This window comes from Microbacterium sp. TPD7012 (assembly GCF_003075395.1).
Taxonomy (GTDB): domain Bacteria; phylum Actinomycetota; class Actinomycetes; order Actinomycetales; family Microbacteriaceae; genus Microbacterium.
The window spans coordinates 1-56,318 of the sequence record NZ_QDFV01000010.1; the positions used below are offsets into that span (position 1 = coordinate 1).

The following is a 56,318-nucleotide window of genomic DNA, read 5'->3' on the forward strand; positions in this document are numbered from 1 at the left end:
GTCTGGTATCAGGCGAACAACATCTACTACACAGCGAGCGGCATCCAGCTGCAGCCGGTCGTCGGGATGATGTTCCCGACGCTGCGCTACATCACTCGGGGCTGATGCTCCGGCCGGGGCGGCGCTCGCGTCCGCCCCGGCCCACCCCTTCCCCTCCGACCCGAGAGGTTCCCATGCTTCTGTTCACGGCGAAGCGCGTGCTGTCCGGTCTGGTTCTGCTGGTCGCGGTCTCGATCGGCACCTTCTTCCTCGCCCACCTCGCGATCAGCGACCCGACGGCATCGCTCCTCGGCACCACGGCGAGCCCCGCGCAGCAGGCCGCCCTCGCCGAGAAGATCGGGCTCGACCGTCCCCTGCTCGTGCAGTTCTGGGACTGGCTCTCGCACGCGGCACTGCTCGACTTCGGCGTCTCCTGGCGCAACTTCCAGCCGATCTCCGAGCAGCTCGCCGTCAAGGTCCCGGTGACCCTGTCGGTGGTGACGCTCGCGACTCTCATCACCGCGGTGATCGGCGTCGTGTTCGGGATGATCACCGGTCTCCGACCCGGCACGTGGTTCGACCGGTGCATCAAGGGGATCTCTGTCGTGCTCTTCGCCCTCCCCGGCTTCTGGGTGAGCCTCGTGCTGGTGATGTGGCTCGCCGTCCAGCTCAAGTGGTTCCCCGCGGTCGGCTACGTGCCGCCGACGCAGTCCGTCGACGGGTGGCTGCGGTCGATCACGCTCCCCGCCGTCTCACTCGCCCTCGGCGGCATCGTCGCCGTCGCCGAGCAGCTGCGCAATGCGGTGATCGCGCAGAGCCGGCAGGACTGGGTCCGCACCCTCCGCAGTCGTGGCCTGTCGCCCGCCAGGGTCAACCTGCACATCCTGCGCAACGCTTCGCCGGCCGCCCTCACGGTGATCGCCCTGATGTTCGTCGGGCTGCTCTCCGGAGCGGTCGTGGTCGAGCAGATCTTCAGCCTCCCGGGTCTCGGGCAGCTCACCAACCAGTCCTCGCAGAACGGCGACATCCCGATGCTGCTCGGCATCACCGTCATCTCGATCGTCTTCGTCGTCCTCATCAACCTCCTGCTCGACCTCGTGCTCGGCTGGATCAACCCGAAGGTGCGCGTCGCATGACCACGACAGACATCCGCGTCGCCTTCGACAGGGCGGCCCAGAAGCGCCGGTCCGGCCTGTTCCGCCGTTTCCTCCGGCACCCCGGAGGCTTCATCCCGTTGGCGATCTTCGCGGCGGTCGTGCTGGTCGGCGTCCTCGCCCCGCTTCTCGCGCCGATGGATCCGAACCTCGTCGATCTCGCCGCGGCGAAGGCCGCGCCGGGACCGGAGCACCTCCTCGGCGGGGACTCCACCGGCCGCGACATCCTGTCCCGTCTCATCTACGGCACGCGCACCACGCTGTGGGGGGCTCTCATCACGGTCGTCACGGCGCTCGTGCTCGGCGTGCCGTCCGGTGTGGCGGCCGGCTACTTCGGCGGCGTCTTCGACCGCGTCGCGACGTGGATCAGCGATGCGCTGCAGTCGATCCCCGGCATGATCATCCTGCTGGTGGTCGCCGCAGGCAGCCGCAACAACTTCGAGCTGCTCATGGCGACGGTCGGGGTGTTCATGGTGCCCGGCTACTTCCGGATCTCGCGCTCGCAGACGCTCGCTGTGCGGGGCGAGCCGTACATCGACGCCGCCCGCGTCTCCGGACTGTCGGACGCGCGCATCATCTTCCGCCACGTGATCAGAGCGGTGTATCCGCCCGTGATCATCCAGACGGCGCTGACGGCCGGCATCGCGATGGGCATGCAGGCCGGGCTCCAGTTCCTCGGTATCGGCGACTCGAACGTCCCCAGCTGGGGCGCGATGATGCTCGAGGGCTTCCGCCTCATGCTCACCTATCCGCTCATGCTGCTCTGGCCGTCGGCTGCACTCGGGCTCACGATCGCCGTCCTGGCGATCATGGGGTCGACCCTCGCCGAGCTGGTGCAGGTGCGCACCCCACGGGCGTCGCGTCGGAAGGCGGATGCCGTCGTCGCTGGGCCATCGACCTCGGCCACGGGCAGCGCCCAGCACGAAGCCGCGCACGCCGCGCTCCGCATCGACAACCTCCGTGTCGCGCACGTCACGCCGAACGGCGAGACCGAGGTCGTGCACGGTGTCACCCTCGACATCGCGCCCGGCGAGGTCGTCGGGATCGTGGGGGAGTCGGGGTCGGGCAAGTCGCAGACCGTGTTCTCGGTGCTCGACCTGCTGCCATCGACAGGGCGAGCGACGGCCGATGCGATCTGGGTGGGCGGCAAGGACATCAGCCGCGCGAGTGGGAAGCAGCGCCACGCGCTGCTCGGGCGGGAGATCGGCTACGTGCCGCAGGAGCCGATGAGCAACCTCGACCCGTCCTACACGATCGGCCACCAGCTCATCGAGCCGCTCCGGCGGACCCACGGGCTGAGCCGGGTCGAGGCGAAGGAGCGCGCTCGAGCCATGCTCGTCCGCGTCGGCATCACAGATCCGATCCGCGTCCTGCGCAGCTACCCGCACCAGATCTCCGGCGGCATGGCACAGCGCGTCCTGATCGCCGGCGCGATCGCGGGCAAGCCCTCGCTGCTCGTGGCCGACGAGCCGACGACCGCGCTCGACGTCACCGTGCAGGCGGAAGTGCTCGAGCTCCTGCGTGAGCTGCAGGCGGAATACGGGATGGCGCTGCTCATCGTGACCCACAATTTCGGCGTCGTGGCCGACATCTGCGATCGCGTCATCGTGATGCGCGGCGGCGAGATCGTCGAAGCGGGCCCGGTCGACGAACTCTTCGCGACGCCGGCCGCCGACTACACGCGCGCCCTCATCTCGGCGTCACTCGACGATGTCGCCGGGCGCGCCGAACTCGACCGCGCCGATCTCGACCGTGCCGAGCGCCCGGTCGTGCAGACCACGGAGGTGACGGCATGACCGCCCTGCTCGAAGTGGAAGACCTCGTGGTCGACTACGGCCACGGACGCCGTGCATTCCGCGCACTGCACGGGATCTCCCTCGACATCGCGCCGGGCGAGTGCCTCGGGCTGGTCGGGGAATCGGGCTCCGGCAAATCGACTCTCGGCAAGGCGATCCTCGGACTCGCGCCGGTCACCGGCGGCTCCATCCGCTTCGACGGTCACGAGATCAGCCGCCTCGGCGGTCGGGGCAGACGTGCGCTCGCCGACGATGTGCAGGTCGTGTTCCAGGACCCGTACGGCTCACTGAACCCCGCGATGACGATCGGCGACATCCTGGCCGAACCCCTGCTCACCACGGGCATCGGCGCGAAGGCCGCCGAGAGCCGGGTGCGCGACATGCTCGATCGCGTGCGGCTGCCCGAGTCATCCATGGATCGGTATCCGAGCGAGTTCTCGGGCGGACAGCGTCAGCGCGTCGCGATCGCGAGGGCGCTCGTGCGCGGACCTCGCCTCATCGTGTGCGACGAGCCGGTCAGCGCGCTCGACCTCACGACGCAGGCGACCATCCTCGACCTGTTCATCGAGCTGCAGCGAGACACCGGCGTCGCGTACCTCTTCGTGTCGCATGACCTCGGCGTGGTGCGCCGGGTCTGCCACCGGGTCGCGGTCATGTACCGCGGCGAGATCGTGGAGATCGGCGACGGGGAACAGGTCACGCGGTCGCCACAGCATCCGTACTCCGAGCGGCTGCGCCTCGCCTCTCCGGTCGCAGACCCCGTCGCCCAGCGCGGACGACGTGCCGAATGGCTCGCTCTCCGGGAGGTGCGCGATGCGGCGGTACGGTAGCTCCAGGCCGGATCATCGCGTCGTCCACGACCGGCCGGAAGGACTCCATGCCGAAGATCATCGATCACGACCAGCGTCGACGGGACATCGTCGAGGTGGCGAAGAGCATCATCCTCAAGGGTGGCTTCGAAGCGGCGACGATGCGCAGCATCGCCGCCGAGGCGGGCTTCGCCAACGGAGCGCTGAAGCACTACTTCCCCGGCAAGGAGAGCATCGTCGCCGCGACCTTCGAGACGATCCTGCAGCAGATGTCGGAGGGCGTTCAGGCCGCAGGCGCGGAGCCGACGACGGCGGATGCCGCGCTGCGCGGGTTCCTGGAGGCCACGATCCCGCGCGATCAGGCACAGATCGCCGCGGGCCGGGTGCTGCTCGCCCTGTGGGAGTACGCGATGGCGAACGAGTCGCTCGCGGACCTGTACCGGAGCCACCTCGCTGCCTGGCGGGCGTCGCTCATCGAGCGGATGGAAGCCGCGCGCGACGAGGGCACGATCCGCGACCAGGACTTCGGCGCCAGGGCGAACGAGTACATCTCGGTCGCGGTCGGAGCGACCGTCATCAACCTCATGTACCCGGACGGCGAGCGCATCGCCGACTACGAGACCTACATCGACCAGTTCCTGGCGCGACTCCGCTGACGGCGACGCGCCCGATCCGAGAGGACGGCGCGCCGTGACGATCTCCCTGCACACCGATTACCACCGCGGCTCCGGCCGGCCTGTCGTCTTCCTGCACGGCCTCGCGTCGCGCGGGAAGCAGGATTGGCCGGATGCCGAGTGGGCGGCGGTCTTCACCGATCGTCCTCGGGTCCTCGTCGACCTCCCCGCACACGGCCGGAGCCCTGCGACGGGGACCGCGGCCACATCGGCGGTGATCGACGCGCTGGCGCTCGCGGTCGGCGATGAGGAGATCGACCTCGTCGGCTACTCGCTCGGGGCACGTCTCGCCTGGGATCTGGCGCAGCGTCCGTCCGCGCGGGTGCGCCGCCTCGTGCTCGGCGGGCTCAGTGCTGCGGAGCCGTTCGGTCATCTCGACCTCGCGGCTGCGAGGGCGGCGATCGGCGGCGGACCCGCCCCGCAGGACCCGCTCACGGCGATGATCGTGCACATGGTCTCCTTGCCCGGCGCCCGGTCGGCGCAGCTGCTCGATCTGATCGAGGGCCTGGCCGCAGAGCCGTTCGTGCCTGAGGCTCGAGGCCCGGAGATGCCGGTGCTCCTGGTCGGCGGCGTGCACGACACGATGTCCGACGGCATCGACGCGCTCGCCGCGCTGCTGCCGGACGCGCGTGCGATGCGGGTCCCCGGCGACCATGTCACGGCTCTGCACACCGCCGAGTTCCGCACCGCCGTACAGAGCTTCCTGACGGCCTAGCGCCGATTCTCCATCTCCCAGACGCAGACAGGCGCAGCACTCCTGCGGCTCACTCATGAAAGGCAGAACCATGACGACCACCCACGCCCCCGATGCCGCACGCATCCTCGACATCGCGACCGGCTACATGGCCTCGCAGCAGCTCTTCGAAGCCAGCCGCATCGGGCTCTTCGCCGCGATCGCCGACGGCGCCGACACCATCGAGGCGATCGCCGGGCGCTGCGGGGTGAGCGAGCGCATCGCCCGCATCCTCGCCGACGCGATGGCGGCGAAGGGACTGCTCGTGCGCACCGATGCGCGGTACGCGGTGGCCGACGACGCTGCGGCGTACCTCACCGGTGCCGAGGCGCAGGTCGATCTCGCCCCCTTCCTCACCTTCCTCGGCGAGATCAGCTATCCGCACTGGCTGCAGTTCGGGCACACGGTCGACACCACGGAGCCCGGTGATCTGCAGATGGATGACGCGCGCTGGGCGACATTCATGGCCGGTGTCATGACGTACAACCGTCTCCACGCGCAGGAGTTCGGCCGACACCTCGACCTGACCGGCGCCACGCGAGCGCTCGACTTCGGCGGGCTGTCCGCCGAGTTCGCCCTTTCGGTGATGGCGGGGAATCCCGGGCTGCACACCACGTTCGTCTACGCTCCGGGCTTCGAAGACGGCATCGCCGACGCGGTCGAGGCCGCAGGTGTCGCGGATCGGACGGCGGTCGAGGTCGGCGACACCGCCACGGCGACGCCGCAGGGCGAATACGACCTGGTCTACGCGAACCACGTGATCCACCGCTTCACCGCGGAGGAGAACGCGCAGATCTTCCGCAACCTGCGGGCGGCCGCGGTCGACGGCGCGACTCTGACGGTGCTCGACTTCTTCCTGGATGACGACGCGGATCAGCGCGGCCTCGATGCCCTGCACGCGGGGGAGTACCTCGTGATCGACGGCACCGTCGTGTATCCCGAGGCGCAGGTGCGCGGATGGCTGGATGACGCCGGGTGGAAGGTGCATGACAAGGTCGCGCTCCCCGGCAGCCCGCGGGTGCTGCTGGCCACCGCGGTATGAGCTCTGCCCCGGCGCCCGCTCAGGCGGCGCCGGGGCAGGGACTGGTCCGAGGGGGATCAGAGGCGGGCGGCATGCGTGAACATGCCGCCCGCCGTTTCCGTCCCGAACGTGCTCCGTCCGAGCGTGCTCACTCCCGAGCGAAGACCGTGCGGCCGTCGACGATCGTGCGCGCGACGTCGAGCGAGGAGAACGCGCGACCCGGCTCGAGCGGGTCCTCGCCGAGGATCGCGAGGTCCGCGACCTTGCCGATCTCGAGGGTGCCCTTCCAGGTCGGAGCGCCGTCCTGACGCGCCGCGTCCACGGTCATGGTCCGCAGCAGCGCTCGTCGCGTGCCGGCGTCGTCCGGAGATCCCGCCGCGGCGACCAGGTCGAGCGAGGCGTCGAGGCCTCGCCGCCAATCCGGCGTGGCGATCGGGGCGTCGCTCGTGATGGTGGTCAGCACGCCGGAGGCGAGCATCTCCGCGAGAGGCCAGGCGGTGGCGAGCCGCTCCGCGCCGAGCTGAGCGCGGGCCCAGCTGTGCGTGTGCGCGGCGATCAGCGGCTGCACGGCGAACCCCGCCCCCAGCCGCCGCATGCGCTCGATCTGCTCGAGGGTCGCGAGGTCGCCGTGCACCACATAGTGCGGTCCGGGAGGTGCCGGGTGCCCGTTGGACCGCTCGAGCACCCGCACGAACTCCATGATCGAACGGTCGCCCGTGGCGTGCACCGCGATCTGCAGTCCGAGCGACGCTGCGAGTTCCAGCATCCGGTGGAAGGCGGAGAGGGGATCGTGGCCGCCGCGCGTGAGCAGGCCGCCGGTCGTGCCGTCGGCGTACGGCTCGTCGACCCACGCGGTCGCGAGAGGAGGGATGCCGTCGGCGAAGATCTTCACGCCGGTGATCGCGAGCCACCGGGGATCGGTCGTCGGGAGCGGCGTGCGGATGCCGCGCTCGAAGTCCTCGAGCGTGCTCTCGCCGTCGATCGTCCCGAACAGCCGCAGCATCGTCACCCGCGAGGTCTGCGCGCCTTCCCCGTGCAGGGCGACGTAGGTCGCGAGCATGTCCGAGCCGAAGCACCCGGTTTCGCCGTCGTCCTCACCGGGGCCGATGCCCGGCTCGGTGTAGCTCGTGACGCCGAGCTCTGCGAGCAGGCGCCAGGCCGCCCGCAGCGCCGATCGCCGTTCGACCTCGGTCGACACCAGGCGTCCGGAGGGCTGTTGGTCGGGCGGGGTGTCGGAGAAGAACAGGTGCGGCCAGCGTGCTCCGAGCCATGCCGCGTGCAGGTGCGCGTCGTTGATGCCGGGGATCGCGGTCCGTCCGTCGAGCTCGATCGTCGAACGCGCGCGGAGGCGTTCCGCCTCGGCATCCAGGCCGACGATCAGACCCGCTCGGACCGCGAGGGCGCGGACGGTCGTGTCCGACTCGTCGAAGGTGTGGATCCGCCCGCCGCGGATGATCAGATCGGCGTCGTCGCCGGAGATTGCCTCACTCATTATTCCACCACTGTAGACGAATAATGGGATCGCATGCTCCGGCAACACTCCTGGATTCGAAACCGCCGCCGACCACGCGTACGCTGGTGGCATCCCCCGAATCTCACCCGGCAACCTCGCGCGCCGGCGATCTCGGCGCGCTCACACATGCAAGGACGCAGATGAACGATTCCGCCGCACCCCACGACGACTGGACGGCGAGAGAAGAGCTGGCCGAGCGGATGATCCCGCTCATCGGCGCACTCAAGCGCGAACACGACGTGGTGACGTCGCTCCACGGCCACCGCCTGCTCGGGCTCTCCGCCACGGGACTCGTCGAGGTGCACGAGCGCGTCGCCCAGCTCGGGCATGAGCAGCTCCGTCTCGAAGACAGCCTCGCCGTCCTGCAGGCCATCCACCAGCTGGCCCCCGGCGCCTCGTCCCTCGATGTCGCACGACTGGTCTCCGGGCATGCCGAGAGCGATCAGCCTCTCGAGGACTACGTCGCCGAGGTGCTCGCTCCGGCGGTCGGCGCGGTCGCCGCTGCGCCCACCGACGTGGTGCTCTACGGCTTCGGGCGGATCGGACGCCTGCTCGCCCGCATCCTCATCGCCCACACCGGCGGCGGCAACGGCCTGCGCCTTCGCGCGATCGTCGTGCGGCGGGGATCCGAGAACGATCTGATCAAGCGCGCGTCCCTGCTGCTGCGCGACTCGGTGCACGGGCGCTTCGCCGGCTCGGTGACGGTCGACGAGGAGGCCGAGCAGATCATCGCCAACGGCACGCGCATCCAGGTCATCTACTCCGATGCGCCGGCATCCGTCGACTACACCGCCTACGGCATCCAGGACGCGATCGTCGTCGACAACACGGGGCGCTGGCGCGACGAGGCCGGCCTCTCGCAGCACCTCGAGGCGAAGGGCGTCGCCCGCGTCCTGCTCACGGCACCGGGCAAGGGGCCGCTCAAGAACATCGTGCACGGCATCAACGACGACACGATCGACGTCGGCGACCGCATCGTCTCGGCCGCGTCGTGCACGACGAACGCCATCACGCCGGTCCTGGCGGCCATCGACGAGGCCTACGGGGTCGTGCGAGGTCACGTCGAGACCGTGCACTCGTTCACGAACGACCAGAACCTGATCGACAACTTCCACAAGGGCGACCGGCGGGGTCGCTCGGCCGTGCTGAACATGGTCATCACCGAGACCGGCGCGGCGAAGGCCGTGGCCAAGGCCCTTCCGCAGCTGGAGGGGAGGCTCACCGGCAGCTCGATCCGGGTGCCCACCCCCGACGTCTCGCTCGCGGTGCTCCACCTCACCACGGAGCGACCGGTCTCGAAGGAGCAGGTCAACGACTACCTGCGCCGTGTGTCGCTGCACTCGAAGCTGCGGCAGCAGATCGACTACGTCGAGTCGCCCGAGGTCGTGTCGACGGACTTCGTCGGCTCCCACCGCGCCGGCATCGTCGACGGGCTGGCGACGGTCGCCGACGAGAACACCCTGATCCTCTACGTCTGGTACGACAACGAGTTCGGATACTCGTGCCAGGTGATCCGCGTCCTGGAGGTCATGGCAGGATCGCATCCCGTCGTGCTCCCCGCGCGTCGAGAGGTCACGCTCCACTCCTGAGCTCGCAGGTGCGCGACGTCGGCGGTGCCCGGCATGATGGGGGCATGAAGACCGCGACCCTGCTGGCCGAGCGTCTCCGATCGCACCGGCTCACCGCGCCGACGAAGACGGTGGCGGATGCCGCGCACCATATGCTCGCCGTGCAGAGCCAGGATTTCACCGCCGGGCGCTGGGCACTTGCCCTGCGCACGCGGGGCGAACCGCGGATGAGCGACGTGGATCGGGCGTTCGACGCCGGCGACATCGTGCGCGCGTGGCCGATGCGGGGGACGCTGCACACGCTGCCGGCGCGCGACCTCGGCTGGGTGCTCTCGGTGACGGCGGCGCGGCAGCGGCAGCAGGCTGCGGGGCGGCACCGTGACCTCGGGATCGACGACGACATGGTCGCCCTCGCCGTGCGCGCCCTCACCCCGGCGCTGCACGACGGCGGTCGGACGCGTGCGGAGATCTTCGAGATCCTCGAGGGCGTCGGTATCGACCCCACCGGTCAGCGCGGGCTCCACCTGCTCTTCGTGCTCACGATCGACGGACTCATCTGCCAGGGGCCGGTCGTCGCCCGCGAGGGGATGACGCGCGAGCAGCGGTTCGTGCTCGTCGATGACCACATCCGCGATCACGCGCGCCCCGACGATCCGCTCGCCGAGCTGTTCGTGCGGTACATCACGGGCCACGGGCCGGCGGGGGTCGCGGACTTCGCCTGGTGGTCGGGGCTCACGCTGGGCCAGTCCCGCGAGGCGGCTGTGCGTGCTGCCGGACGCGTGGACGAGGTCGCCGAGGGCCTCTTCGTCGCGATCGAGCGTCCGCGGCGCGCCCCGGGGGCGGCATCCATCCTCGCCCTCGGCGCCTTCGACGAGTACTACCTCTCCTATGCCGACCGCACGACCGTCTGCGCGCCGGAGCACCTCGCGACCGTCGGCCCGGGGAAGAACGGCATGGTGCGCGCGACGCTCGTCGAGGACGGACGCGTCATCGGATGCTGGATGCACGCGACCGCGAGCAGGGGAGTGCCACCCGAGTACTTCGCGGCGCCGGCCGACGCCGACGCCGCGATGGCGTCACTCGCCCGCTTCGAGCGCTTCACGGAGAGCTGAGGCGCGTCACTCGCTGGCGTGCCGCCCGAGGAAGTTGTACACCTCGTTGTCGTCCACGCCGGGGAAAGCGCCACGGGGGAGCGGCGAGAACATGTGCGTGTGCACGCGCGCGCTCGGCCAGGCCTTCCCGTTCCAGCGCTCCGCGAGGTCGTTGGACGGACGGCGGCAGCAGGCTTCGTCCGGGCAGGTCGACACGGCGCGGTCGACGCTCTCACGGCCGCGCCACCAGCGCGCATCGTCGAAGGGGACGCCGACGGTGATGGAGAACTCCCCGTCGCTCGACGAACCCGTCTGCGTCGAGCACCAGAACGTGCCGGACGGGGTGTCGGTGTACTGGTGGTGCTCGGTCGTGCGGTTCTGCTGCGTGAACGCCGCCCGCGCCTGGAACTTCCGGCAGACGCGCTGACCCTCGACCGCCCCTGTGACGTCCATCGGCAGCGGCAGGTCGTCGTTCTCGTAGACGCGCGTGATCGCTCCGGTCGCATCCACGCGCAGGAAGTGCAGCGGCATCCCGAGGTGCTGCGTGACGAGGTTCGTCATGCGCATCCCCGCGGCCTCGTGCGTCACGCCGAACGCGTCGCGGAAGTCCTCGACCGCGAGGTTGCGGTCCTTCTTGGCCTGCTGGAGGAAGGCGACCGACGCGGTCTCGGGCATGAGGCAGCACGCGGCGAAGTAGTTGATCTCGAGGCGCTGCTGCAGGAAGTCCGCGTAGTCGGTCGGCGGCGTGTGGCCGAGCAGCCGGTGCGCCATGGCCTGCAGCGCCATCGAGCGCAGTCCGTGGCCGCCCGGGATCGACGCCGGCGGAAGGTAGATGCGCCCGTTCTCGAGGTCGGTGACGGAGCGGGTGGAATGAGGGAGATCGTTCACGTAGATCAGCTCGAAGCCGAGCTTCTCCGCCATGATGCTCACGGTGCGGTGCGTCAGTGCACCCTGCACGTGCCCTGCCGACTTCAGCTGCTTCTCGGCCAGCTTCTCGATGTCGGGGAGGTAGTTGTTCTGCGCGCGCATCCGCAGTCGCAGCTCGGTGTTGCCGCGGCGCGCCTCCTCGGGCGTCGCGATGGCCTCGCGCTCGCGGCGCTGCAGCTCGCGATGCAGCCCGAGAATCGATTCGATCGTCTCGTCGCTGGTGCCCTTGGTGACGCGGATCGGCGCGACGCCGAGCTGGCGGAACACCGGGCTCTCCTGCGCGCGCTCGAGCTCGATCTCGAGTGCCGCGCGGCGGTTCGGCGGCTCACCGGAGATGAGGTCGGTCACCTGGGTGCTGGTCGCCTGCGCGATCGCCTGGAGCAGCGACAGCTTCGGTTCGCGTTTGCCGTTCTCGATGAGGCTCAGCTGGGAGCCTGCGACGCCGACGAGCGCGCCGAGCTCGTCGAGCGTGAACCCGTTCTCGAGTCGGTGGTGACGGATGCGGTGACCGAGGGTCGTGAGATGGATGCCGGAGGACGCCATTCCTTGAGTCTAGCGAAAGAATTTGAATTCTTATCGTCTGTTTCGTCCGAAAATACCTCCCGAGTCGGAAGAAGATGGATGCAACGCCCCACACTTCGAAGGAGCAGTCATGGCCATGGCCGAAGTCATCACCCCTCGCACGTCACCCGTCGCCGCGGAGCGCACGTTCGGTGCCGCACCGACGTATGACACTCCCGCGATGGCCGAGCTGGTCGCCTGGGTCGAGGAGATCCGCGCGCTCACCCAGCCCGACTCCGTGCACTGGGTCGACGGCTCGCGAGCCGAGAACGACTGGCTCCTGCGCGGGCTCGTCTCCGAGGGCAAGCTGATCAAGCTCAACCCCGAGTGGCGCCCCGGCTCCTACCTCGCCCGCTCGCACCCGAGCGACGTCGCCCGCACCGAGGGACGCACGTACATCTCCTCGGAGCGCGAAGAGGATGCCGGCCCGACGAACAACTGGGCAGCCCCCGCCGAGATGCACGCGAAGATGGACGAGATCTTCGAGGGCTCGATGCGCGGACGCACGATGTACGTCGTGCCGTTCTCGATGGGTCCGGTCGGCGGACCGCTCTCCCACATCGGCGTGCAGGTCACCGACAGCGCCTACGCGGTCGCCTCGATCGGCATCATGACCCGCGTCGGCGAAGCCGTGACGAGCCGGATCGCCGAAGGCGCGCCCTGGGTGAAGACCGTGCACACCGTCGGCGCACCGCTCGCGCCCGGCGAGCAGGACGTCGAATGGCCGTGCAACGACGAGAAGTACATCGTGCACTTCCCCGAGACGCTCGAGGTCTACTCGTTCGGCTCCGGCTACGGCGGCAACGCGATCCTCGCGAAGAAGTGCTTCGCGCTGCGCATCGCCTCGGTGATCGCCCGCGACGAGGGCTGGCTCGCCGAGCACATGCTCCTCATCCGCGTGATCGATCCGCAGGGCAAGGCGTACCACGTCGCCGCGGCGTTCCCCTCGGCGTGCGGCAAGACGAACCTCGCGATGCTGCGTCCGACCATCCCCGGCTGGAAGGTCGAGACTCTCGGCGACGACATCGCCTGGATCCGTCCCGGCGAGGACGGCCGCATGTGGGCGATCAACCCCGAGGCCGGCTTCTTCGGCGTCGCTCCCGGCACCGGTGAGTCGACCAACGTCACCGCGGTCGAGACGCTGTGGGGCAACACGATCTTCACGAACGTCGCGCTCCGCCCGGACGGCGACGTCTGGTGGGAGGGGCTGACCGAGCAGGCGCCCGCGAACCTGATCGACTGGGAGGGCAACGACTGGACGCCCGACTCCGATCGGCCGGCGGCGCACCCGAACTCGCGCTTCACCGTGTCTGCGGCGCAGTGCCCGCAGATCTCCGAGGACTGGGAGCAGGCCGTTCCGCTCGACGTCATCCTCTTCGGCGGGCGACGTGCCAGCAACGTGCCGCTCGTGGTCGAGGCGACCGACTGGACGCACGGCGTCTTCCTCGGGTCGAACATCTCGTCCGAGAGGACGGCGGCGGCCGAGGGCAAGGTCGGCGAGCTCCGCCGCGACCCGTTCGCGATGCTGCCGTTCTGCGGCTACAACATGGCGGACTACTTCGGCCACTGGCTGAAGGTCGGTCGCGGTCTGCGCTTCGACCGCGCACCGCGCATCTTCCAGGTGAACTGGTTCCGTCGCGGCGACGACGGCCGGTTCCTGTGGCCCGGCTTCGGCGACAACTCGCGCGTCGTCGACTGGATCATCCGCCGCATCGCGGGAGACGTGCCCGCGGTCGACAGCCCGATCGGACGCCTGCCGCGCCCCGAGGACCTCAACCTCGACGGACTCGACATCCCCGCCGCCGACCTCGACGAGCTGTTCTCCGTCGATGCCGAGGCGTGGAAGACCGAGGCCGACCTCACCGAGGCGTTCTACGACACCTTCGGCGACAAGGTCCCGGCGGCTCTGCGCGCAGAGCTCGCCTCGCTCCGCTACCGCCTCGCGAAGGCGTAGCCCCAGACCGGTGCCGACTCGGGGGAGTCGGCACCTCCCCTTCCGGCCCGCGCGGCCGGTCGAACCCGCGAAGGCGGGACGTCAGAGACGAACCCATGGCTGAGTGTGTCTCCGGTGTCCCGCCTTCGCGTCTGTCATCACCCGTTCGGTTTCCGGGTCCCTGAGCTCGAGGTTCTGGGTCCCTGAGCTCGAGGTTCTGGGTCCCTGAGCTTGTCGAAGGGTCAGGCGAGCAGCTGGTGACGCGCGAGGTCGCGGTACAGCGGGGTGGACTCCACCAGCTCGGCGTGGGTGCCCTGCCCGACGACCGCGCCGTCCTGGAGCACGACGATCAGGTCGCTGTCGACCACGGTCGACAGGCGGTGGGCGATCACCACGAGCGTGCGGTCCGTCGAGACGGCGTCGATGGCCTCTCGCATCCGCTGTTCGTTGACGCCGTCGAGCGACGACGTCGACTCGTCCAGGAGCAGGATCGGCGCATTCGTCAGCAGCGCACGGGCGATCGCGAGCCGCTGGCGCTCGCCGCCGGAGAGCATCACCCCGTCCTCGCCCACGGGGGCCTGGAGCCCGAGCGGACTGCGTTCGAGCACGTCGCCGAGATTGACCGCGCGCAGCACGCGCTCGCAGTCGGCATCCGAGGCGTCGGGGGCCGCGAGGCGCAGGTTCTCGGCGAGCGATCCGGCGAGCGTGGGAGCATCCTGCTCCACGTACCCGAACTGGGCGCGCAGTTCAGCGCGCGGGTAGGTGCGTGCGTCGTGGCCATGGAGCCGGATCGACCCTCCGGTCGGGTCGTAGAAGCGCTCGACCAGCGACAGGATCGTGCTCTTGCCCGCCCCGCTCGGTCCGACGAGGGCCACGCGCGCGCCGCGCGGCACGACGAAGGACACGCCCCGCAGGACCTCGTGGTCCGGCGTCGCGGCCGGCTCGGCATCCGCCTGTTCGAAGTGGGCGTCGGCGAGCAGGCTCCGCGCCTCCTTCGCGGCGGCCTGGCGAGCGGCGACGACGTTCTCGGGGTAGTGGAAGCGCACGTCGCGGAACTCGATGGCCGGTGCGGATCCGCCGATGCTCTGTCCCTGAGCCTCCATGGGTCCCTGAGCCTCCATGGGCCCCTGAGCCTGTCGAAGGGAGGCCGCGATCTCCTCGTCGTCCTGGGTCTCGGTCGGCAGGTCGAGGACCTCCTGGATGCGTCCGAGGGCTCCGAGCGCCTGGTTCACCGAGGTGATCGCGCCGAAGGTCGTGGCGAGCGGCATGACGAGCAGGAACAGGAACATGATGAACGCGATCAGCGAGGCGATCGAGATCACGCCGGCCGCGACACGGAAGCCGCCGACGCCCAGGACGACCAGGAGCGACAGCTGCAGGGCGATGCCCGAGACGGGGACGACGAGCGAGGAGATCTTCGCGATGCGCACGCCGATGCCGTAGGCGTCCGACGCGAGCTCCGACACGGCGGCGGTCTCGCGCTCCGTCGCTCCCGATGCGCGGACCGTGCGGATCGATCCGATCGCCCGCTCCACGCCGGAGGCGAGCTCTCCGACCTTCTCCTGCTGCGCGGTCGAGGCCGTGCGGATGCGTCCGCTGAGCAGCACCACGGTCACGACCGAGATGCCGATCACGACGACGATGAGCAGCAGCAGGACCGGGTCGATCACCAGCATGGCGATGAGCGCGCCGAGGAACAGCACCGCGCTGCCCACGGCATCCGCCAGTCCCTGGGTGAGCACGGCGTAGAGCAGAGTCGTGTCGGTGCCGACGCGCGAGACGAGGTCGCCGGTGCGCCGGGCGTCGAACTCGGAGACCGGAAGGTGCAGGATGCGCGCGATGAGCTTGCGCCGGCTGGAGTACACGACCGCGGTGCCGGTGCGCTGCAGCAGGTAGTGCTGGAAGCCGGAGATGATCGACGACACGATCACGAAGCCGACGAGGAGCCAGACCAGGATCCCGAGCGTGCCGCCGGACTGCACCGCCTCGATGACCTGCCCGACGAGGAGCGGCTGCACGAGCGAGGTCGCGGCGCCGACGACGCTCAGCACCGCGACGACGATCAGCGTGCGCTTGTGCTCGAACAGGAAGGGGAGGAGCTGGCGGAACGTGGCGCGGGGGCCTTCGGGCTGCGCGCCGCGTCCGCGGCGGCGTGGTGTCGCCGTGCGGGACATGCGGGACCTCGATCTGAGAAGGGTACTTAGAACGTACTTCGTGCGTGCGCGGATTCTGTGGATGGGCTGTGTGCCCAGGCGTCAGTGCCGCCCGTACTTCCGGTGTGCGGCCTGCTTGCTCACGCCCAGTGCGCTCGCGATCGCCTGCCAGGAGTAGCCCGCGTTCCGCGCGCGGCGCACCTGGCCCTCCTCTGCGCGGGAGATCTCCTTGCGGATGCCGGCGAGCCGGTGCAGCTCTGCCAGCGGCTCGCCTCCGTCTTCGGCGATCGCTGTCGGTGTGGTCATGATGAGCCTCCTGCGTCAATCATTGTTGACGCTCCATCGGTTGTCAACACTCATTGACGCGCTTCCCGCGCTCCCGCACCTCCCGTCGCCATATGTCAGCGATTTCCGCACCGGATGCGTGTGATTCTGCGACCTCGGCCGCGTGCGGCGACAGACTGGACGGATGCTGTCCGCACCGAAGCTCGTCCCCGGCGACCGCGTCGCCGTCCTCTCGCCCGCCTTCGCGGCTCCGGCCGTCGCGCCCGCGCTGCATGAGCAGGCGATGCGCCGCCTGCAGGAGCTCACCGGGCTGGTCCCTGTCGAGTATCCGACGACTCGCGTGCTGGACGCATCGCCGGAGGCGCGCGCCGCGGATGTGAACGCGGCCTTCGCCGATCCCGGCATCCGCGCGATCCTCGCCACGATCGGCGGCGACGACCAGATCCTCGTGGTCCCGCATCTCGACCCGGCGCTCCCCGTGGCCGATCCGAAGCCGTTCGTCGGATACAGCGACAACACGAACATCCTCAACTGGCTCTGGAGTCTCGGCGTCCGGGGATACTACGGCGGCTCGACGGCCGTGCATCTCGGTCCCGGCCCTGGGGTCGACGAGATCCACCTGCTCTCGCTGCGGGCGCTGCTCCTGGACGGCGGTTCCCTCGCCATCACCGAGCCCGGGGAGTCGGAGGACGTCGGGCGGCGCTGGGACGACCCGCGCGCGCTCACCGAGTTCGGCGACCGAACCCCGACCGAGGAGTGGGCGTGGGCCGGTCCGGCGAAGCGCGTCGAGGGACGCACCTGGGGCGGTTGCCTCGAGGTGATCGACGGACTCGCGCTCGCCGACCGTCTGCCCGCGGTCGACGAGCTGACCGGCGCGATCCTGCTGCTCGAGACGAGCGAGGAGCGCCCGTCCGCCGGGTGGGTCGCCCGCTGGGTGCGGGGGCTCGGGGAACGGGGCATCCTGGGCGCGGTGTCGGGGGTGGTCGTCGCGCGCCCGCCGGTGAGCGACTTCGAGTTCCACCCGTCGACCGGGGAGGCGGCCTCGCTCCGCGCGGCGCAACGGGACGCCGTGCTCGATCAGGTCGCCCGCTACAACCGGGATGCCGTCGTCTGCGTCGGCGTTCCGTTCGGGCACACCCGCCCGCAGTGGATCCTGCCCCACGGCGGCACGATGGTGCTGGACGGTGCGGCGCGCACCATCGTGGCCGAGTACTGACTCTCGGCGACCTGTCCTAGGGTGTCCGGATGACCGACGAGAAGTGGATCCTGTTCGACATCGGCGGCGTGCTCGAGGTCGTCGACGACGACACCTGGCAGGAGCAGTGGTGGGGTCGCTGGCGCGACCGGTCGAGCCTCGATCGTGCCGAGTTCGACGCCCGGGTCGCCGCCGCCGATCTGCCGCCCATCGATGTCACCGACGGGCAGGCCGGCGTGTTCTGGCAGCGTCTCGCGGCCGCGCTCGACCTCGACGCCGACCAGGCGACCGCGATACGAACGGACTTCTGGGACGCGTACTGCGGCACGGCGAACACCGAGCTGGTCGAGTACGCGCGGTCGCTCCGCGGTCGCGCCCGCACGGCGATCCTGTCGAACTCGGCAGACGGCGCGCGGGAGGAGGAGGAAGGCCGCTTCGGGTTCGCCGCCGTCTTCGACCCGATCTGCTACAGCCACGAGCAGGGCGTCAACAAGCCCGATCCGCGGGCCTACCTCCTCGCGCTCGGTCGGCTCGGGGCCGCCCCGGAGGACGTGTTCTTCATCGACGACCACGCCGAGTCGCTCGTGGGTGCCGCCGGCGTCGGCATCCGCGGCATCCTGCATCGCGACAACGCCGAGACGATCGCTGCGATCGAGAGCTTCCTCTCCGGCGGCACGACCGCTGGGTCAGAGCGCGGCGCCTGACGACACTCCGAGGTCCTCCTCGTAGTCGTGGTCCTTCGTCTCGGGCGAGAGGATCAGCGCCACGAAGGTCAGCACGCCCATCACCGACAGGTACAGCCCGACGAGCCACGGAGCGCCGTCGCCGAGCTCCCACAGCGCCACCGCGATGAGCGGAGCGACGGCCGCACCCAGGATCGACGACACGTTGTACGAGATCGCCGACCCCGTGTACCGCACGTTCGTCGGGAAGAGCTCGGGAAGCAGAGCGCCCATGGGCCCGAACGTCGCGCCCATCAGCAGGAAGCCGATCACGAGGAACGCCTGCACGAGCGTCGTGGTCAGTCGCGGGTCGGCGGTGGGCAGCAGGAACAGGTTGAAGGTGAGGCCGAACACGATGATGAGCCCGGTCACCACCAGCAGGACCTTCCGGCGGCCGTACCGGTCGGCGAAGGGCCCGGACAGCAGGGTGAAGATGCCGAAGAAGACCACGCCGACGATCTGCATCAGCACGAAGTCGGTGTAGCCGAAGCCGAGTCCGGGATAGAACTGGGCGGCGAACGCCGACGCGTCGAAGTCCTTGCCTGCGGCCTCGGCAGCGGCCTGGGCGGCTGCGGATGCCGTCTCGAGCGAGGCCGCCTTGGTGCCGTAGGCGAGCGTGAAGTTGGTCATCAGGTAGAAGAGCACGTACGTCGCGAGCATGATGAACGTGCCGAGGATCAGGTGCTTCCAGTGGTGACGGAACACCGTGGCGAGCGGGAGCTTGCGGATCACGCCCTTGGTCTCGGCCTTCTTGAAGGTGTCGGACTCGACGAGCTTGAGACGCACCCACAGGCCGATGATCACCATGACAGCGGAGAACAGGAACGGGATGCGCCATCCCCACGACAGGAACGCCTCGGACTTCAGCGCCGGGTTCTCGGCGTGGGGCAGCAGCCAGTTGATCCCGAGGAACAGGAAGTTCGCGATGATGAAGCCGAGCGGCGCGCCCAGCTGCGGGAAGGTGCCGTACCAGGCGCGCTTGCCCTTCGGGGCGTTCTCGGTCGCGACCAGCGCGGCACCGGACCACTCGCCGCCGAGCGCGAAGCCCTGCGCGAGACGGAGGAGCAGCAGCAGGAGCGCCGCCCACCAGCCGATCTGCTGGAACGTGGGCAGCAGGCCGATCACGAACGTCGCGATGCCCATCGTGAGCAGCGAGGCGACGAGTGTCGCCTTGCGGCCGAACTTGTCGCCGAAGTGGCCGAAGACGACCGCGCCGATCGGGCGCGCCACCATCGCCGCGCCGAACACGGCGAACGACGAGAGCAGCGATGTCGTGTCGTTGCCCGTCGGGAAGAACAGGGCGGGGAACACGAGCACGGCGGCCGTCGCATACGCGTAGAAGTCGTAGAACTCGATCGTGGTGCCGACGAGGCTGGCCGTGATGACGCGCGAGCGCGGATTCGCGGGCGCGGGTGCAGTACTCAAGATGCTTCTCCGATCAGTGCCTGGTACGCCAGGGACTCGGGCGAGTTTACGCCTTCCTGAGTGTTCGCTGTGGGTGGGGGTCGGATAGCGTGTCGAGGATGACGACGCGGATGCTGCTGCTCGCCGACACCCACGTGCCGAAGCGCGCGAGACGCCTGCCCGACGTCGTGCTGCGTGCGGTGGACGAGGCCGACATCGTGGTGCACGCGGGGGACTGGGTGGACCTGGCGACCCTCGAACTGCTCGAGTCGAGGTCTCGCCTCTGCCGCGGCGTCTACGGCAACAACGACGGACCCGAGCTGCGCGCCCGCCTGCCCGAGGTCGCGCGATTCACCGTCGAGGAGGTCGACATCGCGGTCATCCACGAGACGGGGGCGGCGACGCGGCGGGAGCAGCGCATGGACGAGGCCTTCCCCGGCATCGATCTGCTGATCTTCGGCCACTCGCACATCCCCTGGGACACGGTGTCACCGGCCGGGATGCGGCTGCTGAACCCCGGGTCGCCCACGGATCGCCGGCGTCAGCCGGTCTGCACGATGATGACGGTCTCGATCGATGGGGCGTCGATCGAGACGACGCTGGTGCCCGTTCGATGAGCGAGATGCCGGTCTACCGCGCTCCGATGCGCTCCCGCGACGATGCGGTGCCCCGTGGCGTGGGCCCGGAGCGCGCGCTCGAGCTCGGCATCTGCGGCATCGGCGGCAGACTGGAGCCGGCTCCCGGCTCACTGGCCGAGGCCTTGGTCATGGCAGACGCGCAGTCCGGCATCCGGTTGGCGTGGCGTATCGAGCGGTTCGCGAAGGCGCCGATCGGTGCGTTCGTGTGGACGAGGGATGTCGACGGCCTGACCTATCTGGGACGCATCGCCGGCCCGTGGGCGTACGACGCCGGAGACGACGCCGCAGCGGCGGACCTCGTACACGTCCGCCGCTGCGAGTGGCTCGCGGAACCGATCGACCCGGCGGAGGTGCCGGCCGGTGTGCGGGCGACCTTCGCCCGTAACGGTCGGAACTGGCAGCGTATCCACGACGACGATGCCGAGCGGCTGTCCGCCGTGCTCTGGCACACGCTCCGCGACTGAACGCCTGTCACTCCTCGGTGTCGCCGAGCGAGAGAGCGCCGACGAATGACGCCCGCGGTGCCACGAGGTGCTCCAGCTCGAGCACGATCAGGCGGTTCGCACCCGACCGGGTCGCCGGTGCCGGGACGTACAGCGTGCGCTGCGGTCCGTTGCGCCAGTAGCGGCCGAGGAAGAAGCCGTTGAGGAAGGCGTAGCCCTTGCTCCAGGCGGACGTCTCGAGGAACAGGTCGCTCGGCTCCTCGAGGGAGAAGTCTCCGGCCCATGCCAGCGGTCCGTCTTCGGCGGCGTCGTCCGATCGTCCGCTGATCGCCGCCGTGATCGCCGTGACGTCGAGGGGGGTCGAGCGCCAGCCCGTCAGCGGGACGCCGTCGAGGGTCACGGAGCCGAGCAGCCCCTTCTCCTCGCCGAGGCGGTGGTCGTAGTTCACGCGGCCCTGGTCTTCGACGAGGATGCTGAGCAGGCCGCCGGCCGGGATCCGGATGGTGCGATCGTGCCGCGTGCGAGACAGCGTTCCGACAGGCTGCCCGTCGACGCTCACCCAGGCGAGGTCGCGGACGTCCTCGACCGCGAGCAGCCCGCCCTGGCCGGGCAGCTCGACGTCGTAGCGCACCAGGGCGCTGAGGTGCCCGAGCTCGTCGAACGTCAGGGGATGTACGGTGACGGGACCGGATGCCGTGGCATCCGTCCATCCGCCCAGGGGAGAGAGCGCGACATCGAAGGTCGGCGCCGCCGCGATCCGGGCCGGAAGCTCCTCGGGAACCGGAGCGTACTTCGCGATGACGTCGCGGAAGGCGAAGAACTTCTCCGTGGGGTCACCGGCTTCGTCGAGCGGGGCGTCGTAGTCGTAGGAGGTCACGAGCGGGAGGTAGCGGCCCTTGTCGTTCGCGCCGTTGGTCAGGCCGAAGTTCGTGCCGCCATGGAACATGTAGATGTTCACCGACGCGCCGGCGGCGAGCAGCTCGTCGAGGTCGGCAGCGGCGGTGGCGACGTCGGTCGTGTGGTGCACGCCGCCCCACCAGTCGAACCAGCCGTCCCAGAACTCCGAGCACATCAGGGGTCCGGTCGGCTGGTGCTTCCGGAGCGTCGCCAGCCGCTCGGCGCTGCGCGAGCCGAAGGACCCGGTCTTGTGGAGCTCGGGAAGGCTGCCGTCGTCGAGCATCCGGTCGACCGGCTGATCGACCGTGGTGAGCGGCACCGTGATGCCGGCGTCGCGGGTGACGGTGACCAGCGCTTCGAGGTAGGCCTTGTCGGAGCCGTACGCGCCGTACTCGTTCTCGATCTGGACGAGCACGACGGGCCCGCCGCGATCGATCTGCCGCGGCGCGACGATCTCGTAGACCCGGCGGAGATACGAGCTCACGTCGGCCAGGAACGCCGGCTCCGAGGAGCGCAGCTCGCGCTCGCCGCCGGTGAGCCAGACGGGGAGGCCCCCGTTGTGCCACTCGGCGCAGATGTAGGGTCCGGGGCGGACGATGGCGTCCATGCCCTCTGCGTGCACGAGATCGAGGAATCGACCGAGGTCGTTCCAGCCGCTCGCGTCCCACTCCCCGCGCCGGGGCTCGTGCGCGTTCCACGCGACGTAGGTCTCGATGGTGTTGAGGCCCATGAGCCTCGCCTTGCGGATGCGGTCCTGCCACTGGTCGGGGTGCACCCGGAAGTAGTGGATGGCGCCGGAGATCACCTGGTGCGGCGAGCCGTCGCGAAGGAAGTCGGTGTCGCCGATGGAGAAGGAGGTCACGTTTTCGCGGTGCTTTCGATGGGGGAGGCCGGAGGGGTCCCACTGGGCCCTTCGACAGGCTCAGGGACCCAGCGGGACCCGATCCGGCCTGCGTGTTACTTGTTGACGGCGAAGCCCTGGTCGTTGCCGTACTCGACCAGCGCGTCCTGCCAGGCGGTGAGGCCCTCGTTCAGGTCGCTGTTGTTCTGGTACGACTGGCCGACGGTGTCACCGAAGATGCTGTTCGCGTACACCTGGTAGGGGAGGTAGCTCCAGCCTTCGACCACGTCATCGGCCGCACCCGCGAGCACCTCGTTGATCTTCTGACCGCCGAAGTACTCCGGCGCGTCGGCCAGGAACTCGTCGCTCGACAGCTCTGCCGTGGTCGACGGGAAGCCGCCGGACTCGAGGAAGATCGAGATGCTCTCCTCGGAGTTGTTCAGCCACCACAGGAAGCCTGCGGCGAGCTCCGGGTTCTTGCTCTGCTTCGTCACGGCCTGGCCGCCGCCGCCGTTCTCGGCGCTGGCCGGGGTGCCGTCATAGGTCGGCATCGGCGCGACGCGCCAGTCGCCGGCGCCGTCGGGAGCACCCGAGATCAGGTTGCCGGGCATCCAGGCGCCGATCACGAGCGTGGCGATGCTGCCGTCGCCGAGCCCGCGGAACCACTCGTCGCTCCAGCTGCTGGTCTGCGCGACGAGGCCCTCCTCGACGAGGCGGTTCCAGTTCTCGGTCCACTTCTTCGACCCCTCGTCCTGCAGGTCGAGGGTGACATCGGTGCCGGAGGTCGCGAACGGCTTGCCGCCTGCCTGCCAGATCATCGACGTCGCGAAGCCCGCGTCGCCCGTGTCGTTCGTGATGTAGGCGTCGGGGTTCGCCGCGTGGATCGCCTTGGCGGCTTCGTAGTACTCATCCCACGTGGTCGGGACTTCGATGCCGGCCGCGTCGAAGACGGTCTTGTTGTAGAAGAGCGCCATGGGACCGGAGTCCTGGGGGAGGCCGTAGACGGCGTCGCCGTCGGTCACCGAGTTCCAGGTCGAGGCCGTGTAATCGTCTTCGAAGTCGGCGAAGCCGTACTGCGAGAGGTCGACGAACGCGTCGGTCAGGGCGAACTGCGGCAGCGCGTAGTACTCGACCTGCACGACGTCGGGAGCGCCGGAGCCCGCCTTGATGGCGTTCTGCAGCTTCGTGTACTCCTCGTTGTTGGTGCCCGCGTTGACGAGGTTGACCTTGACGTTCGGGTACTCCTTCTCGAACGCGGCGACCTGGTCCTCGGCGGACGGGGTCCACGACCAGTACGTGATCTCGCCGCCCTTCTCGAGGGCCGCCTCCACGGAGTCGAACGAGCCGGTGCCGGAGCCGCCGCCGGTGTCGCCGCTGCCGCCGGTGCTGCAGCCGGCCAGCGCCAGCGCTGCCACGGTTCCTGCGGCGAGCACTGCGAGGGTGCGCCGCGTCGGTGAGGGAAGGTGCTTCATTGCTGTGTCCTTTCGGGGGGGTGCGATCCGGCATCGGAGCGCGAGGGTGATGCAGGGGTACGGGAGGCTACTGCTTGACGCTTCCCGCGGTGAGACCTGACTGCCAGAAACGCTGCAGCAGCAGGAAGGCGATGACGATCGGGATGATCGTGAGGAGCGAGCCCATGATCACGAGGTTGTAGATGGGCTGGGATCCGGCGCCGATCGCCTGCGAACTCCACTGGTTGAGACCCACGGTGAGCGGGTACCAGGCGGGGTCCGACAGCATGATCAGCGGCAGGAAGTAGTTGTTCCAGGTGGCGACGACCGTGAAGAGCGCGACGGTCACGATGCCGGGAGCGAGCAGCCGCATCGAGATCGTGAAGAACGTGCGGAACTCGCCGGCGCCGTCGATGCGCGCCGCCTCGAGCAGTTCGGTCGGCACCGACTCGGAGGCGAACACCCAGATGAGGTACAGGCCGAACGGACTGATCAGCGACGGGATGATCACCGCCCACGGCGTGTTCGTCAGTCCCAGTTCGCTGAACAGCAGGAACGTCGGGACTGCGAGCGCCGTGCCGGGCACCGCGACCGCGCCGAGGACGACGGCGAACACCGCACGGCGGCCCGGGAACCGGTACTTCGCCAGACCGTAGCCGGCCAGGGTGGCCAGCAGCGTCGCACCGCCGGCACCCACCACGACGTAGAGCAGCGTGTTGCCCAGCCAGCGCAGGAAGATGCCGTCGCGGTACGAGAACGTGGCCACGAGGTTGTCGAAGAACGCGAAGTCGTCGGCGAACCAGAGGCCGAACGAGCTGAACAGCCCGGACTGGGTCTTGGTCGAGCTGAAGAGCAGCCACACCAGCGGGACGAGCGTGTACAGCGCGTACAGGATCATGACGATCAGCAGCGTGTGGGACTTGCGCGGGTTCATCGGATCGTGGCGCTTGCGCGAGGAACGGGCGAGGGGGAGTGCCATGTCAGCGCACCTCCGACTTCGAGCCGCGCAGCTGCACGACGTAGGCGATGACCGCGGTGATGACGCCCATGATGATGGCGATCGTCGCGGCGTAGTTGAACTGCTGGCCTGCGAACGACAGGTTGTACGCGTACATGTTCGGCGTGAAGAACGTCGTGATCACGTTGGGTGCCAGCGGGCGCAGGATGTTGGGCTCGTTGAACAGCTGGAAGCTGCCGATGATCGAGAAGATCGTCGCGATCACGAGAGCGCCGCGGACCGAGGGGATCTTGATCGAGAAGATCGTGCGCCATGCTCCCGCGCCGTCGAGCGAGGCGGCCTCGTACATGTCGGTGGGGATGGTCTTGAGCGAGGAGTAGAAGATCAGCATGTTGTAGCCGACGAACTCCCAGGTCACGATGTTGCCGATCGAGACCAGCATCCATTCCTTCGCGAACGGGGTGATCGCGTCGATGCCGAGGAAGTCGTTGACGTTGCTCGCGAGGCCGAACTGGTCGCCGTAGATGTAGCCCCACATGAGCACGGCGACGACAGCGGGTACGGCATAGGGCAGGAAGATGATGATGCGGAAGAAGGATGCTCCGCGCAGCCGGGCGCTGTCGAGGGCGAGCGCCGCGCCGAGGGCGAGGATCAGCATGATCGGCACCTGCACGACGAGGAAGATCAGCACGCGGCCGAACGCCTCCCAGAACTGCGGGTCGCTCAGCGCGCGGACGTAGTTGTCGAGGCCGACGAATGCGGTGCCGCCGATGAGCTTCTCCTGGAAGAAGCTCAGGTAGAGCGCGTAGGCGAGCGGTGTCAGGAACACCAGGGCGAACACGACCATGAACGGGCCGACGAAGGCCCATCCCTTCCAGTCGCGCTTGTCGCGGCGTCGGATGCCGAGGGCTCCGAGTGCTGCGGGGTTTTCAGTCGTCATCGACGAGACCTTCTTCGAGTAAGTGCGCTCGATGCGCCATGTGTCTACGTCAACATATGCGATCGACTGCTAGTGTGTCAACGTCAACATATGAATGGATGGTTGATCGTGTCCTCGGAGCATCTGGCAGAGCCCTCGCAGCGTCGTCGCGAGCCGTCGATGGAGGACGTGGCACGGGAGGCCGGGGTCTCCGGTCAGACCGTCTCGCGCGTGGTGAACGCGCGCGGATACGTGGGCGCGGCCACGCGGGAACGCGTCGAAGCGGCCATGCAGAGCCTCGGCTACCGACCGAACAGCGCCGCCCGCGCCCTGCGATCCGGGCGCTTCCGCACCATCGGCGTGGTGATGTTCTCGTTCAGCTCCTACGGCAACCAGCGCACGCTCGACGCGATCGCCGTGCGCGCCGCGCAGCTCGGATACGCCCTCACCCTCATCCCCGTCGAGTCGAGCGCGGGGGAGACCGTCGAAGGCGCCTTCCGCCGGCTCGAGGAGCATGCGGTCGACGGCATCATCATCGTGATCGAGGCCCATCAGCTCGATGAGGCCGACATCGAGATCCCCGCCGCGCTGCCCGTCGTCTTCGTGGACTCGAACCGCGGTGACCTGCATCCGTTCGTCGACACCGACCAGGCGCAGGGAGCGCGGCTCGCGACCGAGCATCTGCTCGATCTCGGCCACGACACGGTCTGGCATGTCGCCGGCCCCGCGAAGTCGTACTCCGCGGAGCGTCGGCGGGAAGCCTGGCGGGCCACCCTCGACGGGCGCGGCCGGCCGGTCCCCGAGGTGCTGCAGGGGGACTGGTCGGCGGCATCCGGCTACGCGGCGGGACTGCGCCTGCGCGAGATCGACGACGTGACGGCGGTGTTCGCCGCGAACGACCAGATGGCGATCGGTGTGCTGCGCGCGTTCCGGGAGGCCGGTCGCGAAGTGCCGGGCGACGTCAGCATCGTGGGCTTCGACGGGCTGCCGGATGCCGCGCAGCTCTGGCCGCCCCTCACGACCGTGCAGCAGCATCCGGAGCGCGTCGGTGCGCTCGCGGTCGATGCGCTGCTCGCCGAGCTCGACGGCGAAGACCGCCTGCACACGCCGCTGGTGGGCACGGAGCTGATCGTGCGCGAGAGCACGGCTCCGCCGCGAGGGCGCTGACCGCGATCAGCGCCAGAGCAGGGCGAGAGCGGCGTTCGTCACCGTGAGGATGCCGATGAGCCAGAACACCGCCGACGGCACCGCGTCCCCGCGCTTCTGGCGCGCCATCCCGATGCCCAGCATCGCGCCGATGACCAGCAGGATGACGAGCTTCGTGCCGATCTTGACGTAGTTCAGGTCGTGGTCGATGCCCCAGGGAGCCGCCAGAGCGAGACCGGCGAGACCGGCGATCGCCAGTCCGTAGTCCATCATCCTGGTGATCTTGCGCTCCCCGCCGAACGCCTGAGCGGCCCACGAGCCGAAGAGCACGGCGAAGCCGATGAGATGGACGAGCACGACGATCAGGCGCAGGGTCTCCATGCGCTCACCGTAGCGATCCCGGCCGATATTCCGCCAGCAAGGAGAGGCTGACCTCAGCCGCGAAGCTCGCGCGTCAGGAGGGCGGTGCGCAGCGCGGCATCCGCGGCCTCGGCGCCCTTGTCCTCCTTGGAGCCCGCGAGCCCTGCGCGGTCCAGACCCTGCTGCTCGTCGTCGAGGGTCAGCACGCCGAACCCGACGGGCTTGCCCGCATCGAGAGAGACCCGCGTGAGACCGTCGGTCGTGGCCGCGGACACGTACTCGAAGTGCGGGGTGCCGCCGCGGATGATGACCCCGAGCGCGACCACGGCATCCGCTCCGCCCGCGAAAGCGGCCTGTGCGGCGATCGCCAGCTCGAAGGAACCGGGCACGCGCGCGACGCGGTACGTGGCGCCCGCCTCGCCCAGCACGCGCTCGGCTCCGGCGATCAGACCGTCGGAGATCGCCTCATGCCAGGTTCCGGCGATGATGACGACGTTCAGCCCGCGGCCGTCGATCTTCTCGGTCTGGGGTGCTCCTGCGCCGCTCATTCGTGGTCCTCTCCGTGGGCGAGAGCCTCTGCGAGCTCGTCCGCGCCGATGATGTGACCCATGCGGTCACGCTTGGTCTCCAGGTACTGGTGGTTGTTCGGGCCGACGCCGACGATCAGCGGCACCTGCTCGATGATGTCGAGTCCGAGCTCGCGCAGCTGCGTCACCTTGTCGGTGTTGTTCGTCAGCAGGCGCACGCGTGAGACTCCGAGGTCGTGCAGGATGCCGGCGGCCGCAGCGTATTCGCGGGCGTCGGCAGGCAGGCCGAGCGCGAGGTTGGCGTCCACGGTGTCGAGGCCCTCCTCCTGCAGGCTGTACGCCCGCAGCTTGTTGATGAGCCCGATCCCTCGTCCTTCGTGGCCGCGCATGTAGACGACGACGCCGCCCTCCTTCTCGATCGCGTCGAGCGCCGCGTCGAGCTGCGGGCCGCACTCGCACTTGAGCGAGCCGAAGGCCTCGCCGGTCAGGCACTCCGAGTGCACGCGGACGAGCGCCGTCTCGGTGAGCTCACCGGAGACGACCGCGATGTGGTCGGTGCCGGTCACCCGGTCCTTGTATGCGAGGAAGCGGAACGTGCCGTGCGTGGTCGGCACCGTCGCGTCCGCGCGCAGGCTCACACGGCGTCCGCGGACAGCCTTCGGCGTGGAGCCCTCCGGATCGATCTCGTTGAGATGCGCGATGAGCTGCTCGATCGTGATCACCGGAACGCCGTCGCGGGCGCCGAGTTCCATCAGGCCGGGCAGGCGCATCATGCTGCCGTCCTCGGCGACGACCTCGGCGATGCCGCCGACCGGCTGGAGACCTGCGAGCTTCATCAGCTCGACGGCGGCCTCCGTGTGACCGCTGCGCTCCCGCACGCCGCCATCGACGGCGCGCAGCGGCAGCACGTGCCCCGGGCGGATGATGCTCGTCGCGGTCGACGCCGGATTCGCCAGCACGTTCAGCGTGTGGGCGCGGTCGTGTGCGCTGATGCCCGTGGTGACGCCCTCCGCGGCATCCACGCTCACGGTGTAGGCGGTGGAGCGGGCGTCCTCGCTCGCGGCGACCATCGGCGGCAGGTTCAGGCTGTCGGCGAGGTCGGCGGGCATGGGGGCGCAGATGAAGCCGGACGACCAGCGCACGGTCCAGGCGACCCACTCGGGGGTGGCGAGCTCGGCCGACAGGATGACGTCGCCCTCGTTCTCACGGTTCTCGTCGTCCGCGACGAGGACGGGACGCCCGGCGCGCAGCGCTTCGAGGGCCTCGGGGATGGTGGAAAGGCTCATCGCGAGCCTCCTTCCGGTGCGGCGGAGGTGGTCGGCCTGAACGCGAGCAGCCGCTCGACGTGGCGGGCGAGGATGTCGGTCTCGAGGTTGACGCGGTCTCCGACGGCGCGGGCGCCGAGAGTGGTCGCGGCGAGCGTCTCGGGGATGAGCGAGACCTCGAACCAGTGACCGCCCTGGGTCCCTGAGCTTGTCGAAGGGCCGCTCACCGCGCTCACCGTGAGCGAGGTGCCGTCGACCGAGATCGATCCCTTGTCGACGACGAGCGGCGCGAGATCGGCCGGCAGGCTGATGCGCAGCACGCTCCACTGGGCGCCGGGGCGCACCTCGAGCACCTCGCCGACCCCGTCGACGTGGCCCTGCACGATGTGGCCGCCGAGGCGGGCACCGACCGGCATGGCCTTCTCGATGTTGACCCGCGTGCCGACGACCGCCCCGCCGATCGCGGCGACGTCGAGGGTCTGCTTCATCACATCGGTGTCGAACGTGTCGTCCGTGGATCCGACGACCGTGAGGCACACACCCGACACGGCGATGGACTCGCCGTGCACGGCATCCGCGGCGGCCCTGGGCGCTCGCACGGTCAGACGCCAGCCGTCGCCTGAGGGCGCGATCGCGGTGATCTCGCCGATCTCCTCGATGATTCCGGTGAACATCAGTCGGTTCCTTCGTTCTGAGAGTGAGGGTCTTCGGCGGGGCGCGCGATCGCGAGCAGGTCGGGCCCGAGAGGGACCCATTCCGTCACGGTGAGGCGGCGGGCCTCATCGATCGACGCCACGCCGATGTCGGTGAGGGCGAGGCGGTCGCCGCCGAGCAGGACGGGAGCGATGTACGCGAGCACGCGGTCGGCCAGACCGGCGCGGAGGAAGGCGCTGGCAAGTGTCGGCCCGCCCTCGACGAACACGCTCTGGATCCCGCGAGCGTGCAGGTCGGCCGCGATGCTCTGCAGGTCATGGGTGTCGTAGAAGAGGGGCGCGTGCGGATGCCGGTGCACCGCGGCATCCGACGGCGTCGGACGCGTTCCGATGACCACGGGGATCGGCTGGTTCGGGTGCAGCGCGTCGCCGTCCCGCGCGGTGAGCGCCGGGTCGTCTGCGAGCACGGTGCCGGTGCCGACGGCGATGGCGTCGGCCTGCGCGCGACGGAGGTGCACGTCGGCCCTGGCCGCGGGACCCGTGATCCACTGGCTCGAGCCGTCGGCCGCGGCCGCACGCCCGTCGAGACTCTGCGCCCACTTCACCGTGATGTGCGGTCGACCCAGACGCTGAGCGGTGAGCCATCCGTCGATCAGCGCGTGCGCGGCATCCGCCTGCTCGCCGGACTCGACGCTCACACCGGCGGCGCGCAGACGCTCCGCTCCGCCGCCCGAGGCGATGCCGGGGTCGTCCAGCGCGTACACGACGCGCGACACGCCCGCGTCGATCAGGGCCACGGCGCACGGACCGGTGCGTCCGGTGTGGTTGCAGGGCTCGAGCGTCACGACCGCGGTCGCGCCGCGCGCCGCGCCGGGAGCGAGCTTCGACAGCGCGTCGACCTCGGCGTGCGGTGTGCCGGCGCCGTGGTGCCAGCCCTCCGCGAGGACCTCGCCGTCGGGGGAGAGGATGACGGCACCGACCTGCGGATTCACGCCGCGCGGCCCGCGGGCGGCGAGCTCGAGCGCACGGCTCATCGCCTCGCGCTCTGTCCCGTTCACTGCCATCCGTCGTCCTCCTGTGAGGCTCCGGAGCTTCTCCTGATCGGAGAGAGCGGCAGACAGAAGGCGCGCGCAGCTGCGCCTCGTGCTGCCTCCCTTCCGGACTAGCGAGGTCTCCCTCGCATCACCGTCGGTCCCGGAATTCCACCGGATCGGCATCTCGGCTCGGCCGAGACGCTCGCGGACTGTCACCGCCGGTTCGGATTCTCACCGACCCCGGAGCACGTTCAATGCTCTGAGTGTACTCAACGCGTCCGGACACATTTCATTCCGCGTCATCGCGCAGAGCGCATCGGTCACTTCAGAAGCCGCGAGAGACGACGATCGGCGAGCACCTTGCCGCCCGTCTGACAGGTCGGGCAGTACTCGAGCGAGCGGTCGGCGAAGAACACGCTGCGCACCGTGTCGCCGCAGACCGGACACGTCTCGCCGCGCCGGGCGTGCACCTGCATGCCCCGACGCTTCGCATCCTTGAGATCGGCGGGAGGCTTGCCGGATGCCTCGGCGACGGCGTCGGTCAGCGTCTCCTGCATCGCGGCGAAGAGCCGATCGACCTCGGCGTCGTCGAGCTTGCCGGCGATGGCGTACGGCGACATCTTCGCGGCGTGCAGGATCTCATCGGAATAGGCGTTCCCGATGCCGGCGATGACCGCCTGATCGCGCAGGAGGCCCTTGATCTGCATGCGGCGGTCCGTGAGCAGAGCGGCGAACGCGTCGCGCGTGAAGCCGGGAGCGAGGGGGTCGGGTCCGAGCCTCGCGATGCCGGGGACATCCTGCACGTCACGCACGACGTACACCGCGAGGGACTTCTTCGTCCCCGCTTCGGTCAGGTCGAACCCGCTGCCGTCGTCGAACGCGATGCGCAGCGCGATCGGCGACTTGCCCGGCTTGATCAGCGTCGCGGGGAGGGCGTCGTACCAGCGCAGCCAGCCGGCTTTGGCGAGATGGAACACGAGATGCAGGTCATCGCCGCACGACAGCACGACGAACTTGCCCAGACGAGCGGATGTCGTGATCTCCGCGCCCTGGAGCGCGGAGATCGGCGGGTCGTATGTCTTGAGCGCGGCGATCGCAGCGACGGTCGCGCGGGTGATCGTGCGCCCCACCGCGCGCCCGCCGAGGAACGCGGTGAGTCCCTGGACCTCCGGCATCTCGGGCATGGTGTCATCCTGCCACCGGCATCCGACACTGTCACCCGAGGACCGTTCGCCTCAGAGCACCGGCCACTCGACCGGAGTGCGGTCATCGGTCGGGAGGAGACCGGCGAACCAGCCGTCGTCGCGACCGCGCGGACTCGTGAGCGCCTGGCGCTGCAGACCCTCGTAGCGGAAGCCGAGTGCCCTGGCGGAGCGCGCGGACGGGATGTTGCCGGCGACAGCACGCCACGTGAGTCGCACGAGTCCGAGTTCCGAGAAGCCCCAGTCGATCACGGCGCGCGCCGCTTCGGCGAGGTATCCCCGGCCTCGGGCGTCTCCCGTCATCCAGAAGCCGATCTCGGCGTGACCACCGGTGTGGTGCTGATCGATGTCGTGCAGCCCGATCATGCCGGAGAGGCGATCGTCGACGAAGATCGCCCACACCGTCTCCTTGTCCTCGGCCCACCACCCGGCCACGAGCCGTACGAAGTCCACGGCGTTCTCGCGCGTGTAGGGGCTCGGCACCGTCGTCCACCGCGGGATCTCCGGATCCTGGCACGCCGCCTCGATCGCGTCGATGTCGGCCTCGGTCGGAGCGCGCAGCACGAGTCGTTCGGTGGTGAGGGTGACCGTTTCCATCCCGACAGCCTACGAGGAGGCGAGCCGCCATGTCGGTGGGCGCGACTAGTCTTGTCCGGTGACTGTTCCGGGGATTCTGCGCGCCTTGGAAGAGGCGTCTCTGTACCGTGACGCCCTCAGCTGGGCGCACACCGACGCCGACCTCGGCCTGGTCGACGGACTCGACGCTCCGGCGCTGGCCGGGCTGCTCGAGAAGCGCGGCGCCGCGGGGCACCCCTCGGCGCTGCTCGCCGTCGCGCCGACCGGCCGTCGCGCCGAGAGCCTCGCACACGCACTCGAGGCCTACCTCCCGACGGCCGAGATCCTCACCTTCCCCGCGTGGGAGACGCTCCCGCACGAGCGGCTGAGCCCGAGCCCCGACACGGTCGGACAGCGGCTGCAGACGCTGCGCCGGATCGCCGAGTGGTCGGGCGAGCATCCCCTCGTCGTCGTCGCCTCGGTGCGTGCGGCACTCCAGCCGATCGCCGGCAACCTCGGCGAGATCGCGCCGCTCGAACTCGTGACCGGCAGCCGCGGCAACGAGCTCGACCAGGTCGCCGAGCAGCTCGTCGAGCGCGCCTACTCGCGCGTCGACATGGTCTCGCGTCGAGGCGAGTTCGCTGTGCGCGGCGGCATCCTCGACGTCTTCCCACCCACGTCGGAGCATCCGTACCGCGTCGAGTTCTTCGGCGACGAGATCGATCAGATCCGCGCGTTCTCGGTCGCCGATCAGCGCTCGCTGCCGGGCGACATCCCGGGTGTCGACCTGCCCCCGAGCCGCGAGCTGCTGCTCACCCCCGACGTCCGCGAGCGGGCCCGAGCCCTGATCGGCGGATTCCCGGCGATCTCGGGGATGCTCGAGAAGATGGCCGAGGGCATCCCGGTCGAGGGCATGGAATCGCTGCTCCCCGCCGTGTCCGGTCCGCTCAAGTCGCTGGCCGAGTATCTGCCGGAGGGCAGCGCGACCGCCGTCGTCGACCCCGAACGCTCGACGGCGCGTGCCATCACGCTCGGCGAGACGAACCGCGAGTTCCTCGACGCCGCGTGGAGCGCGGCCACCTCGGGCGCATCGGCGCCGATCGACCTCGGGGCCGGCGACTTCCGCACGATCGCCCAGCTGCGCGAGGTCGTCCGCGATCGCGGCGGCGTCTGGTGGCGGCTGAGCCCGTTCGGTGCGGGCCTCGGCGAAGGCGACGCCGAGGCGACGAACCTCGATGCCGCCGTCATCCCGTCGTTCCACGGCAACGTCGACGGTGCGATCTCGTTCGTCGAGGCGAAGGTCTCGGACGGATGGCGGGTCGTCGTGATCTCCGCGGGCTCCGGGCTCGTCGATCGCGCGCGCGACGTGCTCGCCGATCGGGGCATCGCGGCACGCGTCGTCGAGTCGCTCACCGAGGCGCCGGAGGCGGGGATCGCGACGCTCGTCACGGGATCGGTCGAAGCCGGCTTCCAGATCTCCGAGGCGAAACTCGCCGTCCTGACCGACAACGAGTTCTACGGCCGCACGATCGGCGGCGACCAGCGCGTCGTCAAGAAACTCGCCTCCCGCCGCAAGAACGTCGTCGACCCGCTGCAGCTCAAGCCCGGCGACCACGTGGTGCACGCCACGCACGGCATCGGCCGCTTCGTCGAGATGACCAAGCGCGAGGTGTCGACCGGCGGTCGCAACGCCACCAAGTCGGTCCGCGACTATCTCGTCCTGGAGTACGCGCCGTCCAAGCGCGGCTACCCCGGCGACAAGCTGTACGTTCCCACCGACCAGCTCGACCTGCTGTCGAAGTATGTCGGCGGCGAGGCTCCGACCCTGTCGAAGATGGGCGGCAGCGACTGGTCGCAGGCCAAGGGCAAGGCCCGCAAGGCCGTGCGCGACATCGCGGTCGAGCTCGTCAAGCTGTACTCCGCGCGGATGAGCGCCAAGGGCCATGCGTTCGGCCCGGACACCCCGTGGCAGCGTGAGCTCGAGGAGGCGTTCCCCTTCGCCGAGACGCCCGATCAGCTGCAGACGATCGACGAGATCAAGGCCGACATGGAACGGCCCATCCCGATGGACCGCCTGCTCTCCGGAGACGTCGGCTTCGGCAAGACCGAGGTCGCCGTGCGTGCGGCGTTCAAGGCGATCCAGGACGGCAAGCAGGTCGCGATGCTCGTGCCGACGACACTGCTGGTCAAGCAGCACATGGAGACGTTCACCGAGCGATTCGCCGGCTTCCCCGTCAAGGTGCGGGCGCTGTCGCGGTTCCAGACCGACAAGGAGGTCCGGCTCACGCTGCAGGGGCTCCTCGAGGGCTCGGTCGACATGGTCATCGGCACGCACCGCATCCTCACCGAGGGCGTCCTGTTCAAGGACCTCGGCCTGATGATCATCGACGAGGAGCAGCGGTTCGGCGTCGAGCACAAGGACACGCTGAAGAAGCTCAAGATGAACGTCGACATCCTCGCGATGAGTGCGACGCCGATTCCGCGCACGCTCGAGATGGCGGTGACCGGCATCCGCGAGATGTCGACGCTCGCGACACCGCCCGAGGACCGGCATCCGATCCTGTCGTTCGTCGGCCCTCGCAGCGACAAGCAGATGGCGGCGGCGATCCGCCGCGAGATCCTGCGCGAGGGCCAGGTGTTCTTCGTGCACAACCGCGTCCAGTCGATCCAGCGGGTCGCCGCGCAGCTCGCCGAGCTCGTGCCGGAGGCCCGGATCGCCGTCGCTCACGGACAGATGGGGGAGCACCAGCTGGAACAGGTCGTCGACGACTTCTGGGAGCGGAAGTTCGACGTGCTCGTCTCGACCACCATCATCGAGACCGGGCTCGACATCTCGAACGCGAACACGATCATCATCGATCGCGCCGACAAGTACGGCCTGAGTCAGCTGCACCAGCTGCGCGGCCGTGTCGGCCGTGGACGCGAGCGCGCCTACGCCTACTTCCTCTACGACGAGATGAAGCCGCTGAGCGAGACCGCCGCCGACCGCCTGCAGACGATCGCGGTGAACAACGATCTCGGCTCAGGCATGCAGGTGGCGCTGAAGGACCTGGAGCTGCGCGGCGCGGGCAACATGCTCGGCGCCGAGCAGGCCGGGCACATCGCCGGTGTCGGATTCGACCTGTACCTGCGCATGATCGGCGAGGCCGTGGCCACGTTCCGCGGTGACGAGGTCGAGAGCGGGCAGGAGCTGCGGCTGGAGCTGCCGCTCGACGCCCGCATCCCGGAGTACTACATCGACAGCGAGAGGCTGCGTCTCGAGGCGTACCAGAAGCTCTCGGCGGCATCGGCAGCCACGGCGAAGGACGAGGCGATCGACCAGGTCATCGAGGAGCTCGTCGACCGTTACGGCACCCCGCCCGAAGAGGTCGAGGGGCTGCTCGCGATCTCGCGTCTGCGCCGCCGTGCCGCACGGGCAGGGCTGACGGATGTCGTCGTGATGGGCTCGAACCTGCGCATCGCGCCGGCGCGCCTGGAGGACTCCATCAAGGTGCGGCTGCAGCGGCTCTACCCCAAGGCGAAGCTCGTCGCCGGGGGAGAGGCGCTGGTCGTGCCGATGCCGACCGTGCCGGCCGCGGTGGGCGTGGGTCTCGAGCCGCTGCCCGATGCGCAGCTGCTCGAGTGGGTCGGCCAGCTGTTCACGGCGATCTTCCCCGAGCCCGTCAAGGTGGAGTAGCCGGGCGGTCTCAGCCGGCCGCCTCGCGCTCGGCGATGTCATCGGTCGTGCGCGCGAGGAACCGGCGGATCGTGTCGCGGCTCCGCGTGAGACAGGCGATCCGCTCGTCCAGCCCGGTCAGCTCGGTGGACAACAGCGAAGCCACCTCGCGGGGGCAGGAGGCATCCATCCGATCTGCCGCGTCCTCAGCATCGAGGAGCACCTTGACGAGCCGCGTGGGGATCCCGGCGCGCACCAGGCCGGCGGCGCGCTCGAGGCGCTCGGCGTCGGTCTCGGAGTAGTGCCGATAGCCGTTCTCCGACCGCTCGGCCGTCAGCAGCCCCTGCTGCTCGTAGTAGCGGATGAGTCGCGGCGCGACATCCGCTCTCCGCGCGAGTTCGCCGATCTTCATGACTTCTCCTCCGAAACCTTGACATTGACATTGATGTCAGGGTTTACGTTCTCAGCATGACTCACAGAATCTCTGATGACAAGCCCGGATTCCCGTGGACTCCGGTCCTCGTCCTCGCGGCGGCGACAATGCTGATGGTCACCGCCGAGATGCTCCCGACCGCCCTCCTCGTGCCGATGAGCGTCGGGTTGGGAGCCTCCGAGGCCCAGATCGGCTCACTGGTCGCCGTCTGGGCAGGAGTCGTGGTCGTGACCAGCTTCCCGCTCAGCCGGTGGGCGCGTCGGTGGCCGGCGCGACCGGTGATCGTCGTCGCACTGGCGTCGCTGGTCGTCTCGTCCGGATTGACTGCGGTCGCATCGGACTTCGTCTTCGTCGTCGCCGTGCGGATGCTGGGAGCTGCCGCGGTTGGCCTGCTCTGGGCGACGGTGAACGCCTATGTCGCCGACCTCGTCGACGATCGGATGCTGGGTCGGGCGATCAGCCTCGTGCTCGGGGGAGGGACACTCGGGATGGTGATCGGCACTCCGCTCGCGCGTGTCCTCGCCGATGCCACGGACTGGCGAGTGGCCTTCCTCGTCCTCGCGGCGGCCCTGGCCGTAATCGCGATCATCGTCGCGGTCTCCGTTCCTCTCGTGGTGCGGCAGCCGTCCGCAGCGGCGGGTGGCGAGAGGTCCGCACGCGCGGCCGGTCGCCGGCTCGGGATCGTGACGGCGCTCATCGCCGTGGCGCTGATCGGTCATTACGGCGCTTACACCTTCATCACGCGCCTCGCGGAGCCGGCGGCATCTCTGCTCCCCGGCGGAGTCGGCGGCCTCCTCATCGTGTTCGGCATCGCATCGGCCGTGGGAGTGGGCATCGCCGCGCGGGTCGAGACCGGCACGATCCGTGCGCTGCTCATCGCGCTGCTCACGACGGCGGCCGCCGTGGCAGGAACCGCGCTGGCGGAACCTTCGGGGTCCCTGCTTGTCGTCGTGCTCTGGGGTGTCGGGTCGGGTGCGTTCCCGCCCCTCGCCCAGACGCTGATCCTGCGCATCGCCGGCCCGGAGCGTCGTGATTTCGCCGGTGCCCTCATCCCCGTCCTCTTCAACGGAGGGATCGCGGTCGGTGCCTCCTCCGCCGCCGTGCTCGCCGGTGGCTGGGGTGTCGAGAGCATCCCGTTCCCGGCAGCGGCCGCGGTCCTCGTCTCCGCGGCCGCCCTCGCCGTCACGCTCGTCGTCTTGGGCGGTGGGGCTTCGCGAGAGCGTCGTTCACCGCGACCGGACAGATCGTTCGCCGAGTGAGCCGGATGTTCAGCTCTCGGCCGCCGCCGTCGCGAGGTGCAGCAGGTTGCCGTCGGGGTCGCGCACCTGCGCGACCCGCTCGCCCCAGGGGAGATCCTCCGGCGGAGCGACGGACAGCGCTCCTGCATCGATCGCCGCACGATACGTCGCGTCGACTCCGTCGGAGTAGAGCCAGATCGCGATCGCCTCTCCCCGGAGGACGTCCGTCTCGAATCCGATGCCGATCTGACCACCCCCGACAGCGAGCGCCACGTAGACGTCGACTCCGTCCTGGTCGTACCGATACGTGACCTCGCCGCCGAACGCCTGCTCGTAGAAGCCGCGGAGTCGCGGGAGATCAGTCGTGCGCAGGATCGGGAAGAGACTCGTGATCGCCATGCCGGGAGAGTAGGGCGACAGTGAGGCACTGTCAACGGCGACATCCGCCGGACTAGTCTGGCGGCATGTTGTACGAGCACCTCGGGGCTCGGCCCCGGATCCATGACACCGCCGTCATCGCTCCCACCGCCGTGATCTCCGGCGACGTGGAGATCGGCCCGGACTGCCAGGTGCTGCACGGTGCCGTGATCACCGCGGAGGGCGGACCCATCACGCTCGGCGAGAACGTCATCGTGATGGAGAACGCTCTCATCCGCGCGACGGCGGCGAACGCCGTGCACATCGGGGCGCACACCCTCATCGGCACGCTCGCGAGCATCGCCGGCGCGACCGTCGGCGAGGAGGTCTTCTTCGCCTCGGGCGCCCGCATCTTCAATGGGGCGCTGGTCGGCGACCGCTGCGAGGTGCGGGTCAACGCCATCGTGCATCGTCGAGCCGTGCTCCCGGAGGGAACCGTCGTGCCGATCGGCTGGGTGGCCGTCGGCGACCCCGTGCAGCTGCTGTCACCCGACCGGGAGGCCGAGATCACCGCCGCGCAGCCGGAGCTCGACTTCCCCGGCCACGTGTTCGGCGTCGATCGCGACACTCCCGACCTGATGGTGCAGCTCACCGAGCGCTACGGCCGTTCGCTCGCGCGGCACGCCGACGATCGGCAGGTCGGCGGCTGACGGCATCCGCCCTGCGCCGGTGATCAGATGACGCCCTGCGCCAGCATCGCGGCGGCGACGCGCTCGAAGCCGGCGATGTTGGCGCCCGCCACGTAGTCGCCCGGCCGGCCGTGACGCTCGGCCGCGTCGAAGGCCGCGCGGTGGATGTCGCCCATGATCTCGCGCAGCTTGTTCTCGCTGTCGTGGAAGGTCCAGCGCTGGCGCGAGGCGTTCTGGCTCATCTCCAGCGCCGAGGTCGCGACACCGCCGGCGTTCGCGGCCTTGCCAGGCGCGAACAGCACCCCGGCGTTCTGGAACGCGTCGACCGCCGCCGGCTCGCAGGGCATGTTCGCGCCCTCGGAGACCGCGCGCACGCCGTTCGCGATCAGCGCCTCGGCGTCCGCCAGGCTCACCTCGTTCTGCGTGGCCGACGGCACCGCGATGTCGACCGGCACCTGCCAGACGCTGCCGCCCTCGACGAAGCGCGCACTCGGACGGCGGTTCGCGTACTCGACGATGCGGGCGCGCTCCACCTCCTTGAGCTGACGGAGCAGATCGACGTCGATGCCGGCGTCGTCGACGACGTAGCCGGAGGAGTCGGATGCCGTCACCGGGGTCGCGCCGAGCTGGGTCGCCTTCTGGATCGCGTAGATCGCGACGTTGCCGGAGCCCGAGATCCCGACGCGCTTGCCCGCGAGGGAGTCGTCGTGCACGGCGAGCATCTCCTGGGCGAAGAACACGGCGCCGTAGCCCGTGGCCTCGGTGCGCACCTCGGCGCCGCCCCAGCCGGTGCCCTTGCCGGTGAACATGCCGGACTCGTGGCGGTTGGTGACCTTGCGGTACTGGCCGAACAGGTAGCCGATCTCGCGGCCGCCCACGCCGATGTCGCCGGCCGGGACGTCGGTGTGCTCGCCCAGGTGACGGTAGAGCTCGTTCATGAACGACTGGCAGAACCGCATGACCTCGGCATCCGACCTGCCGTGCGGGTCGAAGTCCGACCCGCCCTTGCCGCCGCCGATGCCCTGACCGGTGAGCGCGTTCTTGAAGATCTGCTCGAACCCGAGGAACTTGATGATCGAGAGGTTCACCGAGGGGTGGAAGCGCAGGCCGCCCTTGTAGGGCCCGAGCACCGAGGAGAACTGGATGCGGTAGCCGCGGTTGACCTGCAGCCGGCCGGCGTCGTCGACCCACGGCACGCGGAACAGGATCTGACGCTCCGGCTCGACCAGGCGCTCCAGGATGCCGCCGTCGACGTATTCCGGATGCTGCTCCAGCACCGGCGAGATCGAGTTCAGCACCTCGTGCACGGCCTGGTGGAACTCGGGCTCGTGCGGGCTCCGCGACAGCACCGTGTCGAAGACGGGCTGCACGGCGGCGGAGAGCGGGTGGAAGTCGACGGAAGACGGAGAGGTCACGCGAGGTGGGCTTTCTGGTGGGGGATGAGGGCGCAGGCGATCGTGTCGCGTGAGAGGGGAACGGCCGGATACGACCGATATTTCACTCTAGCGGTGCCTCGGATGTGAGAACTCTCACGCCGCCTCGGCCGAGGATCACCCGGTGTTCTGCAGGCCCGCCGCGACGCCGCTGACCGAGAGCAGGAGCAGTCGCTGCTGCTCGGCATCCGCTCCCGAGCCCTCCGCCTGCTCGGCGGCCGAGCGGAGCGCCCGGAGCGCACGGAGCTGCAGCAGCGAGAGCGCGTCGACGTAGGGGCTCCGCAGCTGGACGGCGCGCTGCAGCACGGGCTTGTTCTCGAGGAGGCCCTCGCCTCCGGTGAGACGGATCACCCACTGACGGGTGAGCGCGAGCTCGTCGAGCACGAGGGCGGCGAGGTCGTCGCGGTCCCCGAGTGCGAGGTACTGACGGGCGATCCGCTCGTCGGTCTTCGCCAGGCTCATCGCGACGTTGTCGATCATGGTGCGCAGCAGCGGCCAGTCCCGGTACGCCTCGGTGAGCAGCTCCACGTCTCCCACGGCCTCCAGCGCCGTGCCCAGGCCGAACCATCCGGCGAGGTTGATGCGCGCCTGCGTCCACGCGAAGACCCACGGGATCGCCCGGAGGTCTTCGAGCGATTCGACGGAGAGGCCGCGCCGTGCGGGCCGCGAGCCCAGGGCCAGCAGGCCGATCTCCTCCAGCGGCGTGACGGTCGCGAACCAGGGAGCGAAGCCCTCGGCCTTGACGAGCGAGAAGAACCGCTCGCGCGAGGTCGCATCCATGATCGACGCGACTTCGGCGTAGCGGGCCGCCGCGCTGCTCGTGCGCTTCTCCTCCGAGGGGGAGGAGGCGAGCAGGGTCGCCGCGGCGACCTGGTCGATGTGCCGCATGGCGATCGCAGGCTCGCCGTAGCGCGCGAAGATGACCTCGCCCTGCTCCGTGAGCTTGAACCGGCCGTCGACGGAGTGCGGCGGCTGCGCGAGGATCGCGGAGTTCGCGGGTCCGCCGCCGCGGCCGAGCGCGCCGCCACGACCATGGAAGAGGGTGAGCTCGATGCCCGACTCCTGCGCCCACCGGGCGATCTTCTCCTGCGCCTCGTAGAGGGCGAGGTTCGCGGCGACCGGGCCGACGTCCTTCGACGAGTCCGAGTAGCCGAGCATGACCTCGAGGCGGTTGCCGGTCTCGGCCATGCGCGCGCGGAACTCCGGGAAGGTCACCGCCTCGGCGAGGATCTCCGGCGCGGCCTGCAGGTCGGCGAAAGTCTCGAACAACGGCACGACGTCGAGCACCGGCACATTATCGCCGAGCGCATGCCGGGCGAGGCGGTGCACGTTCGCGAGATCGGATGCGGCCTGCGTGAAAGACACCACGTAGCGGCCGGCAGCCCGGACGCCCCGGTCACGCTGGATCTCGGCGATCACGCGGAAGAGCTCGAGGACCTCCTCGGTCTGCGCGCTGATCGCCTCGCCCGCCTCGAGCTCGGCCAGCGCCTTCGCGTGCACCTGCGAGTGCTGCCGGACCTCGAGCTCGGTGAGGTGGAAGCCGTAGGTCTCGACCTGCCAGATCAGGTGCTGCACCCCGCCGAACGCGTGGCGCCTGGCACCGGCGTCCGCGAGAGAGTTCTGCACCGTGCGCAGGTCGGCGAGCAGCTCCTCGGGACGGGCGTATCCGTGCTCGCCGTCTCCGCGACGGGTCGCCGCGACCCGGCGCGCGAGCACGAGCAGCACCCGGCGGTGCGGCTCCTCGGGGGAGCGCGCGGCCAGTTCGGCGGCGACGTCGGGCTCGGCGGCGGCGAAGGCCTCCCAGAGCGCCGTGACGGCGGCGCTCGGCGGCGTGTCGTCCGCGGCGAGCGTGAGAGTGCGGCCGATGCGATCGAGGGCGCGCTCCAGTCCGCGGAGCACGTGGTCCGCGGCGATCTGCGATGCCTCGCGGGTGACGGATGCCGTCACGAACGGGTTCCCGTCGCGGTCGCCGCCGACCCAGGATCCGATGCGGACGAAGGCCGGGACGACGGGTGCGCTGGAGCCGGACTCCTCGCCGCGCAGCGCGTCGTCGATGCGGCGGTACACGTGAGGCACGGTCGTGAAGAGGGTCTCGTCGAACACGCCCATGACCGTGCGCACCTCGTCGGTCGGCGATGGCTTCTGCGAACGCAGCGGCGCGGTGCGCCAGAGCGTGTCGATCTCCTCCAGCATCCGGCGACGGGCGCGGTGCTGCTCGGCGCCGCCCTCGCTCGCCGCGTCGTGCTGCGTGAGCAGCTCGGAGAGGCGGCGGATGCTGGACGACACGGCGCGGCGGCGGGCCTCGGTCGGGTGCGCCGTGAAGACGGGGTGGAAGCGCAGCCCGTCCAGGCGGCGGCGTGCCTCGTCGTCGCCGACCTCGCTCCGCAGACGCGCGTAGGCGGTGGCGACGGTGTCGGCGGACTGGGTGCCTGAGCCTGTCGACGGGCCGGGCTGGCCGGCGCGCTCGCGCAGCACCCGCACGCGCTGATGCTCCTCGGCGAGGTTCACCAGGTGGAAGTAGCAGGTGAAGGCGCGGGCGACCTCATCGGCGCGTGCGACGGTGAAGGACTCGGCGATCGCCGCTGCCCGCTCGAAGGCGTCGGAGTTCTCCTCCTCGTACGCCTGGATCGTCGCGAGGCGCAGACGCTCGACGTCTTCGAAGAGGTCGTCGCCGCCGGCTTCGCGCAGCACCTGACCGAGCAGGCCGCCCAGCATCCTGACGTCGGAGCGCATGGCATCCGGGATGCCCTGGCCGGCTTCGAAGCGGCCGATCACGCGGATGGCCTCGGTGTTCGTGGGCTCGGGAAAGCTCTGTGCGGGGGTCACCCTTCGAGAGTATCCCCGTCGGTCGGGGTGTCTTGAACGCATGACGCCCGAGGACGCTCTCACCCCGCGACCTACGATGGAGGGGATGCGCATCTCAGCGAACCCTCTCCGCGGCCAGCAGTTCCCCGCCGTCCTCCTGCTCGTCGCGGCCGGGCTCGGCCTTCTTCTGGCGAACCTCCCGTCACACGATGCGCTCGCCGCCGTCCTCGACTTCCACATCGCCGTGCCCGGTACGGGGCTCGACCTGTCGGTCGCGCACTGGGTGTCCGACGGGCTGCTCGCCGTCTTCTTCCTCGTCGTGGCGATCGAGCTGCGGCACGAGCTGACCCACGGCGAGCTGGATTCCCCGCGCAAGGCGGTGCAGCCCGCGATCGCCGCCGCCGGCGGCGTGCTCGTGCCGATCGCGGTGTACCTGCTGATCGCCGGCAGCGGCGACACGGCGACGGGGTGGCCCATCCCGACCGCCACCGACATCGCCTTCGCCCTCGGCGTCCTGGCGATGTTCGGTCGCGGCCTGCCGTCGAGCGTGCGCGTCTTCCTGCTCGCGCTCGCGATCCTCGACGACATCATCGGCATCATCTTCATCGCGGTCCTGTTCGCCCACGACGTGCAGTGGCTGCTGCTCGGGCTCGCGGTCGTCGGCGTCGCGGCGTTCTGGGTGCTCAGCCGCCTGCTCCACGAACACGGACATGCGCTGATCGCGGTGGCCATGGTCATCGTCGGGGTCGTGACCTGGGGGCTGGTCGCGTCCTCCGGCATCCACGCCACGATCGCCGGCGTGATGCTCGGACTGGTCATGTCGCCCGTGCCCGCCGGACGCACACGGCACGCGCTCGAGCCGACCGTGAACGGTGTGATCCTGCCGGTGTTCGCGTTCGTCGCGGCCTTCGTGGTGATTCCCGCCCTCTCGCCCGCGCAGCTGTCGCCGGCTTTCTGGGCCATCGTCGTCGCGCTCCCTGTGGGCAAGATCCTCGGCATCGCGCTGTTCGGATGGATCGCGATGCGTATCCGGCCGAAGGGCGCGCCGCCGGCCCTGCCGTTCGGGGACATCCTGGCGGCGGGTGCTCTGGGCGGCATCGGCTTCACGGTCTCGCTGCTGCTCGCCAACCTGGCGTTCGCCGACGACGGCGGCATCCGCGACCAGGCGATCCTCGGCGTGCTCGTCGGCTCGCTGATCGCCCTCGTGCTCTCGGGCATCATCGTGTCGCTGCGGGCGCGCTGGTACCGTCGGGTCGCGGCCGCGTCGTCGTGAGCGACACCGGCCGGAGCGCATCCGAAGGCATCGAAGGAGGAAGCGTGAGCACTGGCCCCGAACCCCGCGCGAACGTGGACGACCCGCTGCGCGCCGCGGCCGAGACCATGCGCCAGGTGCGCGAGCGCTGCGTGTGGTCGCAGCGCATCACCCACCGCGACCTGGTCCCGTACCTGATCGAGGAGTCGCACGAGGTCATCGACGCGGTCGAGAACGGCACTCGCGCCGATCTGCGCGAGGAACTCGGCGACCTGCTCTGGCAGGTGCTGTTCCACGCGGCGATCGCCGCGCAGGATCCGGACGACCCCTTCGACATCGACGACGTGGCGGAGACGCTGACCGAGAAGATGGTGCGCCGGCATCCGCACGTCTTCGCCGGTGAGGTGGCCACGACGCCGGAAGAGGTGCTCGTGCACTGGAATGCGGCGAAGGCCGCGGAGAAGCGCACCAGGACGAGCGTGCTCGACGGCGTGCCCCGGGGGATGCCGGCGCTCGCGCTCGCGCAGAAGCTCGTCGGGCGGGCCGCCGGGGCGGGGATCGTGCCACGGGCCGATGCCGCCGCTCCGGCATCCGAGGCCGAGCTCGGAGACGCGCTCCTCGCGCTGGTGGCGACCGCGCGTGCCGAGGGATGGGATGCCGAGCGCGCCCTGCGCGAGCGGCTGCGGACGCTCGAGGACGAGGTGCGCACGGCCGAGGCGCGCGCCTGAGACCGACCGGGCGCGGTCGCGGCGACGGACCTGGGAAGATGGGACCGTGGCTACTGTGAACCCGCCGCGCGGCATGCGCGACATCCTCCCCGCCGACAAGGCGCGCCGTGAGCGCGTGCTCTCCGTCATCCGCGACCGCTACCTCGCGCATGGATTCGACGAGATCGAGACGCCGGTCGTCGAGGACTACGACCGCCTGCACGCCGGCATCGGCGGCGACAACGAGAAGCTGTCGTTCAACATCCTGCGGCGGGGTCTCGACGTCGAAGCCATCCGCGCGGCGGCGGAGGATCCGGCCGAGCTGTCCGATCTCGGGCTGCGCTACGACCTCACCGTGCCGCTCGCCCGGTTCTACGCGAGCAACCGCGGACAGCTGCCCGGGGTGTTCCGCTCGATCCAGATCGGACCCGTCTGGCGAGCCGAGCGTCCGCAGAAGGGCCGCTACCGCCAGTTCGTGCAGTGCGACATCGACATCATCGGCGATGACTCCTCGCGCGCCGAGGCCGAGCTCATGGTCGCCTCGCTCGACGCCGTCGACGCCCTCGGACTCGAGGGCGCCACGGTACGGATCAACGACCGGCGCGTGCTGGACTGGATGCTCGACAGCTTCGGCTTCACGGCCGACGAGCGGCCGGGTGTGCTGATCACGATCGACAAGCTCGACAAGATCGGTCCGGAGGGCGTCGGGGCCGAGCTCCGCGAGCGAGCACTCCGCCAGGGGAGCAGCACGGAACCCGTCGACGCGTTCGAGGAGTTCCTGCGGCGTCCGCAGACCATGGAGTACAACCCCTACGGTGAGCGGCAGATCCGCAAGGCGCTGCCCGACGGTGCACCGGACGAGATCGTCGCGCACCTGGTCGGCATCGGCGACGCCGTGGCTGCCGGGCGTGCTTCGACAGGCCCTTCGACGGGCTCAGGGACCCAGGTGTCAGAGATCCCGCTCGTCTTCGACCCGTTCCTCGTGCGGGGGATGGGCTACTACACGGGCACGATCTTCGAGCTCGCGCACCCCTCGGTCGGATATTCGCTCGGCGGCGGCGGACGCTATGACGGCATGATCGGCCGCTTCCTCGGCCAGCAGGTTCCCGCCGTCGGGTTCTCGCTCGGGTTCGAACGCCTGGTCGACCTCGTGACGGCGGAACCGGATGCCGCGGCGGAAGCCGTCGTGCTCATCCACGACGCCGACGTTCCCGTCGGCGAGCTCGTCGCGCACAAGGCCCGTCTCATCGCGGGCGGTGCACGGGTTCGTCTCGAGCGTCGCACCAAGAACCTCAGGGCGCTGCTCGAGCGCTCGGCCGCCGACGGCTACACCGCGTTCGCGACGGTGTCGGCGGGCAGCGGCGAGCTGGAGCTCAAGCCCCTGTCCTGAGCCGCTGACCCGACCCGACTGTCCGGAGAAGGCACGGATGTCGGGCGGAGTTCATTCCGCGTTCACGACCGTCGTGTCGAATCGTGGCGTGAGCCGTATCCGCGTCCTGGTGCTCCGGGGTCTTGTCGCCGGCCTCGCGGTCGCGGCCGTCCTCGTCGGCATCCGTCTCGTCCTCACCCGGCAGGCGGCGCTCGCCAGGGAGCGGATCGGGAAGCCGCTGGGCGAGGAGTCGCTGGATGCCGATCGCGTCTGGCGCCGGTCGCTCGACGGCGACCCGATCGACCTGCTGATCCTCGGCGACTCGATCGCGGCCGGGCTCGGCGCGGAACGGCGCAAGGAGACGCTCGGCGGGCGGCTCGCGAAGGGACTGGCACGACGGATGCGCCGTCCCGTGCGCCTGCACACCGCGGCGGTCGTGGGCTCGGAGTCCCCGGATCTTCCGGCGCAGCTCGACGGGCTGTCCGCCGACTACCGTCCGCGCGTCGCCGTGATCGTCGTGGGCGGGAACGACGTCACGCATCGCCTTCCGCCTTCGCTCTCGGCCCAGCACCTGCACGAGTCGATCCGACGGCTGCGCGAGGCGGGTGCCGAGATCGTCGTCGGCACGTGTCCCGACCTCGGCGCGCTGCGCCCGGTGCCGCAGCCGCTCCGGCGCCTGGCCTCCAGCATGTCGCGCCGCCTCGCCGACATCCAGGCGGAGACGGCGCGGCACGCGGGCGCCGAACCCGTCGACCTGCGTCGCGCGGTCGGGCCGATGTTCTTCGACGAGCCGGAGGCGATGTTCAGCCTCGACCGCTTCCACCCGAGCGCTCTAGGCTACCGGCGCACGGCGGAGGCGCTGCTCCCTGCCGTGTGCCGCGCTGCCGAGGTCGCCGTCAGCTCGCGGCGTCCGTCGGCGCCGAGGTGAACGACTCGGCCCATTCGGCCACGCGCCGGCTGCTCTCCTCGTCGGAGATGTCCTCGACCCGGGTCATCACCGACCAGCGCACGCCGAACGGATCGCGGATGCTGGCGAAACGGTCGCCCGACACGAACGGCGCGGGAGCTTCGCGCACGGTCGCTCCCGCGGCGACGGCCTTCTCGACCACCGCGTCGACGTCGGGCACGTACAGGCCCATCGAATAGCAGTCGTCGTCGCCCTCGGGCGAGGGGACGAGGTGGTAGTCGGGGCTCGGCTCGCCGAGCTGGAGGAGCCCGAGCCCGAAGTCGAGGTCGGCGTGGGCGACGACGCCGCCGAACTCGGTCACGTCGACGACGCGCGCGCCGAAGACGTCCCGGTAGAACTCGATCGCCTGCTTCGCTCCCGGGATCGCGAGGAAGGGCGTGAGCGACGTCGCGCTGTTCGGTCGTCCGTCTGTCGTGTAGGTGCCGTTCGCGCCGGTGGTGGGGGTCTCATCAGTCATGTCCTCACGGTACGAGGGGCAGGATGCCGGCGGCTTGAAGATCTGCGCCAACCTCGGTCCTCCGCGGTGTCGGGGCCGGACCCTACGCTGGGCCCATGGTGAATCCGACCCGCGGCATCCTGTACCCGGCGCGCCTGCCGGAGTTCCATCGGCTGCCGGCACCGGCCGATGCGGCAGACCTCGTCGCGTGGTTCTGGATCCCCGAGTGGGACATCGCCCCGGGGCGCTCGTCCCGGCAGGAGGTCGTCTCGTATCCCGCGCTCAACCTCGTGGTCGAGCCGGAGGGGGTCTCGCTGTCGGGCGCGACGACCCGCGTGTCGCACCGCGACCTGCGCGGACGCGGCTGGGCCGTGGGGGCTCTGCTGCGCCCCGCCGCGGTGCCCGCTCTCGTCGAGGAGCCGGCTGCGCTCATCGACACCGAGGCACGGGTCGACGCGCCGGGACTGCTCGATGCCGTGACCGCGGCCATGGAGTCGGGCGAGGGGCACAGGGAGCGCGCGGTCGCGTCGTTCTCGCGGTGGCTCGGCGAGCGGATCGGCCGACCCGGCGAGGCCGCACGTCAGGCGAACGCCCTGTCCGACGCACTGATGGGGGAGGACGCCGCGCTCACGCCCGAGGAGGCGGCCATGCGACTGGCGGTGTCGGTGCGCACGCTGCAGCGGATGACGCACCGGCACGTGGGTCTGTCGCCCGCCGCGATGATCCGTCGGCGGCGTCTGCAGGAGGCGGCCCAGCTGGTCCGCGACGAGCCGGCGACCGATCTCGCGAGGATCGCCGCCGAACTCGGGTACGCCGATCACGCGCACCTGACGCGGGACTTCCAGTCCGTGCTCGGGATCGCTCCGCGGATGTACCGCTCCGCGTCCGCCGTCGACTCAGCGGCGGGCGAGGCGCAGGCGCAGCATCCGGTACCCGACGCCGCAGACGACGACCGCCGTCCCGACGAGTGAGGCGATGACCGGCAGGCTGTTCACGAGCACGAGGCAGCCGAGCGCCCCGATGACCTGCAGCACGCGCGGATAGCGGCGCGCGGGTCCGGTCTGCCGGAAGGCCGCCGCATTGGCGATCAGGTAGTACAGCAGCACCCCGAACGAGGAGAAGCCGATCGCGTCGCGGAGATCCGCGACGAGCACGATGCCGATGACGATCGCGGCGATCACGATCTCTGCGCGCTGCGGCACCTGACGACGCTCGTCGACCTTCGCCAGGAACCGCGGCACGTCGCTCTCGCGGGCCATCGCGAGGGTCGTGCGTCCGATGCCCGTGAGCAGGGCGAGCAGCGCGCCGAGGGAGGCCGCGGCGGCGGCCACCCGGATGAGCGGTGCGAGCGCGGGCCATCCGGCGGCGACGAGGAGATCGGCCAGCGGGGCGGTCGACGAGGCGGCGTCGCCCCCGAGCACGAGGATGACCGCGAGGCCCACCAGGGCGTAGACGACGACCGCGCCGCCGAGGGCGAGCACGATCGCGCGGGGGATCGTGCGCGCGGGATCGACGACCTCCTCGCCCATGGTCGCGATCCGCGCATAGCCGGCGAACGCGAAGAACAGCAGCCCGGCGCCCTGCAGCACCCCGTACGCGGAGGCGTCGGGGAGCGGAGGAGGCGATGCCGCGGCGGCGGACCCGAACCCGACGGCGACCGTGACGGCGAGACCGAGCAGCGAGCACGCCACGAGGATCCGCGTCAGCAGGGCGGTGCGGGTCACTCCGAAGCAGTTCACCGTGGCGAGGGCCGCCACCGCGACCACGGCGACCGGCGTCTGCCAGCCCTCGGGGGCGGCGTACGCGGCGAACGTCATGGCCATCGCCGCGCAGCTCGCGATCTTGCCGATCACGAAGCTCCACCCGGCGATGAATCCCCACCAGGGGCCGATCTCCGCACGGGCGTAGGCGTAGGTGCCTCCGGCGACGGGATGCACCGCGGCCAGCTGGGCCGACGAGGTGGCGTTGCAGAACGCCACGACGGCGGCGATCGCGAGAGCGATGAGGATGCCGCTGCCGGCCACGCCCATCGCGGGAGCCCACACCGCGAACACGCCGGCTCCGATCATGGAGCCCAGGCCGATCGCGACGGCGTCTCCGAGCGTCAGTCGGCGGGCGAGGAGCATGCCGACATCGTCGCACGCCCAGGTGAACGACAGGGGTCGAGTCAGCCGCGTGCGGCGGTGACCCGCTTCTTCTCGCGGATGTAGACCTCCCGGCGCACCTTCGCGACGATGTCTCCGTCACGGTCGGTGATCACGGTCTCGAACCACTCGAGCACCTTCGCTCCGCCGCGGGCGCGCTCGCGGATCTCGTCGGCCTTCTCCTTCGAGACCTCGAACTCGGCGGTGAGCACGCCGCGCCCCGGCTTGAGGAACTCGATCTCGCCGCGCGTGTCCCACACGACGTGATCGCGCCCGAGCTGATGCATAACCAGCATGAAGAAGTAGGGGTCGGTCATCGCCGACATCGAGCCGCCGAACGCCGTCTTGACGTAGTTGCGGGTGAAGACGTTCACGTGGAGCTCGACGGTCGCGTGGGTCCAGTCCTCGCTGAACCGGCGGATGCGGATGCCGCTGAAGAGGTTCGGGATCCAGAGACTCATGCCGATCGCCAGACGGCGGGGAGTGATGCGCATGGCGCCAGTGTCCCGGATGCGCGCCACACCGTCCAAGACGACTGGAGGGTTGCCACAGTTGTTCTAGTTCACTTAGAATAAGTAGCGATTTGAAAGAGAGGACTCCGATGCTGATCCGAGTGGACACCGACAGCTCTCGACCGCTGTACGACCAGGTCGCGGCGTCCGTCCGCTCCGACATCCTCGCCGGTGCTCTCGTTCCGGGAGACCGGCTGCCCGCGGCGCGCGACGTCGCCGAAGCCCTCGACATCAATCAGCACACCGTTCTCCACGCTTATCAGCGGCTGCGCGACGAGGGACTCGTCGACCTCCGTCGCGGCAGGGGAGCGGTGATCGCGGGGTCGGCGGCGCCGCTGGCCGAGCTCGCGCAGGAGATCGACGCGCTCGTGCGCCGGGCCGGTGCCCTCGGCGTCTCCGCCGAGACGCTCGCCGGCATCGTGCACGCGCATCGCGATCCACGATCCGAGAAGAACGCCCCCAGGAACCCCGAGGAGGTCTCGCCATGACCGCACACGACCTGACCCGCATACCGCCGGCGCCGCTGCGCAGAGCGCGTCTCACCTTCTTCCTCGTCGCGGTCGTCGTGCCCGTCGTGATCTCGGCCATCGGCGTCGCGGTGATCGTCGCCTGGCTGCCGTCGATGCCTGACCAGGTCGCCGTCCACTGGGGTGTCAGCGGCGCCGACGGGTTCGCCCCGGCATCCACCTACCTCTGGATCCTGCTCGGGGTCGGTCTGGTGCTCCCCGTTCTCATGGCGATCACGACGTTCGCCGCGGTGGGTGCGCACTGGGGCGGCGCCGCACGGCTCATGGGCGCACTCGCCGCGGGCCTCGCCGCCTTCGCCACCGCCATGAGCCTCGGCTCGCTCGCGATGCAGCGCGATCTCGCGCCCGAGGCCGACGTGCCGGGCATCGGCCTCGTGATGCTCGGATCGTTCGCCGCGCTCGCGGCCGTCGGTGCCGTCGCCTGGGCGGTGCAGCCCCGGGTCGGCCCCGAGTCGGGTCCCACGCTCGAATCACGTCAGATCGTGCGCATCGCCGAGGGGGAGCGCGTCGTCTGGCTGGCCACGACCTCGATGCCGCGCGCCGCGGTCGCCGTCCTCCTGCTGCTCCTGCTCTCGCTCGCCGCGCTCGCCGCCTTCATGCTCGGTACTGGGGTGCAGGGCGGGTGGGTCGTCGCGGTCGTCGTGCTCGTCGTCGCCTTCGCGATGGTGGCCACCACCGCGTTCCGTGTGCGCGTGACGCCCGAGGGATTCGCCGCCAGGGCGCTGATCGGCTGGCCCCGCATCGAGATCCCGCTCGACGAGGTCGAGTCCGCGCGCGCGGTCGATGTCTCGCCGTTCGGGGAGTTCGGCGGGTGGGGGTGGCGCATCGCCCTGGACGGGCGGACCGGCATCGTGATCCGCCGCGGACCCGCGATCGAGGTCGCGCGTCGCGGCCGACGACCGTTCCTCGTGACGATCGACGGCGCCGAGGAGGCCGCGGCGCTGCTCCAGGCCTACGTGGACCGTGCACGTCTGCGCGGCGCGACCCGGACCGACCAGGGAAAGGCGACCTCATGAACGACTCCACGCCGCTCGAGACGCGACGGGTGCCCTGGGGTGCCGTCATCGTCTTCACTGTGCTCGCCTGCGGTCTCGCCTGGCTGGTCGCGCTGCCTCTGTGGCTCGGCGACGGCCTGGCGGAGCCCCTGGCCGCCGCACTGCTGCCGGTGATGATGCTGACGCCTGCCATCGCGGCGCTCGTCGTCACCTTCGCGCTGCGCACCCCGGCGCGCGGGGAGCGCGCGCGGTTCCTGGGTCTGTGGCCGCTGCGTCCGGCGAAGCGCATCGTCTGGCTGATGGTCGCCGCCTGGCTGGTGCCGCCGCTGCTGGTCGGGCTGAGCATCCTCGTGTCCGCCGCCCTCGGCTTCGTCCGGCTCGATCTCACGTTCGCCGCCTTCGCCGCGGAGCTGCAGAAGGCTCTTCCTGCGGGCGCGCCGATGCCACCGGTCGAGGTGGTCGTGTTCGCACAGATCGCGATGATCCCGCTGGCGGCGCTCCTCAACGCGATCCCCGCGTTCGGCGAGGAGCTCGGCTGGCGGGGATGGCTGGTCCCCGCCCTCCGTCCGCTCGGCACGTGGCCGACGCTGCTTCTCAGCGGCGCGATCTGGGGCGTCTGGCACAGCCCGGTCATCCTCCTCGGCTACAACTTCGGCCGCACCGACCTGAGCGGGGTGCTCCTGATGATCGGCGGCTGTGTCGCCTGGGGCATCCTGCTCGGCTGGCTGCGACTGCGCTCGGCGTCGGTCTGGCCGGCGGTCCTCGCGCACGGTTCGCTCAACGCCGCCGGCGGGCTCATCGTCCTCTTCGCCGCTGCGAAGCCCGACCTGGGCCTGGCCGGACCGCTCGGGGTCGCCGGCTGGATAGTCCTCGCCGTCGTGATCGGGGTCCTCGCGGCCACCGGGCAGTTCCGGCGGCAGCCGGAACTCGCCGGCGCACCGGGAAGGCTGCTCTCCGCTCCACGCTCTTGACTCGTCGCCGGGCCGACGGTTGGCTGAGGGCATGGAATCCACCCCCGCAGCATGGACGCAGGCCGACGCCTTCCTCGCCGACACCCTGGTCGGACACGACCCGGCGCTCGAGGCGGCGCTCGAGGCGCAGCGCGCAGCCGGCCTTCCCGAGATCGAGGTGGCTCCGGTGGCCGGCAAGCTGCTCGACCTCCTCGTCCGCATCAGCGGCGCGAGGCGGGTGCTCGAGATCGGCACGCTCGGCGGGTACTCCACGATCTGGCTGGCCCGCGCTGTCGGCCCGGAGGGGAGGGTCGTGACGATCGAGGCAGAGGCGGACAACGCCGCCGTCGCACGAGCCAGCATCGACGCAGCCGGCGTGGGCGATCGCGTCGACATCCGCGTCGGACGCGGCGCCGACGTGCTGCCGACTCTCATCGCCGGATTCGACCTGGTGTTCATCGACGCCGACAAGGAGTCCAACACCGTCTACCTCGACTGGGCGGCGAAGCTCGGCCATCCGGGGACGGTGATCGTGCTCGACAACATCGGGCGCGAGGGCGAGATCGTGCGCGACGATTCGACGGACTCCAAGGTGATCGGCACCCGCGACGGGCTGCGGATGCTGGGCGACGACCCGCGGTTCGACGCGACGGCTCTGCAGACGGTCGGCGCGAAGGGCTGGGACGGCGTCGCGCTCGCGCTGGTCGTCTGACGGGTCCCTGAGCTCGTCGAAGGGCCGGGCTAGACTGAGCGCGGACCGACGACGCTCCACACAACGTTTTCTCTGAGCAAGGAGCACATCAGTGGCACTGATCGAGGCTGTAGGCGCACGCGAGATTCTCGACTCGCGCGGAAACCCGACCGTCGAGGTGGAGGTGCTCCTCGACGATGGCATCGTCCAGCGGGCCGCCGTCCCCTCCGGTGCATCCACCGGTGCGTTCGAGGCGTACGAGCTGCGCGACGGAGACAAGAGCCGCTATGGCGGCAAGGGCGTGCTCAAGGCCGTCGAGGCCATCATCGACGAGCTGGGCCCGGCCATCGAAGGCGTCGAGGCGAGCGAACAGCGCATCGTCGACGAGATCCTCATCGAGGTCGACGGCACCGAGAACAAGAAGCGCGTCGGCGCCAACGCCATCCTCGGCGTCAGCCTCGCGGTCTCGAAGGCCGCGGCGGACTCCGCCGACCTTCCCCTCTTCCGCTACCTCGGCGGCCCGAACGCGCACGTGCTGCCCGTTCCGCTGTTCAACGTCATCAACGGCGGCGAGCACGCCGACAACGGCATCGACATGCAGGAGTTCTTCCTCGCACCGATCGGCGCCGAGACCTACTCCGAGGCGCTCCGGTGGGGTGTCGAGACCTACCACGTGCTCCGGGCCGAGCTGAAGGCCGCCGGCTACGCCACGGGCCTCGGCGACGAGGGCGGCTTCGCCCCCGACCTGCCCAGCAACCGCGAGGGCCTCGACTTCCTGGTCAAGGCGATCGAGAAGGCGGGCTTCACGCCCGGCTCCGACATCGCCCTCGGCCTCGACGTCGCCGCCACCGAGTTCTTCAAGGACGGCGTCTACCGTCTCGACAACAAGGACTGGGACGCCGCCGCGCTGACCGAGTACTACGTCGGTCTGGTCAACGACTTCCCGATCGTCACGATCGAGGATGCTCTCGCCGAGGACGACTGGGACAACTGGAAGCACCTCACCGATGCGCTCGGCACCAAGGTCCAGCTCGTGGGCGACGACCTGTTCGTCACCAACCCGCAGCGCCTCGCCGACGGCATCAAGCGCGGCGTCGCGAACTCGCTGCTCGTGAAGGTCAACCAGATCGGCACGCTCACCGAGACGTTCGACGCGGTCAGCCTGGCGCAGCGCTCGGGCTACACGGCGATGCTCTCGCACCGCTCGGGCGAGACCGAGGACACCACGATCGCCGACCTCGTCGTCGCGACGAACGCGGGTCAGATCAAGGCGGGTGCGCCTGCCCGCAGCGAGCGCGTCGCGAAGTACAATCAGCTTCTGCGCATCGAGGAGGAGCTGGGCGACGCCGCTGTGTTCGCCGGGCGTTCGGCCTTCCCTCGCTACCAGGGCTGAGCCCGGCCCGCGCTCAGAAAGAAGTCAGATTCACACCGCCTGAGCGGTGACCGGAGGAGGAGCCGTGGTACGACGACCGGCTCCTCCTTCGGCGTCTCCGAAGGCTCCGGCGTCCCCGCCGTCGACGCCCAAGAAGGGGCGCGCCAAGGCCGACGCTCGAGCGGCGTCTGCGCCGCGGCGGAAGCGCGCCAAGGGGAGCACGCAGGGTGTCGATGTCCGCGAGTGGGCTTCCGGCATCCGTCTCTCCGCCTTCTCCGTCATCATGCTGTCCCTCGTCGTGCTGGGAGCGTGGGTGCTCGTGCCGACACTCGGCACGTTCATCGATCAGCGGCAGAAGATCGCGGCGCTCGAGGCCTCCGTGAAGGTCAGCGAGGACGAGATCGCGGATCTCATCGCGGAGCGCGAGCGCTGGAGCGATCCCGCCTACATCACGACCCAGGCCCGCGAGCGCCTGTACTACGTGAAGCCGGGGGAGGTCGTGTACCTGATCGACAACGACCTCGACCCTTCCGCGCTTCCGCGGGAGCAGGATCCGATCAGCGACACTCTCGAGGAGAAGCCGGCGGACTGGATGCCGCAGCTGCTGCGCACCCTCGTCTCGACGGGGCTCAGCGACACCGCGGCCGTCGCTCCCTGAGTGTTCGCTCCGAGCATCCTCCCTGGCGGCTCCCCTACGCTGGTGGGGTGACCACGCCGCCTTTCCCCGCCCCCACGCCCGCCGAGCTCGCCGTCGTCTCGGCGCAGCTCGGCCGCCCTGCACGCGGTGTGGTCGGCATCGCGGCGCGATGCGCCTGCGGCAATCCGACGGTCGTCGCCACGACACCGCGGCTGCCCGAAGGAACGCCGTTCCCGACCTTCTACTACCTGACCCACCCGTCCGCGACGGCGGCGATGTCGACCCTCGAGGCCACGCAGGTGATGCCGGAGCTCGCGGCTCTCCTCGCCGACGACGAGGCGGTCGCAGCCGGCTATCTCGCCGCACACGAGGCGTATCTGGCCGATCGCGGGCGGTTCGGCGACGTGCCGGAGATCGACGGCATCTCGGCGGGCGGCATGCCCACCCGCGTCAAGTGCCTGCACGCCCTCGCGGGGCATGCGCTCGCGGCAGGGCCGGGCGTGAATCCGATCGGTGACATCGCACTCGAACGATCCTCCTGGTCGCCGTCGGTGTGCCGCTGCGAGGACCCCGGTGCGGCAACCCGCGACGAGGCGGCGCGGTCGGCGTGAGCCCGCGACGGATGCTGCGCAGCGTCACGGCCCTCGCGGTCGTGGCGGCATCCGTCCTGCTCCTCGGCGCGACGGCGACGCCTCCGCCGATCCCCGACAACCCCACCGATCCGGTGCGCGCGTCGGAGTAC

Annotated in this window: 53 protein-coding genes (1 of these 53 running past the window's edge); 30 read left to right on the forward strand and 23 right to left on the reverse strand. The window is 70.1% G+C overall.

The window, feature by feature from the left end:
• The first annotated feature begins 173 nt into the window (after positions 1–173).
• From DC434_RS18935 to DC434_RS18960, 6 genes are all read left to right on the forward strand, one after another.
• Complete coding sequence (locus DC434_RS18935) at positions 174–1,115, forward strand: ABC transporter permease (RefSeq protein WP_116636876.1); 942 nt, start codon at positions 174–176, stop codon at positions 1,113–1,115.
• Positions 1,112–2,929: a dipeptide/oligopeptide/nickel ABC transporter permease/ATP-binding protein gene (locus DC434_RS18940; RefSeq protein WP_116636877.1), complete on the forward strand. Its 1,818-nt coding sequence runs from the start codon at positions 1,112–1,114 to the stop codon at positions 2,927–2,929. Before DC434_RS18935 ends, DC434_RS18940 begins: the two co-directional genes overlap by 4 nt.
• Entirely contained in the window at positions 2,926–3,759 is an 834-nt protein-coding gene (locus DC434_RS18945; RefSeq protein ID WP_116636878.1) for an ATP-binding cassette domain-containing protein, read from the forward strand. Before DC434_RS18940 ends, DC434_RS18945 begins: the two co-directional genes overlap by 4 nt.
• A gap of 47 nt (positions 3,760–3,806) precedes the next feature.
• Positions 3,807–4,394, forward strand: coding sequence for a TetR/AcrR family transcriptional regulator (locus DC434_RS18950; protein ID WP_116636879.1), 588 nt, complete (start codon positions 3,807–3,809; stop codon positions 4,392–4,394).
• Positions 4,395–4,428: 34 nt separating this feature from the next.
• Complete coding sequence (locus DC434_RS18955) at positions 4,429–5,127, forward strand: alpha/beta hydrolase (protein WP_116636880.1); 699 nt, start codon at positions 4,429–4,431, stop codon at positions 5,125–5,127.
• Positions 5,128–5,197: 70 nt separating this feature from the next.
• A complete protein-coding gene (locus DC434_RS18960; RefSeq protein ID WP_116636881.1) occupies positions 5,198–6,187 on the forward strand; it encodes a methyltransferase dimerization domain-containing protein in 990 nt (329 codons plus the stop codon).
• Positions 6,188–6,314: 127 nt separating this feature from the next.
• Here DC434_RS18960 and DC434_RS18965 read toward each other — a convergent pair whose 3' ends face one another.
• The gene (locus tag DC434_RS18965) at positions 6,315–7,658 is read right to left on the reverse strand and encodes an amidohydrolase family protein (protein ID WP_116636882.1); all 1,344 of its coding nucleotides are present in this window, start codon (positions 7,656–7,658) and stop codon (positions 6,315–6,317) included.
• Between the two features lie 161 nt (positions 7,659–7,819).
• On the opposite strand from DC434_RS18965, the gene DC434_RS18970 reads away from it, so the two are divergent.
• Positions 7,820–9,268, forward strand: a complete 1,449-nt coding sequence (locus DC434_RS18970) for a glyceraldehyde-3-phosphate dehydrogenase (protein WP_116636883.1) — start codon at positions 7,820–7,822, stop codon at positions 9,266–9,268.
• Between the two features lie 44 nt (positions 9,269–9,312).
• Positions 9,313–10,359, forward strand: a complete 1,047-nt coding sequence (locus tag DC434_RS18975) for a winged helix DNA-binding domain-containing protein (RefSeq protein ID WP_116636884.1) — start codon at positions 9,313–9,315, stop codon at positions 10,357–10,359.
• A 6-nt stretch (positions 10,360–10,365) separates the two neighbouring features.
• Here the strand turns inward: DC434_RS18975 and DC434_RS18980 are convergent, their stop codons facing one another.
• Entirely contained in the window at positions 10,366–11,808 is a 1,443-nt protein-coding gene (locus tag DC434_RS18980; RefSeq protein ID WP_116636885.1) for an XRE family transcriptional regulator, read from the reverse strand.
• A 109-nt stretch (positions 11,809–11,917) separates the two neighbouring features.
• On the opposite strand from DC434_RS18980, the gene DC434_RS18985 reads away from it, so the two are divergent.
• Positions 11,918–13,780, forward strand: a complete 1,863-nt coding sequence (locus DC434_RS18985; RefSeq protein ID WP_116636886.1) for a phosphoenolpyruvate carboxykinase (GTP) — start codon at positions 11,918–11,920, stop codon at positions 13,778–13,780.
• Between the two features lie 221 nt (positions 13,781–14,001).
• Here the strand turns inward: DC434_RS18985 and DC434_RS18990 are convergent, their stop codons facing one another.
• Positions 14,002–15,933, reverse strand: coding sequence for an ABC transporter ATP-binding protein (locus DC434_RS18990; protein WP_116636887.1), 1,932 nt, complete (start codon positions 15,931–15,933; stop codon positions 14,002–14,004).
• A gap of 81 nt (positions 15,934–16,014) precedes the next feature.
• Positions 16,015–16,218 (reverse strand): AsnC family protein, encoded by a 204-nt coding sequence (locus DC434_RS18995; protein WP_116636888.1) that lies wholly within the window; start codon positions 16,216–16,218, stop codon positions 16,015–16,017.
• A gap of 163 nt (positions 16,219–16,381) precedes the next feature.
• Here DC434_RS18995 and DC434_RS19000 point away from each other — a divergent pair, with 163 nt between their 5' ends.
• Positions 16,382–17,413, forward strand: a complete 1,032-nt coding sequence (locus DC434_RS19000; RefSeq protein ID WP_116636889.1) for a S66 peptidase family protein — start codon at positions 16,382–16,384, stop codon at positions 17,411–17,413.
• 29 nt (positions 17,414–17,442) lie between these two features.
• Complete coding sequence (locus tag DC434_RS19005) at positions 17,443–18,096, forward strand: HAD-IA family hydrolase (protein WP_243409017.1); 654 nt, start codon at positions 17,443–17,445, stop codon at positions 18,094–18,096.
• Here DC434_RS19005 and DC434_RS19010 read toward each other — a convergent pair.
• Positions 18,079–19,539, reverse strand: a complete 1,461-nt coding sequence (locus tag DC434_RS19010; protein WP_116636890.1) for an MFS transporter — start codon at positions 19,537–19,539, stop codon at positions 18,079–18,081. The genes DC434_RS19005 and DC434_RS19010 overlap by 18 nt on opposite strands.
• 98 nt (positions 19,540–19,637) lie before the next feature.
• On the opposite strand from DC434_RS19010, the gene DC434_RS19015 reads away from it, so the two are divergent.
• Positions 19,638–20,135, forward strand: a complete 498-nt coding sequence (locus DC434_RS19015) for a YfcE family phosphodiesterase (RefSeq protein ID WP_116636891.1) — start codon at positions 19,638–19,640, stop codon at positions 20,133–20,135.
• Positions 20,132–20,620, forward strand: a complete 489-nt coding sequence (locus DC434_RS19020) for a GAF domain-containing protein (RefSeq protein WP_116636892.1) — start codon at positions 20,132–20,134, stop codon at positions 20,618–20,620. Before DC434_RS19015 ends, DC434_RS19020 begins: the two co-directional genes overlap by 4 nt.
• 7 nt (positions 20,621–20,627) lie before the next feature.
• On the opposite strand, the gene DC434_RS19025 is transcribed toward DC434_RS19020, so the two are convergent.
• From DC434_RS19025 to DC434_RS19040, 4 genes are all read right to left on the reverse strand, one after another.
• Positions 20,628–22,358 (reverse strand): beta-galactosidase family protein, encoded by a 1,731-nt coding sequence (locus DC434_RS19025; protein WP_116636893.1) that lies wholly within the window; start codon positions 22,356–22,358, stop codon positions 20,628–20,630.
• A gap of 95 nt (positions 22,359–22,453) precedes the next feature.
• Positions 22,454–23,809: a sugar ABC transporter substrate-binding protein gene (locus tag DC434_RS19030; RefSeq protein ID WP_116636894.1), complete on the reverse strand. Its 1,356-nt coding sequence runs from the start codon at positions 23,807–23,809 to the stop codon at positions 22,454–22,456.
• A gap of 67 nt (positions 23,810–23,876) precedes the next feature.
• Positions 23,877–24,767, reverse strand: coding sequence for a carbohydrate ABC transporter permease (locus DC434_RS19035; RefSeq protein ID WP_243409018.1), 891 nt, complete (start codon positions 24,765–24,767; stop codon positions 23,877–23,879).
• Position 24,768: 1 nt separating this feature from the next.
• Positions 24,769–25,686 (reverse strand): sugar ABC transporter permease, encoded by a 918-nt coding sequence (locus tag DC434_RS19040; RefSeq protein WP_116636895.1) that lies wholly within the window; start codon positions 25,684–25,686, stop codon positions 24,769–24,771.
• 159 nt (positions 25,687–25,845) lie between these two features.
• On the opposite strand from DC434_RS19040, the gene DC434_RS19045 reads away from it, so the two are divergent.
• Positions 25,846–26,832 (forward strand): LacI family DNA-binding transcriptional regulator, encoded by a 987-nt coding sequence (locus tag DC434_RS19045; protein ID WP_116636943.1) that lies wholly within the window; start codon positions 25,846–25,848, stop codon positions 26,830–26,832.
• A gap of 6 nt (positions 26,833–26,838) precedes the next feature.
• Here DC434_RS19045 and DC434_RS19050 read toward each other — a convergent pair whose 3' ends face one another.
• The 7 genes from DC434_RS19050 to DC434_RS19080 all read right to left on the reverse strand — a co-directional run bounded on the left by DC434_RS19050 (position 26,839) and on the right by DC434_RS19080 (position 32,449).
• Complete coding sequence (locus tag DC434_RS19050) at positions 26,839–27,192, reverse strand: Fe-S protein (protein ID WP_116636896.1); 354 nt, start codon at positions 27,190–27,192, stop codon at positions 26,839–26,841.
• A 53-nt stretch (positions 27,193–27,245) separates the two neighbouring features.
• Positions 27,246–27,719, reverse strand: coding sequence for a 6,7-dimethyl-8-ribityllumazine synthase (gene ribH / locus DC434_RS19055; protein ID WP_116636897.1), 474 nt, complete (start codon positions 27,717–27,719; stop codon positions 27,246–27,248).
• Entirely contained in the window at positions 27,716–28,984 is a 1,269-nt protein-coding gene (ribA, locus tag DC434_RS19060) for a GTP cyclohydrolase II (RefSeq protein WP_116636898.1), read from the reverse strand. Before ribA ends, ribH begins: the two co-directional genes overlap by 4 nt.
• Complete coding sequence (locus DC434_RS19065; RefSeq protein ID WP_116636899.1) at positions 28,981–29,637, reverse strand: riboflavin synthase; 657 nt, start codon at positions 29,635–29,637, stop codon at positions 28,981–28,983. Before DC434_RS19065 ends, ribA begins: the two co-directional genes overlap by 4 nt.
• A complete protein-coding gene (ribD, locus tag DC434_RS19070) occupies positions 29,637–30,680 on the reverse strand; it encodes a bifunctional diaminohydroxyphosphoribosylaminopyrimidine deaminase/5-amino-6-(5-phosphoribosylamino)uracil reductase RibD (RefSeq protein ID WP_116636900.1) in 1,044 nt (347 codons plus the stop codon). The genes DC434_RS19065 and ribD overlap by 1 nt, the downstream gene beginning before the upstream one ends.
• Positions 30,681–30,970: 290 nt before the next feature.
• The gene (locus DC434_RS19075; RefSeq protein ID WP_116636901.1) at positions 30,971–31,834 is read right to left on the reverse strand and encodes a DNA-formamidopyrimidine glycosylase family protein; all 864 of its coding nucleotides are present in this window, start codon (positions 31,832–31,834) and stop codon (positions 30,971–30,973) included.
• Positions 31,835–31,885: 51 nt separating this feature from the next.
• On the reverse strand, positions 31,886–32,449 hold the full coding sequence (locus DC434_RS19080) for a GNAT family N-acetyltransferase (RefSeq protein ID WP_116636902.1): 564 nt from the start codon (positions 32,447–32,449) through the stop codon (positions 31,886–31,888).
• Positions 32,450–32,507: 58 nt separating this feature from the next.
• Between DC434_RS19080 and mfd the strand changes: the two genes are divergently transcribed.
• On the forward strand, positions 32,508–36,083 hold the full coding sequence (gene mfd / locus DC434_RS19085; protein WP_116636903.1) for a transcription-repair coupling factor: 3,576 nt from the start codon (positions 32,508–32,510) through the stop codon (positions 36,081–36,083).
• A gap of 10 nt (positions 36,084–36,093) precedes the next feature.
• Here mfd and DC434_RS19090 read toward each other — a convergent pair whose 3' ends face one another.
• Complete coding sequence (locus DC434_RS19090; RefSeq protein ID WP_116636904.1) at positions 36,094–36,474, reverse strand: MerR family transcriptional regulator; 381 nt, start codon at positions 36,472–36,474, stop codon at positions 36,094–36,096.
• 56 nt (positions 36,475–36,530) lie between these two features.
• Between DC434_RS19090 and DC434_RS19095 the strand changes: the two genes are divergently transcribed.
• Positions 36,531–37,754 (forward strand): MFS transporter, encoded by a 1,224-nt coding sequence (locus DC434_RS19095; RefSeq protein WP_116636905.1) that lies wholly within the window; start codon positions 36,531–36,533, stop codon positions 37,752–37,754.
• Between the two features lie 9 nt (positions 37,755–37,763).
• Here DC434_RS19095 and DC434_RS19100 read toward each other — a convergent pair whose 3' ends face one another.
• Positions 37,764–38,132, reverse strand: coding sequence for a glyoxalase superfamily protein (locus tag DC434_RS19100; protein ID WP_116636906.1), 369 nt, complete (start codon positions 38,130–38,132; stop codon positions 37,764–37,766).
• Positions 38,133–38,197: 65 nt separating this feature from the next.
• On the opposite strand from DC434_RS19100, the gene DC434_RS19105 reads away from it, so the two are divergent.
• Entirely contained in the window at positions 38,198–38,800 is a 603-nt protein-coding gene (locus tag DC434_RS19105; protein ID WP_116636907.1) for a gamma carbonic anhydrase family protein, read from the forward strand.
• 23 nt (positions 38,801–38,823) lie between these two features.
• Here DC434_RS19105 and gdhA read toward each other — a convergent pair whose 3' ends face one another.
• Positions 38,824–40,194, reverse strand: a complete 1,371-nt coding sequence (gene gdhA, locus DC434_RS19110) for an NADP-specific glutamate dehydrogenase (protein WP_116636908.1) — start codon at positions 40,192–40,194, stop codon at positions 38,824–38,826.
• A gap of 135 nt (positions 40,195–40,329) precedes the next feature.
• Positions 40,330–43,038: a phosphoenolpyruvate carboxylase gene (locus tag DC434_RS19115; RefSeq protein WP_116636909.1), complete on the reverse strand. Its 2,709-nt coding sequence runs from the start codon at positions 43,036–43,038 to the stop codon at positions 40,330–40,332.
• Between the two features lie 85 nt (positions 43,039–43,123).
• On the opposite strand from DC434_RS19115, the gene nhaA reads away from it, so the two are divergent.
• The 4 genes from nhaA to DC434_RS19135 all read left to right on the forward strand — a co-directional run bounded on the left by nhaA (position 43,124) and on the right by DC434_RS19135 (position 47,273).
• Positions 43,124–44,290: a Na+/H+ antiporter NhaA gene (gene nhaA / locus DC434_RS19120; protein ID WP_116636910.1), complete on the forward strand. Its 1,167-nt coding sequence runs from the start codon at positions 43,124–43,126 to the stop codon at positions 44,288–44,290.
• Positions 44,291–44,397: 107 nt separating this feature from the next.
• Positions 44,398–44,997, forward strand: coding sequence for a MazG family protein (locus tag DC434_RS19125; RefSeq protein WP_116636944.1), 600 nt, complete (start codon positions 44,398–44,400; stop codon positions 44,995–44,997).
• A 73-nt stretch (positions 44,998–45,070) separates the two neighbouring features.
• The gene (locus tag DC434_RS19130) at positions 45,071–46,366 is read left to right on the forward strand and encodes an ATP phosphoribosyltransferase regulatory subunit (protein ID WP_243409021.1); all 1,296 of its coding nucleotides are present in this window, start codon (positions 45,071–45,073) and stop codon (positions 46,364–46,366) included.
• Between the two features lie 88 nt (positions 46,367–46,454).
• Positions 46,455–47,273 carry an SGNH/GDSL hydrolase family protein gene (locus DC434_RS19135; protein ID WP_243409019.1) on the forward strand — a complete coding sequence of 273 codons (819 nt, stop codon included), beginning with the start codon at positions 46,455–46,457 and terminating at the stop codon, positions 47,271–47,273.
• Here DC434_RS19135 and DC434_RS19140 read toward each other — a convergent pair.
• Positions 47,242–47,769, reverse strand: a complete 528-nt coding sequence (locus DC434_RS19140; RefSeq protein WP_116636945.1) for a VOC family protein — start codon at positions 47,767–47,769, stop codon at positions 47,242–47,244. The two genes, DC434_RS19135 and DC434_RS19140, sit on opposite strands and share 32 nt — an antisense overlap.
• 95 nt (positions 47,770–47,864) lie before the next feature.
• Here DC434_RS19140 and DC434_RS19145 point away from each other — a divergent pair, with 95 nt between their 5' ends.
• A complete protein-coding gene (locus DC434_RS19145; protein ID WP_116636913.1) occupies positions 47,865–48,719 on the forward strand; it encodes a helix-turn-helix domain-containing protein in 855 nt (284 codons plus the stop codon).
• Here DC434_RS19145 and DC434_RS19150 read toward each other — a convergent pair.
• Both DC434_RS19150 and DC434_RS19155 read right to left on the reverse strand, forming a co-directional pair.
• Positions 48,645–49,874 carry an amino acid permease gene (locus tag DC434_RS19150; protein ID WP_116636914.1) on the reverse strand — a complete coding sequence of 410 codons (1,230 nt, stop codon included), beginning with the start codon at positions 49,872–49,874 and terminating at the stop codon, positions 48,645–48,647. The two genes, DC434_RS19145 and DC434_RS19150, sit on opposite strands and share 75 nt — an antisense overlap.
• 41 nt (positions 49,875–49,915) lie before the next feature.
• On the reverse strand, positions 49,916–50,386 hold the full coding sequence (locus DC434_RS19155) for a DUF4442 domain-containing protein (protein WP_116636915.1): 471 nt from the start codon (positions 50,384–50,386) through the stop codon (positions 49,916–49,918).
• A gap of 107 nt (positions 50,387–50,493) precedes the next feature.
• Between DC434_RS19155 and DC434_RS19160 the strand changes: the two genes are divergently transcribed.
• From DC434_RS19160 to DC434_RS19195, 8 genes are all read left to right on the forward strand, one after another.
• Positions 50,494–50,892, forward strand: a complete 399-nt coding sequence (locus DC434_RS19160) for a GntR family transcriptional regulator (protein ID WP_116636916.1) — start codon at positions 50,494–50,496, stop codon at positions 50,890–50,892.
• Positions 50,889–51,947: a DUF1648 domain-containing protein gene (locus DC434_RS19165; RefSeq protein WP_116636917.1), complete on the forward strand. Its 1,059-nt coding sequence runs from the start codon at positions 50,889–50,891 to the stop codon at positions 51,945–51,947. Before DC434_RS19160 ends, DC434_RS19165 begins: the two co-directional genes overlap by 4 nt.
• Entirely contained in the window at positions 51,944–52,897 is a 954-nt protein-coding gene (locus tag DC434_RS19170) for a type II CAAX endopeptidase family protein (protein WP_116636918.1), read from the forward strand. Before DC434_RS19165 ends, DC434_RS19170 begins: the two co-directional genes overlap by 4 nt.
• A 31-nt stretch (positions 52,898–52,928) precedes the next feature.
• Positions 52,929–53,588: an O-methyltransferase gene (locus DC434_RS19175; protein ID WP_116636919.1), complete on the forward strand. Its 660-nt coding sequence runs from the start codon at positions 52,929–52,931 to the stop codon at positions 53,586–53,588.
• 91 nt (positions 53,589–53,679) lie between these two features.
• Positions 53,680–54,960 carry a phosphopyruvate hydratase gene (gene eno / locus DC434_RS19180; protein WP_116636920.1) on the forward strand — a complete coding sequence of 427 codons (1,281 nt, stop codon included), beginning with the start codon at positions 53,680–53,682 and terminating at the stop codon, positions 54,958–54,960.
• Positions 54,961–55,024: 64 nt separating this feature from the next.
• Complete coding sequence (locus DC434_RS19185; protein WP_243409020.1) at positions 55,025–55,597, forward strand: septum formation initiator family protein; 573 nt, start codon at positions 55,025–55,027, stop codon at positions 55,595–55,597.
• 47 nt (positions 55,598–55,644) lie between these two features.
• Positions 55,645–56,187 carry a DUF501 domain-containing protein gene (locus DC434_RS19190; RefSeq protein ID WP_116636921.1) on the forward strand — a complete coding sequence of 181 codons (543 nt, stop codon included), beginning with the start codon at positions 55,645–55,647 and terminating at the stop codon, positions 56,185–56,187.
• A protein-coding gene (locus DC434_RS19195; protein ID WP_341945878.1) for a S8 family serine peptidase crosses the window boundary here: on the forward strand, positions 56,184–56,318 show its 5' portion. The gene runs 1,161 nt beyond the window's last position; only the first 135 of its 1,296 coding nucleotides appear in the window; the start codon lies at positions 56,184–56,186; its stop codon lies off the right edge, out of view. Before DC434_RS19190 ends, DC434_RS19195 begins: the two co-directional genes overlap by 4 nt.

Excerpts from the sequence above, each read along its gene's own strand:
- DC434_RS18935 (WP_116636876.1), top strand. The coding sequence starts at position 174 with ATGCTTCTGTTCACGGCGAAGCGCGTGCTGTCCGGTCTGGTTCTGCTG.
- DC434_RS18940 (WP_116636877.1), top strand. The coding sequence starts at position 1,112 with ATGACCACGACAGACATCCGCGTCGCCTTCGACAGGGCGGCCCAGAAG.
- DC434_RS18945 (WP_116636878.1), top strand. The coding sequence starts at position 2,926 with ATGACCGCCCTGCTCGAAGTGGAAGACCTCGTGGTCGACTACGGCCAC.
- DC434_RS18950 (WP_116636879.1), top strand. The coding sequence starts at position 3,807 with ATGCCGAAGATCATCGATCACGACCAGCGTCGACGGGACATCGTCGAG.
- DC434_RS18960 (WP_116636881.1), top strand. The coding sequence starts at position 5,198 with ATGACGACCACCCACGCCCCCGATGCCGCACGCATCCTCGACATCGCG.
- DC434_RS18965 (WP_116636882.1), bottom strand. The coding sequence starts at position 7,658 with ATGAGTGAGGCAATCTCCGGCGACGACGCCGATCTGATCATCCGCGGC.
- DC434_RS18970 (WP_116636883.1), top strand. The coding sequence starts at position 7,820 with ATGAACGATTCCGCCGCACCCCACGACGACTGGACGGCGAGAGAAGAG.
- DC434_RS18975 (WP_116636884.1), top strand. The coding sequence starts at position 9,313 with ATGAAGACCGCGACCCTGCTGGCCGAGCGTCTCCGATCGCACCGGCTC.
- DC434_RS18980 (WP_116636885.1), bottom strand. The coding sequence starts at position 11,808 with ATGGCGTCCTCCGGCATCCATCTCACGACCCTCGGTCACCGCATCCGT.
- DC434_RS18985 (WP_116636886.1), top strand. The coding sequence starts at position 11,918 with ATGGCCATGGCCGAAGTCATCACCCCTCGCACGTCACCCGTCGCCGCG.
- DC434_RS18990 (WP_116636887.1), bottom strand. The coding sequence starts at position 15,933 with ATGTCCCGCACGGCGACACCACGCCGCCGCGGACGCGGCGCGCAGCCC.
- DC434_RS18995 (WP_116636888.1), bottom strand. The coding sequence starts at position 16,218 with ATGACCACACCGACAGCGATCGCCGAAGACGGAGGCGAGCCGCTGGCA.
- DC434_RS19000 (WP_116636889.1), top strand. The coding sequence starts at position 16,382 with ATGCTGTCCGCACCGAAGCTCGTCCCCGGCGACCGCGTCGCCGTCCTC.
- DC434_RS19005 (WP_243409017.1), top strand. The coding sequence starts at position 17,443 with ATGACCGACGAGAAGTGGATCCTGTTCGACATCGGCGGCGTGCTCGAG.
- DC434_RS19015 (WP_116636891.1), top strand. The coding sequence starts at position 19,638 with ATGACGACGCGGATGCTGCTGCTCGCCGACACCCACGTGCCGAAGCGC.
- DC434_RS19020 (WP_116636892.1), top strand. The coding sequence starts at position 20,132 with ATGAGCGAGATGCCGGTCTACCGCGCTCCGATGCGCTCCCGCGACGAT.
- DC434_RS19030 (WP_116636894.1), bottom strand. The coding sequence starts at position 23,809 with ATGAAGCACCTTCCCTCACCGACGCGGCGCACCCTCGCAGTGCTCGCC.
- DC434_RS19035 (WP_243409018.1), bottom strand. The coding sequence starts at position 24,767 with ATGGCACTCCCCCTCGCCCGTTCCTCGCGCAAGCGCCACGATCCGATG.
- DC434_RS19040 (WP_116636895.1), bottom strand. The coding sequence starts at position 25,686 with ATGACGACTGAAAACCCCGCAGCACTCGGAGCCCTCGGCATCCGACGC.
- DC434_RS19045 (WP_116636943.1), top strand. The coding sequence starts at position 25,846 with ATGGAGGACGTGGCACGGGAGGCCGGGGTCTCCGGTCAGACCGTCTCG.
- DC434_RS19050 (WP_116636896.1), bottom strand. The coding sequence starts at position 27,192 with ATGGAGACCCTGCGCCTGATCGTCGTGCTCGTCCATCTCATCGGCTTC.
- ribH (WP_116636897.1), bottom strand. The coding sequence starts at position 27,719 with ATGAGCGGCGCAGGAGCACCCCAGACCGAGAAGATCGACGGCCGCGGG.
- ribA (WP_116636898.1), bottom strand. The coding sequence starts at position 28,984 with ATGAGCCTTTCCACCATCCCCGAGGCCCTCGAAGCGCTGCGCGCCGGG.
- DC434_RS19065 (WP_116636899.1), bottom strand. The coding sequence starts at position 29,637 with ATGTTCACCGGAATCATCGAGGAGATCGGCGAGATCACCGCGATCGCG.
- ribD (WP_116636900.1), bottom strand. The coding sequence starts at position 30,680 with ATGGCAGTGAACGGGACAGAGCGCGAGGCGATGAGCCGTGCGCTCGAG.
- DC434_RS19075 (WP_116636901.1), bottom strand. The coding sequence starts at position 31,834 with ATGCCCGAGATGCCGGAGGTCCAGGGACTCACCGCGTTCCTCGGCGGG.
- DC434_RS19080 (WP_116636902.1), bottom strand. The coding sequence starts at position 32,449 with ATGGAAACGGTCACCCTCACCACCGAACGACTCGTGCTGCGCGCTCCG.
- DC434_RS19090 (WP_116636904.1), bottom strand. The coding sequence starts at position 36,474 with ATGAAGATCGGCGAACTCGCGCGGAGAGCGGATGTCGCGCCGCGACTC.
- DC434_RS19095 (WP_116636905.1), top strand. The coding sequence starts at position 36,531 with ATGACTCACAGAATCTCTGATGACAAGCCCGGATTCCCGTGGACTCCG.
- DC434_RS19100 (WP_116636906.1), bottom strand. The coding sequence starts at position 38,132 with ATGGCGATCACGAGTCTCTTCCCGATCCTGCGCACGACTGATCTCCCG.
- DC434_RS19105 (WP_116636907.1), top strand. The coding sequence starts at position 38,198 with ATGTTGTACGAGCACCTCGGGGCTCGGCCCCGGATCCATGACACCGCC.
- nhaA (WP_116636910.1), top strand. The coding sequence starts at position 43,124 with ATGCGCATCTCAGCGAACCCTCTCCGCGGCCAGCAGTTCCCCGCCGTC.
- DC434_RS19125 (WP_116636944.1), top strand. The coding sequence starts at position 44,398 with ATGCGCCAGGTGCGCGAGCGCTGCGTGTGGTCGCAGCGCATCACCCAC.
- DC434_RS19130 (WP_243409021.1), top strand. The coding sequence starts at position 45,071 with ATGCGCGACATCCTCCCCGCCGACAAGGCGCGCCGTGAGCGCGTGCTC.
- DC434_RS19140 (WP_116636945.1), bottom strand. The coding sequence starts at position 47,769 with ATGACTGATGAGACCCCCACCACCGGCGCGAACGGCACCTACACGACA.
- DC434_RS19145 (WP_116636913.1), top strand. The coding sequence starts at position 47,865 with ATGGTGAATCCGACCCGCGGCATCCTGTACCCGGCGCGCCTGCCGGAG.
- DC434_RS19150 (WP_116636914.1), bottom strand. The coding sequence starts at position 49,874 with ATGCTCCTCGCCCGCCGACTGACGCTCGGAGACGCCGTCGCGATCGGC.
- DC434_RS19155 (WP_116636915.1), bottom strand. The coding sequence starts at position 50,386 with ATGCGCATCACTCCCCGCCGTCTGGCGATCGGCATGAGTCTCTGGATC.
- DC434_RS19160 (WP_116636916.1), top strand. The coding sequence starts at position 50,494 with ATGCTGATCCGAGTGGACACCGACAGCTCTCGACCGCTGTACGACCAG.
- DC434_RS19165 (WP_116636917.1), top strand. The coding sequence starts at position 50,889 with ATGACCGCACACGACCTGACCCGCATACCGCCGGCGCCGCTGCGCAGA.
- DC434_RS19170 (WP_116636918.1), top strand. The coding sequence starts at position 51,944 with ATGAACGACTCCACGCCGCTCGAGACGCGACGGGTGCCCTGGGGTGCC.
- DC434_RS19175 (WP_116636919.1), top strand. The coding sequence starts at position 52,929 with ATGGAATCCACCCCCGCAGCATGGACGCAGGCCGACGCCTTCCTCGCC.